The organism is Rhodobacter sp. P2_H5 (assembly GCF_056403335.1).
In genome coordinates, this window is the sequence record NZ_JBFUFS010000028.1 from 1 (window position 1) to 40,683 (window position 40,683).

36 protein-coding genes and 1 pseudogene are annotated in these 40,683 nt (G+C 65.6%); 20 read left to right on the forward strand and 17 right to left on the reverse strand.

What is annotated here, in order from left to right:
* Positions 1 to 197: pseudogene (locus AC1DVR_RS21890) on the forward strand (IS1595 family transposase); the annotation flags it as partial.
* Between the two features lie 30 nt (positions 198 to 227).
* On the opposite strand, the gene AC1DVR_RS21895 reads toward AC1DVR_RS21890, so the two are convergent.
* Positions 228 to 971, reverse strand: a complete 744-nt coding sequence (locus tag AC1DVR_RS21895; protein ID WP_478002744.1) for a DsbA family protein — start codon at positions 969 to 971, stop codon at positions 228 to 230.
* Between the two features lie 87 nt (positions 972 to 1,058).
* Between AC1DVR_RS21895 and AC1DVR_RS21900 the strand changes: the two genes are divergently transcribed.
* From AC1DVR_RS21900 to AC1DVR_RS21920, 5 genes are all read left to right on the forward strand, one after another.
* A complete protein-coding gene (locus AC1DVR_RS21900; RefSeq protein ID WP_478002745.1) occupies positions 1,059 to 2,213 on the forward strand; it encodes a pyridoxal phosphate-dependent aminotransferase in 1,155 nt (384 codons plus the stop codon).
* 58 nt (positions 2,214 to 2,271) lie between these two features.
* Positions 2,272 to 3,501: an N-acetylmuramoyl-L-alanine amidase gene (locus AC1DVR_RS21905; RefSeq protein WP_478002746.1), complete on the forward strand. Its 1,230-nt coding sequence runs from the start codon at positions 2,272 to 2,274 to the stop codon at positions 3,499 to 3,501.
* A gap of 112 nt (positions 3,502 to 3,613) precedes the next feature.
* Positions 3,614 to 6,163 carry a penicillin-binding protein 1A gene (locus AC1DVR_RS21910; RefSeq protein ID WP_478002747.1) on the forward strand — a complete coding sequence of 850 codons (2,550 nt, stop codon included), beginning with the start codon at positions 3,614 to 3,616 and terminating at the stop codon, positions 6,161 to 6,163.
* A 105-nt stretch (positions 6,164 to 6,268) separates the two neighbouring features.
* Positions 6,269 to 7,396, forward strand: coding sequence for a peptide chain release factor 2 (gene prfB / locus AC1DVR_RS21915; RefSeq protein WP_478002748.1), 1,128 nt, complete (start codon positions 6,269 to 6,271; stop codon positions 7,394 to 7,396).
* Positions 7,397 to 7,588: 192 nt separating this feature from the next.
* Positions 7,589 to 8,356, forward strand: coding sequence for a DUF2189 domain-containing protein (locus AC1DVR_RS21920; protein ID WP_478002749.1), 768 nt, complete (start codon positions 7,589 to 7,591; stop codon positions 8,354 to 8,356).
* Here AC1DVR_RS21920 and AC1DVR_RS21925 read toward each other — a convergent pair.
* The 6 genes from AC1DVR_RS21925 to AC1DVR_RS21950 all read right to left on the reverse strand — a co-directional run bounded on the left by AC1DVR_RS21925 (position 8,346) and on the right by AC1DVR_RS21950 (position 13,592).
* Positions 8,346 to 9,758: a DHA2 family efflux MFS transporter permease subunit gene (locus AC1DVR_RS21925; protein WP_478002750.1), complete on the reverse strand. Its 1,413-nt coding sequence runs from the start codon at positions 9,756 to 9,758 to the stop codon at positions 8,346 to 8,348. The genes AC1DVR_RS21920 and AC1DVR_RS21925 overlap by 11 nt on opposite strands.
* A gap of 31 nt (positions 9,759 to 9,789) precedes the next feature.
* Positions 9,790 to 10,119: a TfoX/Sxy family protein gene (locus tag AC1DVR_RS21930; protein ID WP_478002751.1), complete on the reverse strand. Its 330-nt coding sequence runs from the start codon at positions 10,117 to 10,119 to the stop codon at positions 9,790 to 9,792.
* A 61-nt stretch (positions 10,120 to 10,180) separates the two neighbouring features.
* On the reverse strand, positions 10,181 to 10,678 hold the full coding sequence (locus tag AC1DVR_RS21935; RefSeq protein ID WP_478002752.1) for a bactofilin family protein: 498 nt from the start codon (positions 10,676 to 10,678) through the stop codon (positions 10,181 to 10,183).
* Positions 10,668 to 12,011, reverse strand: a complete 1,344-nt coding sequence (locus AC1DVR_RS21940) for a DUF5930 domain-containing protein (protein ID WP_478002753.1) — start codon at positions 12,009 to 12,011, stop codon at positions 10,668 to 10,670. Before AC1DVR_RS21940 ends, AC1DVR_RS21935 begins: the two co-directional genes overlap by 11 nt.
* 155 nt (positions 12,012 to 12,166) lie before the next feature.
* A complete protein-coding gene (locus AC1DVR_RS21945) occupies positions 12,167 to 13,006 on the reverse strand; it encodes a ferritin-like domain-containing protein (RefSeq protein ID WP_478002779.1) in 840 nt (279 codons plus the stop codon).
* A gap of 118 nt (positions 13,007 to 13,124) precedes the next feature.
* A complete protein-coding gene (locus AC1DVR_RS21950) occupies positions 13,125 to 13,592 on the reverse strand; it encodes a peroxiredoxin (protein ID WP_478002754.1) in 468 nt (155 codons plus the stop codon).
* Positions 13,593 to 13,868: 276 nt separating this feature from the next.
* Here AC1DVR_RS21950 and AC1DVR_RS21955 point away from each other — a divergent pair, with 276 nt between their 5' ends.
* The 6 genes from AC1DVR_RS21955 to AC1DVR_RS21980 all read left to right on the forward strand — a co-directional run bounded on the left by AC1DVR_RS21955 (position 13,869) and on the right by AC1DVR_RS21980 (position 23,357).
* Positions 13,869 to 17,558 carry an AsmA-like C-terminal region-containing protein gene (locus AC1DVR_RS21955; RefSeq protein ID WP_478002755.1) on the forward strand — a complete coding sequence of 1,230 codons (3,690 nt, stop codon included), beginning with the start codon at positions 13,869 to 13,871 and terminating at the stop codon, positions 17,556 to 17,558.
* A complete protein-coding gene (queA, locus tag AC1DVR_RS21960; protein WP_478002756.1) occupies positions 17,555 to 18,586 on the forward strand; it encodes a tRNA preQ1(34) S-adenosylmethionine ribosyltransferase-isomerase QueA in 1,032 nt (343 codons plus the stop codon). Before AC1DVR_RS21955 ends, queA begins: the two co-directional genes overlap by 4 nt.
* 109 nt (positions 18,587 to 18,695) lie before the next feature.
* A complete protein-coding gene (locus tag AC1DVR_RS21965; RefSeq protein ID WP_478002757.1) occupies positions 18,696 to 19,934 on the forward strand; it encodes an MFS transporter in 1,239 nt (412 codons plus the stop codon).
* A 93-nt stretch (positions 19,935 to 20,027) separates the two neighbouring features.
* The gene (locus AC1DVR_RS21970) at positions 20,028 to 20,615 is read left to right on the forward strand and encodes a DUF924 family protein (RefSeq protein ID WP_478002758.1); all 588 of its coding nucleotides are present in this window, start codon (positions 20,028 to 20,030) and stop codon (positions 20,613 to 20,615) included.
* A 75-nt stretch (positions 20,616 to 20,690) separates the two neighbouring features.
* Positions 20,691 to 22,085, forward strand: a complete 1,395-nt coding sequence (lpdA, locus tag AC1DVR_RS21975; RefSeq protein ID WP_478002759.1) for a dihydrolipoyl dehydrogenase — start codon at positions 20,691 to 20,693, stop codon at positions 22,083 to 22,085.
* A gap of 105 nt (positions 22,086 to 22,190) precedes the next feature.
* Complete coding sequence (locus AC1DVR_RS21980) at positions 22,191 to 23,357, forward strand: MFS transporter (RefSeq protein WP_478002760.1); 1,167 nt, start codon at positions 22,191 to 22,193, stop codon at positions 23,355 to 23,357.
* Here AC1DVR_RS21980 and AC1DVR_RS21985 read toward each other — a convergent pair.
* Positions 23,344 to 23,697: a rhodanese-like domain-containing protein gene (locus AC1DVR_RS21985; protein ID WP_478002761.1), complete on the reverse strand. Its 354-nt coding sequence runs from the start codon at positions 23,695 to 23,697 to the stop codon at positions 23,344 to 23,346. The genes AC1DVR_RS21980 and AC1DVR_RS21985 overlap by 14 nt on opposite strands.
* A gap of 161 nt (positions 23,698 to 23,858) precedes the next feature.
* Here AC1DVR_RS21985 and uvrA point away from each other — a divergent pair, with 161 nt between their 5' ends.
* Together uvrA and AC1DVR_RS21995 are read left to right on the forward strand one after the other, a co-directional pair.
* Positions 23,859 to 26,720 carry an excinuclease ABC subunit UvrA gene (uvrA, locus tag AC1DVR_RS21990; protein WP_478002762.1) on the forward strand — a complete coding sequence of 954 codons (2,862 nt, stop codon included), beginning with the start codon at positions 23,859 to 23,861 and terminating at the stop codon, positions 26,718 to 26,720.
* The gene (locus AC1DVR_RS21995; RefSeq protein ID WP_478002763.1) at positions 26,717 to 27,094 is read left to right on the forward strand and encodes a DUF4260 domain-containing protein; all 378 of its coding nucleotides are present in this window, start codon (positions 26,717 to 26,719) and stop codon (positions 27,092 to 27,094) included. The genes uvrA and AC1DVR_RS21995 overlap by 4 nt, the downstream gene beginning before the upstream one ends.
* Positions 27,095 to 27,106: 12 nt before the next feature.
* Here AC1DVR_RS21995 and AC1DVR_RS22000 read toward each other — a convergent pair whose 3' ends face one another.
* The 3 genes from AC1DVR_RS22000 to AC1DVR_RS22010 all read right to left on the reverse strand — a co-directional run bounded on the left by AC1DVR_RS22000 (position 27,107) and on the right by AC1DVR_RS22010 (position 29,845).
* Positions 27,107 to 27,307 (reverse strand): YgaP family membrane protein, encoded by a 201-nt coding sequence (locus AC1DVR_RS22000; RefSeq protein ID WP_478002764.1) that lies wholly within the window; start codon positions 27,305 to 27,307, stop codon positions 27,107 to 27,109.
* 120 nt (positions 27,308 to 27,427) lie between these two features.
* Complete coding sequence (locus AC1DVR_RS22005; RefSeq protein WP_478002765.1) at positions 27,428 to 28,219, reverse strand: hypothetical protein; 792 nt, start codon at positions 28,217 to 28,219, stop codon at positions 27,428 to 27,430.
* A gap of 126 nt (positions 28,220 to 28,345) precedes the next feature.
* On the reverse strand, positions 28,346 to 29,845 hold the full coding sequence (locus tag AC1DVR_RS22010; protein ID WP_478002766.1) for a CoA-acylating methylmalonate-semialdehyde dehydrogenase: 1,500 nt from the start codon (positions 29,843 to 29,845) through the stop codon (positions 28,346 to 28,348).
* A 141-nt stretch (positions 29,846 to 29,986) separates the two neighbouring features.
* On the opposite strand from AC1DVR_RS22010, the gene AC1DVR_RS22015 reads away from it, so the two are divergent.
* Positions 29,987 to 30,886, forward strand: coding sequence for a LysR family transcriptional regulator (locus tag AC1DVR_RS22015; RefSeq protein ID WP_478002767.1), 900 nt, complete (start codon positions 29,987 to 29,989; stop codon positions 30,884 to 30,886).
* Here AC1DVR_RS22015 and AC1DVR_RS22020 read toward each other — a convergent pair.
* A complete protein-coding gene (locus tag AC1DVR_RS22020; RefSeq protein ID WP_478002768.1) occupies positions 30,865 to 31,467 on the reverse strand; it encodes a hypothetical protein in 603 nt (200 codons plus the stop codon). The genes AC1DVR_RS22015 and AC1DVR_RS22020 overlap by 22 nt on opposite strands.
* A gap of 144 nt (positions 31,468 to 31,611) precedes the next feature.
* Here AC1DVR_RS22020 and AC1DVR_RS22025 point away from each other — a divergent pair, with 144 nt between their 5' ends.
* The 3 genes from AC1DVR_RS22025 (at position 31,612) to rnd (ending at position 33,961) form a co-directional block, all read left to right on the forward strand.
* The gene (locus AC1DVR_RS22025) at positions 31,612 to 32,046 is read left to right on the forward strand and encodes a CBS domain-containing protein (protein ID WP_478002769.1); all 435 of its coding nucleotides are present in this window, start codon (positions 31,612 to 31,614) and stop codon (positions 32,044 to 32,046) included.
* Positions 32,047 to 32,160: 114 nt separating this feature from the next.
* Positions 32,161 to 32,658: a pantetheine-phosphate adenylyltransferase gene (gene coaD, locus AC1DVR_RS22030; protein WP_478002770.1), complete on the forward strand. Its 498-nt coding sequence runs from the start codon at positions 32,161 to 32,163 to the stop codon at positions 32,656 to 32,658.
* Positions 32,659 to 32,803: 145 nt separating this feature from the next.
* Positions 32,804 to 33,961, forward strand: coding sequence for a ribonuclease D (gene rnd, locus AC1DVR_RS22035; protein WP_478002771.1), 1,158 nt, complete (start codon positions 32,804 to 32,806; stop codon positions 33,959 to 33,961).
* A 52-nt stretch (positions 33,962 to 34,013) separates the two neighbouring features.
* On the opposite strand, the gene AC1DVR_RS22040 is transcribed toward rnd, so the two are convergent.
* Positions 34,014 to 34,460 carry a hypothetical protein gene (locus AC1DVR_RS22040; RefSeq protein WP_478002772.1) on the reverse strand — a complete coding sequence of 149 codons (447 nt, stop codon included), beginning with the start codon at positions 34,458 to 34,460 and terminating at the stop codon, positions 34,014 to 34,016.
* A gap of 119 nt (positions 34,461 to 34,579) precedes the next feature.
* Between AC1DVR_RS22040 and AC1DVR_RS22045 the strand changes: the two genes are divergently transcribed.
* Positions 34,580 to 34,996: a SufE family protein gene (locus tag AC1DVR_RS22045; RefSeq protein WP_478002773.1), complete on the forward strand. Its 417-nt coding sequence runs from the start codon at positions 34,580 to 34,582 to the stop codon at positions 34,994 to 34,996.
* 32 nt (positions 34,997 to 35,028) lie between these two features.
* Here the strand turns inward: AC1DVR_RS22045 and AC1DVR_RS22050 are convergent, their stop codons facing one another.
* The 3 genes from AC1DVR_RS22050 to cobT all read right to left on the reverse strand — a co-directional run bounded on the left by AC1DVR_RS22050 (position 35,029) and on the right by cobT (position 39,086).
* Positions 35,029 to 35,355, reverse strand: coding sequence for a DUF427 domain-containing protein (locus AC1DVR_RS22050; protein WP_478002774.1), 327 nt, complete (start codon positions 35,353 to 35,355; stop codon positions 35,029 to 35,031).
* Complete coding sequence (locus tag AC1DVR_RS22055) at positions 35,355 to 37,136, reverse strand: aminopeptidase P family protein (RefSeq protein WP_478002775.1); 1,782 nt, start codon at positions 37,134 to 37,136, stop codon at positions 35,355 to 35,357. The genes AC1DVR_RS22050 and AC1DVR_RS22055 overlap by 1 nt, the downstream gene beginning before the upstream one ends.
* Before the next feature lie 81 nt (positions 37,137 to 37,217).
* Positions 37,218 to 39,086 (reverse strand): cobaltochelatase subunit CobT, encoded by a 1,869-nt coding sequence (gene cobT / locus AC1DVR_RS22060; RefSeq protein WP_478002776.1) that lies wholly within the window; start codon positions 39,084 to 39,086, stop codon positions 37,218 to 37,220.
* A 195-nt stretch (positions 39,087 to 39,281) separates the two neighbouring features.
* On the opposite strand from cobT, the gene AC1DVR_RS22065 reads away from it, so the two are divergent.
* Complete coding sequence (locus AC1DVR_RS22065) at positions 39,282 to 39,869, forward strand: NADPH-dependent FMN reductase (RefSeq protein ID WP_478002777.1); 588 nt, start codon at positions 39,282 to 39,284, stop codon at positions 39,867 to 39,869.
* 46 nt (positions 39,870 to 39,915) lie between these two features.
* On the opposite strand, the gene AC1DVR_RS22070 is transcribed toward AC1DVR_RS22065, so the two are convergent.
* The gene (locus AC1DVR_RS22070) at positions 39,916 to 40,305 is read right to left on the reverse strand and encodes a hypothetical protein (RefSeq protein ID WP_478002778.1); all 390 of its coding nucleotides are present in this window, start codon (positions 40,303 to 40,305) and stop codon (positions 39,916 to 39,918) included.
* Positions 40,306 to 40,683 lie beyond the last annotated feature (378 nt).

Genomic DNA, 40,683 nt, shown 5'->3' on the forward strand with positions numbered 1-40,683 from the left:
TCGCCCGTGGCGAGGTCCATATCAACGGCATCGAGGCCTTCTGGGGCTACGCCAAAACCCGCCTCGCCCGCTTCCGCGGCCTAAGCCCCAAAACCTTCCCCTTGCACCTCAAGGAATGCGAGTTCAGATACAACAATCGCGGCAAGAACCTGACTAGGATCCTGCTCAAAATCTGCCGCGAAAACCCGCTCTCCTAGTCAAGACCCTTCGCAGAAAATTCGTGCGCCTCAGCCTGCGCGTTCCTGATCGACGATCTCTTTCATCCCCGCTTCCGGCACGTAGCCGCGCAGCATCTTGGTGTCGATCACGAAGGTCGGTGTCCCGGTGATGTTGAGGGTTTGCGCCAGGGCGTGGTTGGCCTTGATCACATCCATCACATCCGCACTGTCCATCTTGGCCAGAATGGGGGCCGAGTCATAGCCGAGCGTCTTGGCCAGCCGCCCCAGCGTCTCGGCATCCGGCGTCCCGCGCAGGCTGATCAGCGCGTCATGCACCGATTTGTAGGCCTGATCGCCATGCAGCAGTTTCACCGCGATGGCGAATTTGGAGGAGGTTAGCGAATCCTCGCCCAGGATCGGGAATTCCTTGACGACAAAGCGGATATTGCCGTCGTTCTTCACCAGATCCTCGACCTCGGAATAGGCCTTGCGGCAATAGGTGCAGCGGTAGTCCATGAACTCGACCACCGTGATGTTGCCATCCGGATTGCCGCCGACCCAGCTGGCCGTGTCCTTGAAGATCGCGTCTGAATTGGCGGCGAGCATCTGGGCATCGGCCTGGGCTGCGGCCTGGTCCTGCTTGGTTTGCAGGACCTGCATCGCCTCCATGATCACTTCGGGATTGTCGATCAGGTACTGGCGCACCTCGGCCCGGAAGGCGTCGCGTTCGGCTGGGGTCATCTCGCCGAGGCCGCCGGCCAGGGCGGGCAGAGCGGCAAGCGACAGGCAAAGGGCAAGGGCAATACGGCGCATGACGGACCTTTGAAGGGCGCGGACCGGAAGGCTGCTTGACGCCAGCCTCCCGCGCGGGAACATGGGGCGTCAGAATGGGGCAGGTGGATGAAGAGATCAAGACGCGGGCAGGTGGATGCCTTCATTGTGATGGATGTGGTCGAGGCGGCCCGCAAGGCCGAGGCGGCGGGCCGCCACATCATCCATATGGAGGTCGGCCAGCCCGGCACCGGCGCCCCCCTGGGCGCCAATGAAGCTGTCGCCCGTGCCCTTGCGCAAGCTGAAACCCAAAGCCTCGGCTATACCGTCGCCCTCGGCCTCCCCGAGCTGCGCGCCGGGATCGCGCAGCTTTACCAGCGCTGGTATGGCGTGGATCTCGACCCGGCGCGGGTTGTGGTGACCTCGGGGTCGTCGGGCGCCTTCCTTCTGGCTTTCACAGCGCTTTTCGATGGCGGCGACCGGGTGGGGCTGGGTGAGCCGGGGTATCCGTCCTACCGTCAGATCCTGCGGGCGCTGGACCTGGTGCCGGTGGGCATCCCCGCGCGGATCGAGAACCGGCTGCAGCCGGTGCCCGCCGATCTGGAGGGGCTGGATATCCAGGGCCTGATCATGGCCTCGCCGGGCAATCCTTCGGGCACCATGCTCGACAAGCCRGCGCTTGCGGCTTTGATGCAGGTTTGTGCCGCACGGGGCATCAGCTTTGTCTCGGACGAGATCTACCATGGGCTGCATTACGGTGGCCGGGCGGTTTCGGCGCTGGAGATCAGCGACGAGGCCTATGTGATCAACTCCTTCTCGAAATACTTCGCGATGACCGGCTGGCGGATCGGCTGGATGGTGGTGCCGGAGGATCATATCCGCACCGTCGAGCGGCTGGCGCAGAACCTCTTCATCTGCGCGCCGCATGTGGCGCAGGTGGCGGCCTTGGCGGCGCTGGACTGTACCGACGAGATGGAAGCCAACCGCGCCACCTATGCCGAGAACCGCCGCCTGATGCTGGAAGGCCTGCCCAAGGCAGGCTTCACCAGCTTTGCGCCGCCGGACGGGGCCTTCTACATCTATGCCGATGTGAGCGCGCATACCCAGGATTCGCTGGCCTTTTCGGCAGAATTGCTGCGCGAGGCCGGGGTGGCGGTGACCCCGGGCCTCGATTTTGACCCGCTGCGCGGCGGGCAGACCTTGCGGTTTTCCTATGCGCGGGCCACGGCGGATATCGTTGAGGGGTTGAAACGCCTGCAGGCCTATATGGCGCAGCGGCGGTGAGCTTGGCGGAGGCCGGGGGTTTCACACCCCCGGACCCCCGTGGGATATTTCGGTCTGGATGAAAGGGTATGGGGTGCGGTTTTGGGTTCGGGTGCTCGCGCTGCTGGTGGGCTTGATCGCGGGCGGTGTCGCCACGGCAGGGCAGGCGCAGCCATTGTCGGCGCTGGCGCGGCTGGATCCCAAGGCGAGCCATCTGGCCGATGCCTCGGGCAGGGTGGATCTGGTCCTGGGCCTGAGCCAGCCGGTGCCCTGGCGGGTGCGGGTGCTGGACGCGCCGCCGCGACTGGTCATGGACTTCCGCGAGGTCGACTGGTCGGGGCTGGAAACGATGCGGCAGAAGTCGGCGCTGGTCGGCGGCTTGCGCGCCGGGGTGTTCCGGCCCGGTTGGTCGCGTCTGGTGCTGGACCTCAAGCGCCCGATGCTGGTGGCCGAGGCGGGGATGGTCACCAAGGATGCGACCTCGGTGCATGTGGTGCTGGCGCCTGCCACGGAAGCCGCCTTTGCGGTCAAGGCGGCGGAGCCGGAACCTGAAGGTTGGGCGCTGCCCAAGCCGGCGCCCCTGGTGCCGGTGCCCAAGCGCGGCACGGGGCCCTTGATCGTGGTTCTGGACCCCGGCCATGGCGGCATCGACCCCGGGGCCGAGCGCGATGGCCAGACCGAGGCCAAGCTGATGATGGTCTTTGCCCGCGAGTTGAAGGAAGTGCTGCTGCGCGACGGCGGCTTCAAGGTGATCCTGACGCGGGAGGACGACTCCTTCGTGCCCCTCGAACAGCGCATCTCGATCGCGCATATGGCCGGGGCGCAGGTCTTTCTGGCGCTCCACGCCGATGCCCTGGCCGAGGGCGAGGCGGTGGGGGCCACGGTTTACACTCTGGCGGACGAGGCCACCGACAAGGCCTCGGCCACCTTGGCCGAGCGGCACAACCGCGATGACCTTCTGGCCGGGATCGACCTGTCCCAGCAGGATGACGTGGTGGCGACGGTGCTGATGGACATGGCAAGGGCCGAGACCCAGCCCCGGACGGAAAAGCTTGCCGATGCGCTGGTGGCCTCGATCACCGCCGACAAGATCCGCATGCACCGCCATCCGCACCAGGAGGCCTCGTTCGCGGTGCTGAAATCGGCCGATATCCCCTCGGTCCTGCTGGAGGTCGGGTTCCTGTCCTCGGAAAGCGATCTGGAGCATCTCTTGGACCCGCAATGGCGCCAGACCATGGCGCGGGCGATCCGCGACGGGTTGAAGGCCTGGGCCGTGGCGGACGCTGCGGCAGCAAAGACGGGCCCCTAACCGGGCCTATCGGCGGCTTTGTTCCGGCATCTTGCGCCGGGCCTTGGCATTCTTTTGACCTTGCCGGCGCTGTGCCTATATAGGGACTGCCAGCTATGAGAGGGCATTTCGCGTGCTTCGGTTTATCGTGTCATTCTTCGGGGCCATCTTTTCGATGGTCACGCTGGGTCTGTTGTTCGCGGCCCTGACGGTCGGCGGGATTTTCTACATGTATTCCCGTGACTTGCCGAGCCACGAGAGCCTCGCGCAATATGCGCCGCCGACGATCAGCCGGATTTATTCCGCCGAAGGCCAGCTGATGGACGAATTTGCGACCGAGCGCCGGTTGTTCGTCCCGATCAGCGATATTCCCGATCTTGTGAAGGAAGCCTTCATCTCGGCCGAGGACAAGCATTTCTACACCCATGCCGGCTATGACGTGCAGGGCATGCTCGCCGCCGGCTGGGAAGCGATCCGCTCGCGCGGGCAGAACGCGCGCGGCGCCTCGACGATCACGCAGCAGGTGACCAAGAACTTCCTTCTGTCGGGCGACAAGACCATCGCGCGCAAGATCAAGGAGATTATCCTCGCGACGCGGTTGGAGCAGACCCTGTCGAAGGATCGGATCCTCGAGCTTTATCTGAACGAGATCTTCCTTGGCCAGAACTCCTATGGGGTGGCGGCGGCGGCGCAGACCTATTTCAACAAGACGCTGAACGAGCTGACCCCGGCAGAGGCGGCGACCCTGGGCGCCATGCCGAAAGAGCCGAGCAAATTCCACCCGGTGCGCGACCATGACAAGCTGGTCGCCCGGCGGAATTATGTGCTGAACGAGATGGAGCAGAACGGCTATCTCGATCAGGCCACCGGCGAGGCGGCCAAGGCCGAACCCCTGCGCACCGTGCAGGGTGGCGAGATCCCGGCCTACCGCGATGTCCTGCCGCCGCGCGACTATTTCACCGACGAGATCCGCCGCCAGCTTTCGGGCACCTTCGGCGAGGACGAGTTCTTTTCGGGCGGTCTCTCGATCCGCGCCACCGAAGACCCCGACATGCAGAAGCTGGCCGCCAAGGCCCTGCGCGACGGGTTGGAGAAATATGACCGCGATCAGGGCGTCTGGCGTGGCACCGGCAAGGTCCTGCCGCCCGAGAGCCTGACCCCCGACACCTGGCGCAGCGCCCTGGCCGCCGTGGGCGGGTTGCCGCGCGATGTTGAAGGCTGGCATGCCGCCGTGGTGCTGGAGGTTGGCGACAAGACCGCCACGCTCGGCATCGAGGGCGAGGATGCCTTGGGCGAGGTCCCGGCCAAGGACGTGACCTGGGCGCGCAAGCGTCTGGCTGGCGGCTCGCTTGCCCCCAAGGCCAAGGTGCCGGGCGATCTCGTCTCGGTCGGCGATGTGGTGATGACGCGCAAGGTCACCGCCAAGGATGGCAGCTTTGACCGCTGGTCCCTGCGTCAGGTGCCCGAGGTGCAGGGCGGTTTCATGGCGATGGACGTGAACACCGGCCGCGTGATGGCGATGCAGGGCGGCTTCTCTTACGAGGATTCGGTCTTCAACCGGGCAACGCAGGCCGCGCGTCAGCCGGGGTCAAGCTTCAAGCCCTTCGTCTATGCCGCAGCGCTCGATTCCGGCTTCACCCCGGCGACGATGGTGGTTGACGCGCCGATCACGGTGGACACGCCGCAGGGCCTCTGGACGCCGAAGAACAGCCACGACAAGTTCTATGGCCCGACGCCCCTGCGCACCGGGATCGAGCAGAGCCGCAACCTGATGACGGTGCGGATCGCGCAGGATATCGGGATGGACACGGTCGCGGGCTATGCCGAACGCTTTGGCGCCTATGACCACCTGCAACCCTTGCTCGCCAATGCCTTGGGCTCTCAGGAGACCACGCTCTTCAAGATGACCGCCGCCTACGCGATGTTCGCCAATGGTGGCGAGCGGGTGGAACCGACGCTGGTCGACCGGGTGCAGGACCGCTACGGCAAGACGATCTACCGCCACGATGCCCGCACCTGCACCGATTGCAGCGATGACAACCTGCCCTCGGGCATGGGGCTGGACATCACCAGCAACCGCGAGCGGGTGATGAATGCGATCACCGCCTATCAGCTGACCTCGATGATGCAGGGCGTGATCCAGCGTGGCACGGCGACCGGGGTCAAGCTGCCGGTGCCGGTGGCGGGCAAGACCGGCACGACGAACGATGCCAAGGATGTCTGGTTCATCGGCTTCACCTCGAACGTGGTGGCGGGCTGCTACATGGGCTTTGACAACCCGCGCACCATGGGGCCGCGCGCCTTTGGCGGCACGCTCTGTGTGCCGATCTTCCAGGCATTCATGCAGGAGGCGGTCAAACGCTTTGGCGGCACCGCGTTCAAAGTGCCGCCGGGCGGCCATTTCCTGAACATCGACCGCTACTCGGGCGCGCAGCTTCCCGATGGCGCCTCGGGGCCGAATGTGCAGGCCGAATACTTCCGCGATGGCGAAGAGCCGGTCTTCGGCATGGGCGCGCTGGTCGATGGCGGTTTCGGCATGGGGCAGGATCTGCCGCTGTTTGCCGAGGGCGAGACGGACCAGACGGATTCGACCGCCACCACCGTCACCAACGGCAAGGGCGAGACGACGACGGTCCAGAAGAAGGCGACCTTCGGCAGTGTCAGCTCCGGTGGGCTTTATTGACCTTGGAAGATGGGCAAATTGCCCATCCTACCTTGTCCCGCCCGCCGTCTGTCGCTAAATCCCGCCCTCAGGCTGAAGAGCCCCATCTGATAAGGGAAATCCTCCATGCGCGCCGAAACCCAGAACCATGTTGAAGCGATCAAGAAGTCGCTGACGCTCTTGGGCCAGCGGATGGATGTGGAAACCGCCCCGCACCGCTTGGAAGAATTCAACGCGATGATCGAGGCGCCGGATCTGTGGAACGACCCCGGCAAGGCGCAAAAGCTGATGCGCGAGCGTCAGGCCCTGATCGACGCGCAATCGACCTTTGACCTCATCACCAACGGCTTGCGCGACAATGTCGAGCTGATCGAACTGGGTGAGATGGAGGGCGATGTCGAGATCGTCACCGAGGCGGAGGCCGCCTTGAAGGATCTGGTCGCCCTGTCCGCCCAGAAGGAGCTGGAGGCTTTGCTGGATGGCGAGGCCGATGGCAATGACACGTTCCTCGAAATCAACGCCGGGGCCGGTGGCACCGAAAGCTGCGACTGGGCCTCGATGCTGGCGCGGATGTATGTGCGCTGGGCGGAGAAGAAGGGCTACACGGTCGAGATGCAGTCCGAAACCCCGGGCGAAGAAGCCGGCATCCGCTCGGTCAGCTACAAGATCAGCGGCAAGAATGCCTATGGCTGGCTGAAGTCCGAAGCCGGGGTTCACCGTCTGGTGCGGATCAGCCCCTACGATTCGGCGGCGCGGCGGCATACCTCGTTCAGCTCGGTCTGGGTCTATCCGGTGGTTGATGAGAACATCGAGATCGAGGTGCAGGACAAGGATATCCGCATCGACACCTACCGCTCCTCCGGGGCCGGCGGCCAGCACGTCAACAAGACCGACTCGGCGGTGCGGATCACCCACTTCCCCTCGGGCATCGTGGTGACCTCCTCGCTCAAATCGCAGCACCAGAACCGGGATATCGCGATGCAGGCGCTGAAGTCGCGGCTGTACCAGCAGGAGCTGGACAAGCGGAACGCGGCGATTCTGGAAGCGCATGAATCGAAGGGCGAGGCGGGGTGGGGTAACCAGATCCGGTCCTATGTCTTGCAGCCCTATCAGATGGTGAAGGACCTGCGGACCGGGGTCGAGACCTCGGACACCCAGGGCGTTCTGGATGGTGACCTCGACCGCTTCATGGCGGCCACTTTGGCGATGGACGTGTCGGGCAAGAGCCGGGCCGATGCCAATGCCGAGGGGTGAGGTGTGAAATGCCGGGGATTGCACGCGTGCAATTCTTGACAAGGCACTGAAATCTAACGGTTTCCCGAAATTTCTTAGGGTTTTGTTAACTCCTACCCGGGGCTGCGAAGCCTATTGCCGACCGCGCTGCCTTTGCCGATGATCGACCTGCCGCGCTGACCGGTGCGGTTCGGGGTTGGGAGGCCCGGGAGGATGGTGGATATGGTGGCGGCGGCCCCGGTGATCGTGCTTGAGGCGGATCTGTCCGATCTGCGCGCGGCCTTGCGGGGCGGGATGAGCGATTTCCGGAAGGCCCCCGGTTATGGGCTGGCTTTCGCGGCGGTCTATGTGCTGGGCGGGTGGCTGATCTGGGGCGCCTTGACGGTGAAGGGGCAGCTGTGGTGGACGATCCCGGCCTCGGCGGGGTTTCCGATCCTCGGGCCCTTTGTCGCCTGCGGGCTTTACGAGGTCTCGCGCCGGATCGAAGCGGGCGAGGCGCTTAGCCCCGGTGCAATCTTTGGCGTGATCCTGCGCCAGAAGGACCGGCAGATCCCCTCGATGGCGGCGGTGATCGTGATCTTCTTCCTGTTCTGGAATTTCCTCAGCCACATGATCTTTGCGCTGTTCCTTGGCACGGCGACGATGACCGACGTGACAAGCTCGCTCGCCATTTTCACCACCCCGGCGGGGATGGCGATGCTGACGGTCGGAACCGCCATCGGGGCGGGGTTCTCGGTCCTGCTGTTCGCAATCTCGGTCGTGAGCCTGCCCTTGCTTCTGGACCGTGAGGTGGATTTCGTCACCGCGATGATCACCTCGGTGCGGACGGTCGCGGCAAGCCCGCTGGTCATGCTGGCCTGGGGCGCCCTGATTGCGGTGGCGCTGTTTGCGGCGATGCTGCCGGGGTTTCTGGGCCTGTTCCTGGTGCTGCCGGTGTTCGGCCACGCCTCCTGGCATCTGTACCGCCGGCTTATCGCCTGAGAAGACCGAAGGCCGAAACCGCTGCTGCCGCCAGCGCCATGCCGGAACAGGCCAGCGCCACATGGGAAAAGCTGGCCCCGGTGGCCGCGTGATGCAGCGCCGTGCCGCCGGGCAGGGCAAAGCCCGGCATCTCGGACGAGATCGGCCCATAGGACAGGGCGGCGATCCGCCCCATCAGCGCCACGGCGATCAGCCCTCCGGCGCGGGCGGTGGCGTTGTTGATGCCGGAGGCGGTGCCCTGTTCGGTCTCGGGCGCGTGGGACATGACGGCGGCGGTCAGGGGTGCGACCAGAAGGGCAATCCCCAGCCCGCTGATCAGGCTGAAGGGTACGATGTCGCGCCAGAAATTGCCCTCGGGCGCGAAATGCGCCATCAGCGCATAGGCCAGCGCCACCATCAGGCAGCCGATCGTCATCGGCCAGCCCGGGCCGATCCGGTCCGCCAGCCGCCCGGCGCGGGCGGAGAACAGGGCGACGCACAAAGACACCGGCAGAAAGGCCGCCGTCACGCCCAGGGGGGTGATCCCCCAGGCCGAAATCGCCGTCATCGGCAGGTAGAAGTTCACCCCGTTCAGGCCAAGGTACAAGAGCAGCGTGGCGAGGTTGGCGGCGGCGAAGCTGCGGTTGCGAAAGAGGCTCAGGCGGATCATCGGGGCGGAGCTGCGACGCTCGACCCAGAGAAAGGCCACCGCTGCCAGCGCGCCGATCAGGGTGGCGGGCAGGGCGAGGGCGGCGCCCTCGGTCAGCGCGGCGGAAAGGGCGCCGAGGCAGAGCGTGGCCAGCGCCGCGCCCCAGATGTCCACCTTGGTGCCCGGGCGCCCCTCATCCGGCCGCGCGTGGCGCGCCAGAAGCCAGAGTGCCGCGACCCCGAGCGGCAGGTTCAGGGCGAAGATCGCCCGCCACGATTCGCCCCCCGCCAGGGTCAGGACCAGCCCGCCGAGGATCGGCCCGCCCGCCGTGGTGGCGGTGGAGGCCGCGGCCCAGAGCCCGAGCGCCCGGCCCCTGTCCTCTCGCGGATAGGCGCGCGAGACCAGCGTCATCGAGCCGGGCACCATGAAGGCCGCCCCGATGCCCTGCAGGGCGCGGGCGGCGATCATCAGCTCCATCGAGGGGGCCATCGCACAGAGGAGCGAGCTTGCCACAAAGGCCAGAATCCCGCCCTGAAACACCCGCACCACGCCGAAGCGGTCGGCCATCGCGCCGCCGACCAGGATGAGCGAGGAGAGCGCCAGCAGATAGCCGCCCTGCACCCATTGCGCCGCGGCAAGCGAGCCGCCGAGGCTGGCCCGGATCGCCGGCAGGGCAATCGCCGTGACCGACGAATCGATATAGCCCATGGCCGAGGCGAGGACGGCGGCGGCCAGTAGAAAGCCGGGTTTGCTGCGTGCGATGGGAAGGGTCATGGCTCACCCTCCGCCAAGGGGGCCACGCGGTCTAGGCGTTCCGCGACCTCTTTTTGGCGGCTTCAGGCGGCAGGCTGCGATTGAAGGCCAGCGCAAGGTCGATCCAGGCGGGCAGGTCGGCCGGGGGGGTGTTCTCGGTCAGGACCCAGCCCTTCATCGGGCGGGCGCCCATGACCATCTGGGTGGCGCCCATCGCCAGGGCCTGCGGCATGGCATCGGGCCCGACGCGGACGATCAGGCCGGTGGCGCGGTGGGTGCCGATCAGAAGATTGCCATTCAGCATGAAGCAGGTGCCGCCGAACATGCGCCGCGGCTCGACCCCGAGGGGCGCCAGCAGGTCGGTCAGGGTGTTCAACAGCATGGCACACTCCCCAAATGCGAACGGGCACCCGAGGGTGCCCGTCGTTTCAGAGTGAAGACGCTCAGACGCCTTCGGAGCCGCTCGACAGGGGCGGCGGCAGGGCGGTGCGGCCGGTGGCCAGGGGGTCTTCCTGGCGCTGGACCGAACCTTCGAAATGGGCACCCGATTCGATGGCGATGGTCTTGTGGATGATGTCGCCCTCGACCCGGGCGGAAGAGGTCAGGCGGACCTTCAGGCCGCGCACCCGGCCGATGACGCGGCCATTGACCACGATGTCGTCAGCCACGATCTCACCGCGGATCGTGGCGCTTTCGCCGACCGTCAGCAGATGGGCGCGGATATCGCCCTCGACCGTGCCCTCGACCTGGATATCGCCCGAGGTCTTGAGGTTGCCCACCACCGTCAGATCGGCGGAAAGAATCGAGGGGCCAGATTTGCCCTTGGGCGCGGAAGGTGCGTATTCCATCGTCGGTTTTGTCACAGGGGCCTCCGGGGCCTTGGGTTTGTCGCTCTCGCCAGCCTTGGGACCGGGTTCGTTGATGCGGCTCTTAGAAAACATCTTTCGCTGCCCTTATGAAGGTCATCGGATTTACGGCGGTGCCGCTAAGACGGACCTCGTAGTGAAGGTGAGTGCCGGTGGACCGGCCTGAGTTGCCCATATCACCGATCTTTTCGCCACGCGATACCTTTTGACCGACATTCACGCCGATCTGCGACAAGTGGCCGTAGCGGGTCTCGATGCCGAAGGCGTGCTGGATCTTGATCAGGCGGCCATAGCCGTTCTCCCAGCCGGCATAGGTGACGGTGCCATCGGCGGTGGCATAGATCGGCGTGCCATAGTCGCCCGCGAGATCCTGGCCCTCGTGCATCCGGGCCGAGCCGTTGATCGGATCGTTGCGCCCGCCAAAGCCCGAGGTGAAGCGGACGGAGTTGTGGACCGGCATCCCCAGGGGCACCCGGAAGGCCGCGATCCGGTACATGTTGAGCGTGTCCAGCCCTTCCAGGATCGCATTGGCCCGCGTCTCATCCGGGCTGCCTGACAGCCCCATCGTCGACAGCGAGATCGGGGACAGCGGGCCGCCCTGGCCGGAATAGCCTGATTTCACCGAGGAAATCAGATCGTCCGGGTTCAGCCCCGCCGCCTTGAACATCTTGTCCAAAGGCTCGACCGAGACGGTCAGCGCCTCTTCCAGCTTGCCGAAGATCACGGCGTTGCGCGCCTCGAGCTGGGATTTCTGCTTGGCCACGGCGGCGGTGCGGGCCTGTTCGGCCAGCACATCGGCGGCCTCGGCATCGCGGTCACGGGCGGTATCGGTCAGGGCGGAGGACATGATGTCGAGCGTCGTCGCGATATCCTGCGCCTGGCCGAGATCGGTATGCGCCGCATCGCCGGCCTGCTGGTCGAGCGCGACCTTGGCCTGCCGCGCCTCGCTGCGCGCCTCGTCCCTTTCGCGGATCGTGCGGCGCAGGGTGTTCTGGATCACGTCGATCCCGGTCTCAAGCTCACGCAAGCGTGTTTCCGAGCCAAGCAGACGTTCCTGCATCGCCGAGACTTCCGATAGCGCCACGTTGAAGCGCTGTTGCGCGCCCGCCGCTTCCGAGACCCGCAGGTCGCGGTCATCGGACAGGCTGTTCAGGCGCTGCTCGAACAGGGCGGTCTGGCGCTGCACCTGATCGCGCGTCGATCCGGCGCTGAGGAAATCCATCAGCAGAATCGTCGTGGCCAGCAGCATCCAGCCCAGGGCCACGACCCCCACCGCCGCACTGATCGCCTGCGTCATCGGGCGCAGCCGGACAAAGCGCGTCGTGGCGTCGGATTTCAGAAAAAGCCGCTGTTCCGGGAACCAGGGTTCCAGCCAGAGGTTGATGCGGTATGAGAGCCGGGTCAGCACATGCGGTCCGTTCTGGATAATGGCAGGAGACCCGTCCTGAACGCAGGCCTGGAGCCAGCGCTCGGAACGGGTGTCGCAGTGGATTAGCCAGCGCCCGGGCTCCTCGCAATCTCTTTGCCGCAAAGCGCCCGGCGCTTTGCGGGTTTCCGCCGTAATCACTGGGCCGGATCAGCGGCGCCCTCCGGGTCCTCTGGCAGATCCTCTGGCAGATCTTCGGTGAGCGGCCAGTAGAAGTCGGGCGGAATCCCGGCTTCGGCGCGTTTCTCCTCGTTGAAGGGCGGCTTCAAGAGGCCGTGGAAATAGCGGCGCACCAGGTCGTGGAAGGCCTCCTTCGGGTCCAACCCGTCGCGGCCGCACATCCAGTTGAACCATTTCGAGCCATAGGCGACATGGGCGACCTCCTCGGCATAGATCACCTCCAGCGCTGCGAGGGCCTGCGCCTCGCTCGCCTTGGCGAAGAGCGCGATCATCCCGGGCGAGACATCCAGACCGCGCGCCTCCAGCACCATGGGGACCACGGCGAGGCGACCCATGAAATCCTCCGCGGTGTCCTCGGCGGCGCGCCACATCCCGGTATGGGCGGGCAGGGCGCCGTAGTGGCTTCCCAAAGCTTCCAGACAATCGCAGATCAGGTTGAAATGCTTGGCCTCGTCATCGGCGGCCTTCACCCAGTCGTCGTAAAAGCCGAGCGGCATCGGCAGATGGCCAAAGCGGGCGATCATGTCCCAGTGCAGGTCCACGGCGTTGAGCTCGATATGGGCCAGCGAATGCAGCATGGCGATCCGCCCCGCGGGGCTCCCCGGCCGGCGCCGCGGCACATCGCGGGGCGACAGAAGCTCGGGTCTCGCAGGCCGCGCCGGCTGCATCGGCGGCGCCGCCCGCCCGATGGCCAAGGGCGCCCCCGCCGCCCGCGCCGCAAACCAGCGCGCCGCATGGGCCCGCCCGAGCGCCGCCTTGGCGCGCCCGTCTGCGGTGGTCAAAACCTCGACCGCCATCGCCGCCAAAGTCCGCTCACCCACCTCTGCCACCCTTTTCTCCTTCATTGGTCCATAAATATCCCACGGGGGGTGCGGGGGGTGTGAAACCCCCCGCCTCCGAACGTGCAGGACTGGCTCAACCCTTCACGAAGGCCAGAACCTCGGCGGCATGGCCCTTGACCTTGTCGACCTTCCAGATCTTCGCGATCCGGCCTTCGGCGTCGATCAGGAAGGTCTTGCGCAGAACTCCCTGCACCAGCTTGCCGAAGAACAGCTTTTCGCCAAAGGAGTCCCAGTCCTCCATCATCGTGCCGTCCTTGTCCGACAAAAGCGGAAAGGTCAGCCCCATCTTGGCGGCGAATTTGGCGTGTTTGGCGACCGAATCCTTGCTCAGGCCCAGAACCACCACACCCTCTGCGGCAAATTCGGGCGCCAAGCCGTTGAAATCCATCACTTCATTGGTGCAGGTCGGGGTTCCGTCCGCGCCATAGGCGAAAAGCACCACGCGCTGGGGGCGCAGGGCGGAGAGGGTGACGGAACTGCCGTCCTCGCGGCTCAGGGTGAATTCGGGGGCCATCTGGCCCTCGGCAACGTCGGGTTTCATGGGCGGCTCCTTGCCTTTTGATCGACCGGTCCTTGGCGATCTAGTTGCCTTCCGGCAAAGATAAAGGCAACGGCTGACAAGACCCGGATCTTGCGCAACCTCCCGGCCATCAGGCAGGGGTGTTGCGCAGTCATCCGGCAAGAGGGCCCCGCGCGGGGCCGCAACAGGCAAGAGGCAGGCATGGCAGGGGCAGGGCAGGGCGGGAGGGGAGACGATCGCTCCAAGTCTGCCTTCGCACGGCCTGCGGGCGCGGGCCACCCGGCGCAGGAAGCGCTAGTGCTGCGCGCCGAAGACCGCCTGCCGGCCGGGGCCGCGACGCAAGAGCCTGCCGCATCCGGGCATCCCGCCGCAGCCGGGCCCGCGACCCGCAAGCCCGTTCGCAGCGCAAGGCGGCGGCGGGCGGGCCTCGGCGGGCGGCTTTTCCTTCTGATCTTCCTCTTCGCGCTGGCGGCGCTGGCGCTGGAATATGTCGGCAAGCCGGTCAAGATGCCGGTCTGGGTCGTGGCCGAGGTCGAATCCCGGCTGAACCGCGCGCTGGCCGGGGCCTTGCCCGATGGCGCGCTGTCGGTCGGCGGGATCGAGATGACGCTGGGCGACGACTGGGTGCCGCGCTTCCTGCTCGATGATCTGCGCCTGTTGCAGCCCGGCGGCCAGACCCTGCTGGCCCTGCCCGAGACCTATCTGAGCCTCGACCCCAGCGGGTTGGTCCAGGGCAAGGTCCGCGCCCAGAGCCTGCGCATCGTCGGCGCCCGCATCGCGGTGCGCCGCGACCGCGACGGGCATTTCGACATCGCGCTCGGCGGCGGTCAGGGGCCAAGGATCGACACGCTTGCCGCCCTGTTCGCCACCTTCGACCGCGCCTTTGCCCTGCCGGCCCTGACCCATCTGCGCACGGTCGAGGTCGAGGCGCTGTCGCTGTCGCTCACCGACCAGCGCGCCGGCAAGACCTGGGAGGTCGGCGACGGCCATCTCTCCATCGAAAACCGCCCGGCGGAACTGGCGGCGCAGCTCAGCATGTCCTTGGTCGCGGGCGGCAGCGCGCCGGCCCATGCGGTCTTCACCGCCGTGGCGGCCAAGGGGTCCGAGGCCGGGGCCGGCTCGGCGCGGATCTCGGCCCAGGTCGACCGGGTCGCCGCGGTGGACCTTGCGGCGCAGACCCCGCTTCTGGGCTGGCTTGGCGTGCTGGACGCGCCGATCTCGGGGCGGATCGCGGCCACGATCGACACCAAGGGGATCGAGGCGCTGGACGGCAGGCTCGACATCGCGGCGGGGGCGCTGAAACCCTCAGCCAAGACCACGCCCATCGCCTTTGACAAGGCGAGCCTCAGCCTCGGCTATGATTCCGCCGCCGGCCGCATCGTGTTGAGCGAGCTTACCGTGCAAAGCCGCACCCTGCGGCTGACCAGCAAGGGCCAGTCCTATCTGGTGGACGCCGACGGCAAGACCATCACCGGCGCCTTGTCGGGCCGGCGTCCGGCGGCCTTTCTGGGCCAGATCCAGGTCTCGGGTCTGTCGATCGACCCGGCGGGTCTTTTCGCGGCGCCGGTGCAGTTCAGTCAGGGTTCCGCCGACCTGCGGCTCAGGCTCGACCCCTTTGCCATCGACATCGGCCAGGTTTCGCTGACCGACGGGGCCGAGCATCTGGCGGCCTCGGGCAAGGTCGCGGCGGACGAGGGCGGCTGGCGCGTCGCCATCGACCTGACGCTGAACCAGATCTCGCGCGACCGGCTTCTGTCGCTCTGGCCGCTGCAACTGGTGCCGGGCACAAGGTCCTGGGTGGCCAACAACATTCGCAACGCCGACCTCTCCGATCTGCATGCCGCCCTGCGCATCGCGCCGGGGACCGAGCCGCGGACCGAGCTTGCCTATGATTTCAAGGATGCCGATCTGAACTTCATGGCCAAGATGCCGCCGGTCAAGGGCGCCGATGGCTATGCCGCCATCCAGGGCAAGACCTACACGCAGGTCGTTTCGCATGGCGCGGTCACCCCGCCCGAGGGCGGGCCGATCGACGTTTCGGGCACGGTGTTCTCGGTCCCCGACATCACGGCGCTTCCGGCGCTGGCGCATATTGATCTGCACATGACTGGGGCGCTGACGGCGGTGCTGTCGCTGCTGGATCAGCCGCCGTTCTTCTACCTGCAAAAGGCGGCGCAGCCGGTGGATCTGGGGCAGGGGCGGACCGATGTCAGCGCCCAGATCTCCTTGCCGCTGATCCCGCGGGTCATGCCGTGGGATGTGGACTTCAAGGTCGCGGCGCAGGTTGCAGAGTTCACCTCGGACAAGGTGGTCAAGGGCCATGTCGTCACCGCCCCCCTCTTGCGGGTCGCGGCCAGCCCCAGGGGTCTGACCATTGCGGGACAGGGTCTTCTGGGCAAGGTGCCCTTTGACGTGACCCTGCAGCAGGATTTCCCGGAGCAGTTGCCGCCCAAAGAGGGTGAGCCGGACCAGCTGCCGGCGCCAGCAGCAACCGCCACCCCACCCACCACCCCGGGCCCGCGCGTCAGGGCTGCGCAGCCCGACCCGGGCGCGATAGCCAGCGCCATCCTGCCCGATGCGCTGCCCCTGCCGGGGCCGCTGCCCGAGGCCCAGGCCGGAACCCCGGCGGTGGCGCAGGCGCTTGGCGTTCCCAAGCTTGCGGCGGTGGCCGAGAGCCTGGCGGTGCCGCCGGCCCGGATGACCGGGCAAGTCACCCTCTCGCAGGACGCGGTGGAGGAGTTCGGCCTTGGTCTGCCGGCGGGCATGGTCAGCGGGAAGGCGCAGGCCGATGTCTCGCTTCAGCTGGCCAAGGGCGTGCCGGGGCAGCTGAAGCTGTCCTCCAATCTGGCGGGCATGACGCTGGCCATTCCCGACCTTGGCTGGCGCAAGGCCCCCGATGCCGCGGGCCGGCTGGAGACCGAGGTCCGCCTTGGCAGCCCGCCGCAGATCACGCGGCTGGACCTGACCGGCCCCGGCCTGTCGGCGCAGGGCAGGGTGACGCTGAACGCCAAGGGCGGGCTGGAGGTCGCGCAGTTCGACAAGGTGACGATGGGCGGCTGGCTGAATGGCGCGGTATCGATCACCGGGCGCGGGCCGTCGAGCCCGGTGGCGCTGGCGGTGACCTCGGGCAGCATCGACCTGCGCAAGTTCCCGCAGAACCGGTCGAGCGGCGGCAGCTCCTCGGGCAGCCCGCTGTCGATCAACCTGCAATCCCTGCGGGTGACCGAGGGCATAAGGCTGACCGGTTTTTCGGGTGATTTCTCGCTGAAAGGCGGCTTCAACGGCAGTTTTGGCGGCATGGTGAACGGGGCCGCCCCGGTCACCGGCTCGGCCGTGCCGATGCGCTATGGCACGGCGGTGCGGGTCGTCTCGGCCGATGCCGGGCTGGCCATGCAGGCGGCGGGGATGTTCTCTTCGGCGCATGGCGGCGATCTCGACATGACGCTGATCCCGCGCCCCAAGACCGGGGAATATGACGGCCAGGCCACGATACGGCGCTTCCGGGTCAAATACGGCTCGGTCATGGCGGATCTTCTCTCGGCGATCTCGGTCATCGGGCTTCTGGACCAGCTGGCGGGCGACGGCATCGTCTTTGAACATGCCGAGGCGCAATTCCTGATCACGCCCAATACGATCGACATCCAGAAAGGTTCGGCCATCGGCGCCTCGATGGGGGTGTCGGTCGAGGGGCTTTACCATTCCGACAGCGGGCTTCTGGACCTGCGCGGCGTGGTTTCGCCGATCTACATGCTCAACGGGATCGGCGCGATCCTGACCCGCAAGGGGGAAGGTCTGTTCGGCTTTGCCTACCGGCTGACCGGCGATGCCAACAAGCCGGATGTCTCGGTCAACCCCTTGTCGATCCTGACGCCGGGCATGTTCCGCGACCTGTTCCGCGCGCCGGCCTCGACACTGACGCCCCCGGTGCCGCCGCCGCCGGGCACGCAAACCGCGGCGCCTGCCGCCCCGAACGGAGGCGACAGATGAAGCTGTCCGATTTCGACTTTGACCTGCCCGAGGAGCTGATCGCGACGCGCCCGGCCCGGCCGCGCAGCGCCGCCCGGCTGTTGCTGGCCGAGGGTGAGACCCTGCGCGATCTGCATGTGCGCGATCTCGTCGACCTGTTCCGCCCCGGCGACCGGCTGATCCTGAACAACACCCGCGTCATTCCCGCCCGCCTTTTCGGCACCCGCCAGCGGGGCGAGGCGGTGGCCAAGGTCGAGGTCACCCTGTTGGAGCCTTTGGCCAAGGGCTGGCGCGCCCTGGCCAAGCCCCTGCGCAAGGTGCAGGTCGGCGAAGTGATCCGCTTTTCCGATGTGCTTTCTGCCGAGGTCATGACCAAGGGCGAGACCGACATGGTCCTTGGCTTCAACCTGACCGGCCCCGATTTCGACGCCGCCCTGGCCGAGGCCGGGCAGATGCCCCTGCCGCCCTATATCGCGGCCAAGCGTCCGGCGGATGCGCAGGACCAGACCGATTACCAGACCGTCTTTGCCCGCCATCTGGGCGCCGTGGCCGCCCCCACCGCCAGCCTGCATTTCGAGCCCTGGCTGCTGGAGGCCCTGGCCGCCAAGGGTGTCGCGTTTACCGAAGTGACGCTCCACGTCGGCGCCGGCACCTTCCTGCCGGTCAAGGTCGAGGATGTGACGACCCACAAGATGCACGCCGAATGGGGCGAGGTGACGCCGGAAGCCGCCGCCGAAATCAACGCCACCAAGGCTGCGGGCGGGCGTGTGATTCCGGTCGGTACCACGGCGTTGCGCCTGATCGAAAGTGCCGCCGCCGCAGGGCGGGTGGAGCCGTGGCGCGGCCCGACCGACATCTTCATCTACCCCGGCTTCAAGTTCCGGGTCACCGATGCCCTGATGACCAACTTCCACCTGCCCAAATCGACGCTTCTGATGCTGGTCTCCGCCCTGATGGGGGCCGAGCGGATGCGGGCGGTCTATGCCCATGCGGTGGCAGAGGGCTACCGCTTCTTCTCCTATGGCGATTCGTCGCTTCTGGTGCCCTGATCCCGCCGATGGCGGGCAGCTGCGGCATCCTGTCGGAAATTCTTATCCTATTAACCAAGCCTCTGCTAAGGTCCGCGGACTTGAATCCGCCGACCAGATGGAGCCTGCGATGCTGAAAGTACTTGCCCAATCCTGGCCCCTTCTGCTGGGCGTCATGTTCCTGATGGTGGGCAATGGGGTGCAGGGCACTCTGCTGGGGGTGCGGGGGGCGATGGAGAATTTCTCCACCTTCGAGCTTTCCATCGTGATGTCGGCCTATTTCGTGGGCTTCCTCGGCGGCTCGCGGATGGCGCCGACGATGATCCGGCGGGTCGGCCATGTGCGGGTGTTCTCGGCGCTCGGCTCGCTGATCTCGGCGGTGCTGATCCTTTACCCGCTGGTGCTGGACTGGACGGCCTGGGCCGTCTTGCGCGTGCTGATCGGCTTCTGCTTTTCGGGGATCTATGTCACCTCGGAAAGCTGGCTGAACAACACCGCCACCAACGAGACGCGGGGCCAGGCGCTGTCGGCCTATATGATCGTGCAGATGCTGGGGATCATCGCGAGCCAGGGCCTGCTGGCGATGGGCAATCCGGCGGGCTTCGGGCTGTTCATCATCCCGTCGGTCCTCGTCTCGCTGGCCTTCACGCCGCTCCTGCTGGCGGCGACCCCGGCGCCGACCTTCAACGACGCCAAAAGGATGAGCTTCCGCAGGCTGTTCGCGATCTCTCCCCTCGGCTGTGTGGGGATGCTGCTGACCGGGGGGATCTATGCCGGCATGTTCGGCATGGCCTCGGTCTGGGGCGCGATGGCGGGGTTGAGCTTTGGCCAGATCGCGGCCTTTGGCGCGGCGCTTTATGTCGGCGGGCTGGTGCTGCAATATCCGATCGGCTGGGCCTCGGATCACGTCGACCGGCGTGCGCTGATCATGTGGCTGTCGGCGATCGGGGCGGTTGTGATGGCGGTGGCCACGGCGATGACCTTGCCTTTCCTTCTGATCCTCGTGGTGGCGGTCCTGCTGGGCGGCATCATCAACCCCTTGTATTCGCTGCTGATTGCCCACACCAACGACTTCCTGTCGAAAGAGGACATGCCCGGCGCCTCTGCCGGAATGATCTTTCTGAACGGCTTCGGTGCGATCTTCGGGCCGCTGGTCACCGGCTGGTTCATGTCCAAGATCGGCGGCGGCGGCTATTTCCTGTTCCTCGCCATCCTGTTCGTGGTGCTGGCGGTCTATTCCGCCTGGCGGATGAGCCGGCGGGCAGGACCGCTGGAAGTGGGCGGCTATGCCGGGCTGTCGCCCTCTGCCGGTACGGTCGCCGTTCATGCCGTGATGGAGAATGACCCGCGCCGCAGCCGGGCCGGGTGATATCCTCACGATGGCCTCACCTTCGGTTTGCGCCGCCTTCTGATTGCACAGCTGCGGTGAACCTGTCAGGCTGGCGCTAACAGGAGGACGCAGATGGATAATCCGGTTGACGTTCTGGACTTCTGGCTGGGCCGGGTCGGGCCCGAGGGCTGGTATGCCGGCGGCGCGGACCTCGACGGGTTGTGCCGCGACGGTTTTGTCGAGCTGTGGCAGGCGGCGCGCGAGGGCGGGCTAGACCATTGGGTCGAGGGCACGGTGGCCACACTGGCCTTTCTGATCCTGACCGACCAGCTGCCGCGCAACATGTTCCGCGGCAAGGCCGAGGCCTTTGCCACCGATCCCCTGGCGCTCGCCGCTGCCCGCCGCGCGGTGGCGGAGGGCTGGGATCTGGGCGCCCCCGAACCCGAGCGGCAGTTCTTCTACATGCCGTTTGAGCATGCCGAAAATCCCGAGGATCAGGCGCTGTCCGTGCAGCTGATGGCGGAGCGGATGCAATCGGACCCCGAGATGGTCCTGCACGCCCGCGCCCATCAGGAAATCATCGCCCGCTTCGGCCGCTTTCCCGGACGCAATGCCGCCCTGGGCCGCGAGACGACAGCGCAGGAGGCCGCCTTTCTGGCCGACGGCGGCTATGGTGCCCTGGTCAATGCCCTGCGTGCCAGTCATGCAGAGGGTGCATAGGGCTACGGCAAGGCAAGTATTGCTGGCTTTGGCCAGATAGTTTAATGCCAAACTACTTTTTCACGGGAGGGAAAGATGGCTGCCCAAACCTTCGACGTCGTTGTAATCGGGTCCGGTCCTGGAGGCTATGTCGCGGCGATCCGCGCCGCACAGCTGGGCCAGAAGGTCGCGATCGTGGAGCGCGAGAACCTCGGGGGCATCTGCCTCAACTGGGGCTGCATCCCGACCAAGGCGCTGCTGCGCTCGGCCGAGGTGTTTCATCTGATGCACCGGGCCAAGGAATTTGGCCTGAGTGTCGAAAAGGCCGGCTTTGATCTGAATGCCGTGGTCGCCCGCTCGCGCGGGGTGGCCAAGCAATTGTCGGGCGGCATCGGCCACCTGATGAAGAAGAACAAGATCACCGTCTTCATGGGCACCGCGACCCTGGCCAAGGCGGGTGTCGTCTCGGTCAAGACCGACAAGGGCACCGAGGAACTGAGCGCCAAGGCGATCATCCTGGCCACCGGGGCGCGGGCGCGTGAGCTGCCGGGACTGGAGGCGGATGGCGATCTGGTCTGGACCTATCGCCACGCGCTGCAGCCCAAGCGGATGCCGAAGAAGCTGCTGGTCATCGGATCGGGCGCCATCGGCATCGAATTCGCCAGCTTCTTCAACACGCTCGGCGCCGATACCACCGTGGTCGAGGTGATGGACCGCGTGCTGCCGGTGGAAGATGCCGAGATCAGCGCCTTTGCCAAGAAGGCCTTCGTCAAGCAGGGGATGAAGATCCTCGAAAAGACCACGGTCAAGAAGCTGGACCGGTCGCCCGGCAAGGTCGTGGCGCATCTGGAAGATGCCAAGGGCACCACGACGATGGAGTTCGACACCGTGATCTCGGCCGTCGGCATCGTCGGCAATGTCGAGAACCTGGGGCTGGAGGCGCTGGGCGTCAAGATCGACCGCACCCATGTGGTGACCGACGAATATTGCCGCACCGGGGTGCCGGGGCTTTATGCCATCGGCGATATCGCCGGTGCGCCCTGGCTCGCCCACAAGGCCAGCCATGAGGGTGTCATGGTGGCCGAACTGATCGCGGGCGGCCATCCGCATCCGATCAAGCCCGGCTCGATCGCCGGCTGCACCTATTGCAGCCCGCAGGTGGCCTCGGTCGGCATGACCGAAGCCAAGGCCAAGGAGGCCGGCTACACGGTGAAGGTCGGGCATTTCCCCTTCATCGGCAATGGCAAGGCGATTGCGCTGGGCGAGCCGGAGGGCATGATCAAGACCGTGTTCGACGCCAAGACTGGCGAACTTCTGGGCGCGCATATGGTGGGGGCGGAAGTGACCGAGCTGATCCAGGGCTATGTGATCGGCCGCACGCTCGAGACCACCGAGGAAGAGCTGATGAACACCGTCTTCCCGCATCCGACCCTGTCGGAGATGATGCACGAGTCGGTGCTGGACGCCTACGGTCGCGCGCTGCACTTCTAGGTCACGAATTTTCTGCGAAAATTCAAGGAGGGGGGCTTTCGGCCCCCCTTGCCCGTTCCGGGCGCACCCCCCGAGGATATTTGGGTCTGAATGAAGGCGGAAGCGATGCGGGCTGTGTTGACGATCCTGGCGCTTTGGGCGGCCGGCCTGGGGGCTGCGGCGCAGTTTGGCAAGATCTCGGTGGCCTATGCGGCGTTGGGGCTGGCCTATCCGGCGGAGGCGGGGGTGGCGATCGGGTTGATGGTGTCGATTGTCGGCATGGTCGGGCTGGTCTTTGGCACCACCGCGGGGCTGCTCGTGGCGCGGATCGGGGCAAGGCGGGCGCTGCTCGGGGCGCTGGTGCTCGGGGCCGTCGTTTCGGGTGTCGAGAGTTTTCTGCCGCCCTATCCGGTGATGATGCTGGCGCGGGTGCTGGAGGGGGTCTCGCATCTGGCGATTGTGGTGGTCGGGCCGACCGCGATTGCGGCGGCGGCGCCGCCTGCGCGGCAGGGCGCGGCCTTGACGCTGTGGTCGAGTTTCTTTGCGGTGACCTATGCGGTGCTGGCCTGGATCGGGCCGGGGATTCTGGCGGATTGGGGGATTGCGGGCCTGTTCCGGCTGCATGCGCTGTGGCTGCTGGCCTGTGCCGTGGTGCTGTCGGGGCTGATGGACCGCGATGTTGCCTTGGCGGTGCCGCCCGGGCGCGCCGGGCTTCTGGCGCAGCATTGGGAGATCTACCGCTCGCCCTTCGTGGCGGCGCCGGCCATGGGGTTTGTGTGTTATACCATTACTTATGTGGCCGTTTTGACTCTGATGCCGGGGCGGATGGGGGCCTGGGGCGGCTTTGTCGGCGTGGCGATGCCGCTGGCCTCGATCGGGGTGAGCCTGACCTTCGGGGTCTGGCTGCTGAGCCGGGTCGCGGCGGTGCGGCTGGTGGCGGCGGGCTTTGGGCTGGCTGTGCTGGCGGCTGTGGCGCTTTGGGCCTTCTGGGGGCAGGGGGTGCTGCCGGTGGCGGCGGCCCTGCTTTTGGCCGCGGCGCTGGGGATCGTGCAGGGGGCGAGTTTTGCCAGCCTGCCGCAGCTCAATCTGGCCGTGGAGGACCGGGCGCGCGGCGCTGGAGCCATTGCGCAGTTGGGCAATCTGGGCACCGTCACCGGCACGCCGATGCTGGCCTTTCTGCTGGAGAGGGCCGGGGTCAGCGGGCTTGCGCTGTTCCTGGTCGGGTTTTCCGGGCTTGGCCTGCTGATCGTGCGGTGGCAGGCGCGGCGCAGGGCCGCCGTCAGGACTTTGTGATCTTGGCCCCCGCCTGCACAAGGCCCGCGAAACCGCCGAGGTTGACCACCTGATAGCCCAGTTTCATCAACTTCTGCTGCGCCAGCGCCGACCGCGCGCCCGAGGCGCAGAACACCGCGAGCGGTTTGCTGGTTAGCCTTCGGTCGAACTCCGGCGCCTTCGGGTTGGCCTTGCGGGCAAGCTCCGTCAGGGGGAGATGCAGGGCGCCCTGCACCGTGCCGGTGCCGCGCAGCTCGTCCAGCTCGCGGACATCGACCAGCAAGACCTCACCCGCCTTGGCCCGGGCCACCATGTCGGGCAGCAGGGCGGATGTGGAACCGGGGCGCAGGAAATTGAACACGGGACACCTCTTAACCTTTCCATCCTTTAGTCCAAGCGGGGAAATTGTAAAGGCGGGATGCGTGAATCCGCACTTCCGCTATGCGTTCATTATTTGTTCACTTTTTCGGGTTGGAATGACCGCGATTCCACCCTATCTTCATCGAGATTAAGAGGTGGGCCATGGCAGAGCAGAAGTTCATCGAGGTGCGCGGCGCGCGCGAACACAACCTCAAGAATGTCGACGTCGATATCCCGCGCGATCAGTTCGTGGTGATCACCGGGCTTTCGGGCTCTGGGAAGTCTTCGCTGGCCTTTGACACGATCTATGCCGAGGGGCAGCGGCGTTATGTCGAAAGCCTGTCGGCCTATGCGCGGCAGTTCCTCGACATGGCGGGGAAACCGGATGTCGACCATATCTCGGGCCTCTCGCCCGCGATTTCGATTGAACAGAAGACCACCTCGAAGAACCCGCGCTCGACCGTCGGCACGGTGACCGAGATTTACGACTATCTGCGCCTCTTGTTCGCCCGCGTCGGGATTCCCTATTCGCCCGCCACCGGCTTGCCGATCACCGCGATGCAGGTGCAGGACATGGTCGATGCCGTGATGGCGATGGAGGAGGGGTCGCGCGCCTATCTGCTGGCGCCGATCATCCGCGACCGCAAGGGCGAGTACAAGAAGGAGTTTCTGGAGCTTCGCAAGCAGGGCTTCCAGCGCGTCAAGGTGGACGGCACCTTCCATGATCTGGAAGAGCCGCCGACGCTGGACAAGAAGCTGCGCCATGACATCGACGTTGTGGTCGACCGGATCGTCGTGCGCGATGGGTTGCAGACCCGGCTCGCCGACAGCTTCCGCACCGCGCTGAACCTCGCCGATGGCATCGCGGTGATCGAGACCGCGCCGGCGGAGGGCGAGGGCAAGCGCATCACCTATTCCGAGAAGTTCGCCTGCCCGGTCAGCGGCTTTACCATTGCCGAGATCGAGCCGCGGCTTTTCTCCTTCAACGCGCCCTTCGGGGCTTGCCCGGTTTGCGACGGGCTGGGGATGGAATTGTTCTTTGACGAGCGCCTTGTGGTGCCCGACCAGAGCCTGACCCTGACCCAAGGGGCGATTGCGCCCTGGGCCAAGTCGAAAAGCCCCTATTTCACCCAGACCATCGATGCGATGGCCAAGCACTATGGCTTTGACAAGAAAAAGAAATGGAAGGACCTGCCCGACAAGGTGAAGGAGGTCTTCCTGCGCGGCTCGGGCGGCGAGGAGATCGAGTTCCGCTATGACGAGGCGGGGCGGATCTACACGGTCAAGCGGGTTTTCGAAGGCGTCATCCCGAACATGGAGCGGCGCTACAAGGAAACCGACAGCTCGTGGTCGCGCGAGGAGATGGAGCGCTATCAGAACAACCGGCCCTGCGGCACCTGCCACGGCTACCGGCTGCGGCCCGAGGCCTTGGCGGTCAAGATCGACGGGCTGCATGCAGGGCAAGTCGTGCAGATGTCGATCCGCGAGGCGCATGCCTGGATCGGTCAGGTTCCGGGGAAGCTTTCCAACCAGCAGAATGAAATCGCCCGGGCGATCCTGAAGGAAATCCGCGAACGTCTTGGATTCCTTGTCAATGTCGGCCTCGACTATCTGACGATGAGCCGGAATGCCGGCACCTTGTCGGGCGGCGAAAGCCAACGGATCCGGTTGGCGAGCCAGATCGGCTCGGGCCTGACTGGGGTCTTGTATGTGCTGGACGAACCGTCGATCGGCTTGCACCAGCGCGACAATGACCGCCTGCTGACCACGCTGAAGAACCTGCGCGATGCGGGGAATACGGTTCTGGTGGTGGAACATGACGAGGACGCGATCCGCGAGGCGGATTATGTTTTCGACATGGGGCCGGGGGCGGGGGTGCATGGCGGGCAGGTGATTTCCCGCGGCACGCCCTCCGAGATTGCCGCCGATCCGGCCAGCATCACCGGGCAGTATCTGTCCGGGCAAAGGTCGATCCCGGTGTCGCGGGTGCGGCGCAAGGGCAATGGCAAGAAGCTGACCGTGGTGGGCGCCACTGGCAACAACCTGAAAGACATGACGGCGGAGTTCCCGCTGGGCATGTTCGTCTGCGTGACCGGGGTGTCGGGCGGCGGCAAGTCGACGTTGACCATCGAGACCCTGTTCAAGACCGCCGCGATGCGGTTGAACGGCGCGCACGAGACGCCGGCGCCCTGCGAGACGATCCGTGGGTTTGAGCATCTCGACAAGGTGATCGACATCGACCAGCGCGCCATCGGCCGCACGCCGCGCTCGAACCCCGCGACCTATACCGGGGCCTTCACCCCGATCCGCGACTGGTTTGCCGGCCTGCCGGAGGCCAAGGCGCGCGGCTATCAGTCCGGGCGTTTCAGCTTCAACGTGAAGGGCGGGCGCTGTGAGGCGTGCCAGGGCGACGGGGTGATCAAGATCGAGATGCACTTCCTGCCCGATGTCTATGTCACCTGCGAGACCTGCAAGGGCCACCGCTACAACCGCGAGACTTTGGAAATCAAGTTCAAGAACAAGAGCATCGCCGACGTTCTTGACATGACATGTGAAGATGCCGCCCAGTTCTTCCAGGCGGTTCCGGCGATCCGCGACAAGATGGATGCGCTCTGCGAAGTGGGGCTTGGCTATATCAAGGTCGGCCAGCAGGCCACCACCCTGTCAGGGGGTGAGGCGCAGCGGGTGAAGCTGTCCAAGGAACTCAGCCGCCGCGCCACCGGCAAGACGCTCTATATCCTCGACGAGCCGACCACCGGTCTGCACTTCGAAGATGTGCGCAAACTGCTGGAGGTGCTGCACTCCTTGGTGGATCAGGGCAATACGGTCGTGGTGATCGAGCATAACCTCGACGTCATCAAGACCGCCGACTGGATCATCGACATCGGGCCGGAGGGCGGCGATGGCGGCGGCAAGATCGTGGCCACCGGCACGCCGGAACAGGTCGCCAAGGTGGAGGCCTCCCACACCGGGCGCTACCTGAAGCCGATGCTCGCCACCGCCAAACGTCTGGCTGCGGAATGAGCGCGGTCCTGTGGCAGAAAATCGAAGGCGGGCTGGTGTTTCTGGCCTGCCTGATCGCCGTCATAGGCTCGGCGATGGTGGAGCGGTCCTTGCCCTGGTGGGCGATGGTGATCCTGTTTTTCGCGCCGGATCTGGGGTTTCTGGGCTATCTGCGCGGCCCGCGCATCGGCGCGCTGACCTATAACGCCGTGCATCTGTACGGCTGGGGTCTGCTGCTGGCGGTCGGCGGTTCGGTGCTGTTCGGATCGGGGCCGGTCACCGATCTGGGCCTGATCTGGATGGCCCATGTCGGCTTTGACCGGATGCTTGGCTATGGGCTGAAGGAGCCCACAGCCTTTGGCGACACCCATCTGGGGCGGATCGGCCGCAAGTAGCGGCCGCCTGGCCTATCGGGTCGAGAAGCCCAGCACCTTGTAGAGCGGGCAGAAGGTCAGCGCGGCGCTGATCGTCAGGACGAGGCCTGCCAGCCCCTTCAGCCAATGCAAAGCGCCGCCGCTTTGCCCATCCATGAAAAACCACAGGATCAGGGCAAGCCCTGCGACCAGGCGGATGACGCGGTCGGTCGTGCCCATGTTTGCGATAGCCATCTTGTTCTCCCAACAGGCGAGATGCCTTGAGGGGAAATCTTAAAGCCTGCGGGCCTCGCCTTACATGACACAGGTCAAGCCCCGCGCTTTCGGAGCTTGACCTGCAGAGAGGGAAGGCTTTTAGCGGATCAGCTTGCCGACTTCGCCGATCTGCTGCTCGACAATGCCGGTGTCGGGGGCAACGCGGTAGAGCATGTCGCCCGAGCGGGCATAGACCGACCGGTCGGGCTCGGTCAGGGACGGCGGGTTCAGGATCACGTCATAGCCGGAGGGCAGGCGGTCGCCGACATGGTAGGGGTCGATGCCAACCCCGTTGCGGACCTGGCCGGGCGGAATGCAGGGCGGGTTCTTCTTGGCCAGACCGGGCGGGCAATTGGCATAATTCGCGTCGTGCCAGTCCCAGTTCCAGTCTTGCACCGGGTCCGGCGGCTGCAGGATCGAGCCGGTGAGGCGGTCGATCAGGTAAAGGAAGGACCCGTAGCGCACATATTGCGAGTTCGGCCAGGACGGGTAGCGGGAGGGGTCGAACATCACGACATAGCCCTCGGGCAGGGCGTGTCCGACGTTGTAGGGGTGGTAATAGACGTCATCATCGGAATGATGCGCCCAGTGGTTCTGGTCGAACAGGAAGGGCTTATGGGCCCAATCTTCGGCTTGGCTGTCCTTGCCTTGCCAATGCGAGGGGTCGGTCGCGCGGGACTGGCCGGACCAGTACTTCTCGTCGGATTTGTGCGACTTGGACGGTTTGCCATGGCTTTCGCAGCCGTGGTTTTTCTTGCCCGAACAATTGCCGCCCTGGGAATGGCCCGATTTCCCGTGGTTGTCGTTGCCCTTGCCATCCGCGACGGCGGCGCCGGTGCCAGCCAGCAGGAGCCCGGCCAAGGCCCCGGCCATGATGGTGAAATGTTTCATGTCTTGCTCCATTCGCTGCGGGAGCGTTCAAGACGACCCCATCACCCCCTATAACGCAGGGGTGATGGGAATGGTTCCCTTCGTGATTGGACAGGTCCGCTGAACGGCGGACTGTCGCCACGCGGATCAGTCCATCTGCTTGAAGTTCAGGCTTGCGCCCTCCTTGATTCCCGAGGGCCAGCGCGAGGTGATGGTCTTGGTCCGCGTGTAGAAACGGAAGGCGTCGGGCCCGTGCTGGTTCAGGTCGCCGAAAGCCGACTTTTTCCAGCCGCCGAAGGTGTGATAGGCCAGCGGCACCGGGATCGGCACGTTGATCCCGATCATGCCGACATTGACGCGGTTGGCGAAGTCGCGCGCCGTGTCGCCGTCGCGGGTGTAGATCGCGGTGCCGTTGCCGTATTCGTGGTCCATCGCCATCTTCAGCGCCTCTTCATAGGTCTTGGCGCGGACGGTCGACAGGACCGGCCCGAAGATCTCTTTGCGGTAGATCTCCATGTCGGTGGTGACGTGGTCGAAGAGGTGGGGGCCGACGAAGAAGCCGTCCTCATAGCCCTGCAGCTTGAAGTCGCGGCCGTCGACGACCAGCTTGGCACCAGCGGCCACGCCGGATTCGATCAGGCGCAGGATGTTGGCCTTGGCGGCGGCGGTGACGACCGGGCCGTAATCGACGTCATTGCCGCCGGTATAGGGGCCGACCTTCAGCTTCTCGATCCGCGGGATCAGCTTGGCAATCAGGCGGTCTGCCGTCTCGTCGCCGACCGGCACCGCGACCGAGATCGCCATGCAGCGTTCGCCGGCCGCGCCGTAGCCGGCACCGACGAGGGCATCGGCGGCCTGATCAAGGTCGGCGTCGGGCATGATGATCATGTGGTTCTTGGCGCCGCCAAAGCACTGGACGCGTTTGCCGTTCGCCGTGCCGCGCGAATAGATATATTCGGCAATGGGCGTCGAGCCGACAAAGCCCACGCCGGCGATCTGCTCGTTATCAAGGATCGCATCGACCGAGACCTTGTCGCCGTTGATCACCTGCAAGACGCCGTCGGGCAGGCCGGCTTCCTGCATCAGCTCGGCCAGCATCAGGGGGACCGAGGGGTCACGCTCGGAAGGTTTCAGGATGAAGGCATTGCCGCAGGCGAGCGCCGGGCCCATTTTCCACATCGGGATCATGGCGGGGAAGTTGAAGGGCGTGATGCCCGCCGCCACGCCGATCGGCTGACGCATCGAATACATGTCGATGCCGGGGCCGGCGCTGTCGGTGAACTCGCCCTTCAGAAGGTGCGGTGCGCCGATGCAGAACTCCATCACTTCCAGCCCGCGCTGGATGTCGCCCTTGGCGTCGGGCACCGTCTTGCCGTGTTCGGAGGAGAGGGCGACGGCCAGCTTTTCCATGTCGCGGTTCAGCAGCCGGACGAATTCCATCATCACGCGCGCCCGGCGCTGCGGGTTGGTGGCGCCCCATTTGACCTGCGCCTTGGCCGCATCGGCGGTCGCGGCGTCAAGCTCTGCCTTGGAGGCGAGCGCCACGCGGGCCTGCACTTCGCCGGTGGCAGGGTTGAAGACATCGGCGAACTTGCCCGAGGTGCCGGGGACATGCTTGCCGTTGATCCAGTGACCGATTTCTTTCATCGCTTCCTCCGCAGGATGGAATTTCTGTTGCCGCGACTTTAGTCTTGCGGAAATGCGGAGGGAAGAGGCAAGATTTCAAACGGGTTTTGCGAAAATGCAAGGATGATGGGCAGATTGCCCATCCTACCGGGAGAGGTGGCGATGGATTGGGACGATCTGCGGATCTTTCTGGCGGTGGCACGGACGGAAAGCCTGTCGGCGGCGGGGCGGGGGCTGAAGATCGACCCGGCCACCGTGGGTCGGCGGATCGCGCGGCTGGAGGATGCGATGGGCCTCAGGCTTTTCGCCAAGGGACCGCAGGGCTATGCGCTGAGCGACGAGGGGGCCCGGCTTCTCAGCCATGCCGAGCGGGCGGAGTCGGCGGTGGAGGGGGCGGCGGAGGCGCTGAAAGGCCCCGAGGGGCTGACCGGGCAGATCCGCATCGGCGCACCCGATGGCTGCGCCAATTACCTTTTGCCGCAGGTTCTGACCCGGATTTGTGATGCCAATCCGGGGCTTGAGGTGCAGATCGTGGCGCTGCCCCGCGTCTTCAACCTGTCGAAGCGCGAGGCGGATATGGCGGTCGGCGTCTCGCGGCCCGAGGCGGGGCGGCTGACGGTGCAGAAGCTGACGGACTACCGGCTGCACCTTGCGGCCTCGCGCGAGTACCTCGCCCGGCATCCGCCGATCATGGGCGTGCAGGACCTGCCGCAGCACCGGTTTGTCGGCTATATCCCCGACCTGATCTTTGACAAGGAGCTGGATTATCTGGCCGAAATCGGGGTGCAGGCGCCGCCGCTCGCCTCCAACTCCGTCTCGGTGCAGCTGAACTTTCTGCGCCATGGCGCGGGGCTGGGGGTCGTGCATGACTTCGCGCTGCCGGTGGCGCCGGAACTGACGCGGGTTCTGGCGGATCAGATCAGCCTGAAGCGGTCGTTCTGGCTGATCCGCCATGCCGATGACGGAAGGGTCGAAAGGCTTAACCGCTTTGCCACCTTGCTGACGGCAGAGGTGCGGGCCGAGATGGCACGGCTGGAGGCCTATTCGGTGCAGGACGGGTAGGGGGCAGCCTCGCCCGCGACCTTGTCGCAGATCCTGACCTTGGCCAGCGCCGCGAGGCGGGGCGACCAGACCTCGGCATCGACCGCGAGGGGCGTGGCGCTTTCGGGGCCATGGGCGGCCCATTGCACGGTGTAAATCTCCTCCGCGCCTTGCAGGACCAGCACGACCATGGATTCGGACTGGCCCTGATAACTGCCGCAGCTGAGGTATCCGGCGAAGGCGGCCTTGGCGCCTTTGACCTCGGGCAGGGGCAGGGCCTTGCTGGCAAAGCTGTCGGGGCAGGCGCCGGCATAGCCCTGCGCCAGCTGCCCCGCGACATCCTGCACCGAGGCCCGCGCCGCCAGCCCCTTGGCGCCGGTCAGGGTGATCAGCTGGCTCCACTGCTCCACGCTTTCGCCCTTGGGGGCGAGTTCCATGATGTAGGACGCGCCCTGCGCATGTTCGTAGCCGGGCACGAAGGGGTCGGGCACCGGCAGGGCCACGAGCTGGCTGTAGATCGGGCTGATCAGGGTCACCGGGGCAGCATGGCCGGGGGTGGCCGCAGCAAGGCACAGGAGGAAAAGCGCGGGGGAAAGGCGCATCGGATGGCTCCGCAAGGGTTGAATGACTTTGGGTTCTATGCGTCTTGGCTGGCATATTTGTACTATTATTTCAATATATTCCTGAGAACTTGACAGAATCTTGCACAGGGGGCAGCTTGGTAAGGACAGGAAAGGGAGGCTCCTATGCTTGTCAGTCATATCCTCAAATCGAAATCGGACGACGGCGTCGTCACCTTGCAACCCGGGACCACAGTGGCCAAGCTGGCCGAGGTGTTGTCGGCGCGGCGGATCGGGGCTGTCGTGATCTCGCAGGATGGGCGGGTGGTGGAGGGCATCGTCTCGGAGCGCGACGTGGTGCGTGAACTCGGCCGGCGCGGTCCGGCCTGCCTGACCGATGTGGTCGAAAGCCTGATGACCGCCAAGGTCATGACCTGCACCCGGGCCGAAAGCGCCGATCAGGTGCTGGCGGTGATGACCGAGGGCCGCTTCCGCCACATGCCGGTGGTCGAGGCGGGCCATATGGTCGGGCTCATCTCGATCGGCGACGTGGTCAAGGCGCGTCTGGCCGAGCTTGCGATGGAAAACAGCGCCCTGGAGGGGATGATCAAGGGCTTCTGAGGGCCTTTGCCGCGGGGTCCGGCGCGCTCTGGCGGGCCGGCGCCGTGACGCTTTGTCCCTTGCGTCCGGCGCCAAGCTATTGTTGCCTGTGCAAACCAGCTTGGCGGAGGACCCATGCGCATCGGACTTTATCCCGGCACTTTCGATCCGGTGACTTTGGGTCATCTCGACATCATCCAGCGCGCGATGGCGCTGGTCGACCGTCTGGTGATCGGCGTGGCGATCAACCGCGACAAGGCGCCCTTGTTCGGGCTGGAAGAGCGGGTCGCCATGGTCGAGGAGGAGTGCCGCGAAATCTCCGCCCGGATCGGCGGCGAGATCGTCGTGCATCCGTTCGAGAACCTGCTGATCGACTGTGCCCGCGATGTCGGCGCCGGGATCATCATCCGCGGGCTGCGGGCTGTCGCCGATTTCGAGTATGAATTCCAGATGGTCGGCATGAACCGCGCGATGGATTCCTCGATCGAGACGGTGTTCATGATGGCCGATGCGCGCCGGCAGGCCATCGCCTCGAAACTGGTGAAGGAGATTTGCCGTCTGGGCGGCGATGTCTCCAAATTCGTGCCGCCGGCGGTGGATGTGGCGCTGACCCGGCGGCTGCGCCGCAAGTAGGCGCGCGGCCCGCCCTGTTGCCGCAACCCCTGTATCCGTTGATAAAACCCGGGTCCTCCCCTTCCCATTCGGCGGGGCTCCGCCTATAGCGGAAGGGCGGGACAACCCCGCATGCCGGCAGGCCGGCCCCAGGGAAAGCGATACCATGCGCACGATTACCACGACCGAAGACCTTGCAGCCTTTTGCGCCACGGCCAAAACGCAGGATTATGTCACCATCGACACCGAGTTCCTGCGGGAGCGCACGTTCTGGTCCAAGCTTTGCCTGATCCAGATGGCCTTGCCCGGCAAGGATGGCGAGGCGGTGCTGGTCGACCCGATCGAGGGCGCGCAGATGTCGCTGGAGCCTTTGTACGACCTGTTCCGCCACACCGGCACGGTGAAGGTCTTTCACGCCGCCCGTCAGGATCTGGAAATTTTCTTCGTCGAGGGCAACTGCTTTCCGGTGCCCCTGTTTGACACCCAGGTCGCGGCGATGGTCTGCGGCTTTGGCGAGCAGGTTGGCTACGAAACGCTGGTCAAGAAGATCGCCAAGGCCGATCTCGACAAGACCTCGCGCTTCACCGACTGGTCGCGCCGCCCGCTGACCCAGGCGCAGGCCGAATATGCGGTGGCCGATGTGACGCACCTGCGCCAGATCTACGAATTCCTCGCGGCGCAAATTGCCAAGAACAACCGGCAATCCTGGGTCGCCGAAGAACTGGGCATCCTTCTGGACCCCGAGACCTATACCACCCGCCCGGAAGAGGCTTGGATGCGGGTGAAGACCCGCACCACCTCGGGCCGGTTTCTGGCCGTGGTCAAGGAATTGGCCCGCTTCCGCGAGACCTATTGCCAGACCCACAACATCCCCCGCGCCCGGGTGATGAAGGATGACGCGCTGCTGGAGCTGGCCTCGACCCGGCCCACGAGCCACGAGGAACTTGGCCGCTCGCGCCTGTTGATGCGCGAAGGGCGCAAGCCCGAGATCGCCGATGGCATCATCGCTGCGGTCAAGGCGGGGATGGAGATGAAGCCGGAAGACATGCCGCGCCCCGACATCACGCGCGAGCAGTTGCAGGTCAACCCGGCGTTGGCCGACCTGTTGCGCGTGCTGCTGAAGGCGAAATCCGAGGGGCTGGGTGTGGCGGCGCGGCTCATCGCCTCCTCCGCCGACCTCGATGCGATTGCGGCGGGGCAGCGCGATGTGCCGACCCTGACCGGCTGGCGCGCCGAGGCCTTTGGCGACGACGCCCTGCGCCTCTGCCGGGGCGAGATCGCCCTGTCGGCCAAGGGCAGCGAAGTGCGGGTGGTCCGCCTTTAAGGATGCGGCCCCGGCGCGGTATGCCGGGGCGCGTTCTGACCGCGCTTGCGGCTCAGCGGTGGGCGGTCAGGGCGTTGCGGGCGCCCACCACCTCGATCGAGGTGACCGATTGCAGGGTGAAGTCGGTGACGTTGCCGGCCACCGTCACCTCACGCGAGGGCTGGGTGCCGGCGGGATAGGGCTTCAGCGGCGGCGCGATGCGGAATTCGAAAACCAGCTTGCCCTTCTCATCGACCGGCTGGGCGACGAGCGAGGCGTTCCAGAAGGCCTGAGTCGGCGGCAGGCCGGTGGCGCGGACAATGACGCCGCCGGGATAGGGCTCGACCTTGACGGTCAGGACCTGATCGACCAACCCGCGCGTATCGACTAGGGCGCCGTTTTCGGCAACCTTCTGCACCACGGGTCGTTTGCCGAACCAGTTGAGGGGGTTCAGTTTGGATGGACCGCAGCCGCCGAGAGCCAGACCCAGTACCGTCATCAAGACCAAAGCGCGTTTCATGCCTGCCCCCTGTTACACTTCCGTTGGGTATCGCAAGCGGGGGGATTTGAAAAGCTGCAGCTTTGCCCTGCCTTTACCTTTCGGTCCGGCGGGGCTAGGTCTGAGCCAAGGAGACCCCCATGGCCAGCCAAGCTTTTGAAGACCTCGCCGATACCTTCGAATTCCTTGGGGATTGGGAAGAGCGCTACCGCCATGTGATCGAGCTTGGCAAGGCCATGCCCGCACTGGACGACACGTTCAAGGTACCCGCCCTGAAGGTGCAGGGCTGTGCCAGCCAGGTCTGGCTGCGGCCGCAGATCTCGGAGGGGCGCTTTGACTTCCAAGGTGATTCTGACGCGATGATCGTGCGCGGGCTGATCGCCGTGCTGCACAACCTCTATTCCGGCCTGACGCTGGCCGAGGTGCTGAAGGTCGATGCCCCGGCGGAACTCGCGCGGCTCGGGTTGAATGACCATTTGTCGGCGCAACGCTCGAACGGGTTGCGCGCAATGGTGGAGCGCATCCGCAAGGTCGCGGGCGAGGCGCTGGCCGGTTAGATGGGCAAATTGCCCATCCTACGGCGCCAAACTTACAAACGTTCGACGCTGACCGAGGGGTAGAAGGCCAGATAGCCTGCGATGGACTGCATCGCCTCGATCGGGCGCTCATAAGTCCAGACCGCGTTTTTCAGCCCGGCGACCGAGAAATAACTCGCCTGACCCTTCCACGGGCAGGTGGTGGCGTGATCGGTCGGGGTGAACAGCGTCATGTCCATATCAGCGCGCGGCAGGTAGAGGACCGGGTCGTGCCCGGCCTCATCCAGAAAAAGCGCCGCGGCGGTTTCGCCGAGGACGGTATCGCCGACGCGCACCCGGTAGCGGCCCGGGGCGGGCGTGACATGTATTGGCAGTCCCATCAGAGCACCTCACAAGCGTTTTGCGCCCAGGCCAGGGCATCGGGCGACAGGCGGGGGCCGAGTTTGGCCAGAACCTCGGCGTGATAGGCGTTGAGCCAGGCGCGCTCACCGGGGGCGAGGGCCTGAGTCAGGATCAGGCGGCGGTCGAAGGGGACGAAGGTCAGCGTCTCGAAGGCCAGCTGATCGCGGTGATCGCCGATCCTGGCGGCCTCTTCCACCACGATCAGGTTCTCCAGCCGGATGCCAAAGGCGCCCTCGCGGTAATAGCCCGGCTCGTTGGACAGGATCATGCCGGGCTCGAAGGGCACCTCGTTGATCCGGCTCAAGCGTTGCGGGCCTTCATGGACCGAGAGGAAGGCACCGACGCCATGCCCGGTGCCATGGTCGAAATCCTGCCCCGCCATCCAGAGCGGCGCCCGCGCCAGGGGGTCAAGGTCGCGCCCCGAAAGCCCGCGCGGCCAGCGCGCCCGGCTGATCGCGATCATGCCTTGGAGGACGCGGGTGTAACACTCCCGCGCTTCATCGCCCGGATCACCGACCGCGATGGTCCGGGTGATATCGGTGGTGCCGTCGAGATATTGCGCGCCCGAATCGACCAGCAGCAGTTCGTTGGCGCCGATGCTGCGGTTGCTTTCCTCGGTCACGCGGTAATGCATGATGGCGCCGTTCGGGCCCGCGCCGCTGATCGTGTCGAAGGAGATGTCATGCAGCGCATTGGTCGCGCGGCGGAAACCTTCCAGGGCTTTCACCACGTCGATCTCGGTCAAGCCACCTTTCGGCGCCTCAGCATCGAGCCAGGTGAGGAATTCCACCATCGCCGCGCCATCGCGCAGATGGGCGACCCGCATGCCCTCGATCTCGGCGGCATTCTTGCGCGCCTTGGGCAGGCGGCAGGGATCATCGCCCCAGACCACATCGCTGACCAGCTGCGAGATGGCGAGGGGGGCGGTGGTCTTGTCGACCCGGACCTTGCCCGGGAGCGCCTTGAGGGCGGGGATGAAGGCTTCGGGCGGTTGCACCGTGACATCCGGGCCAAGCGCGGCCAGAACCTCCGGCCCGATCTTGGCGGGAGCGGTGAAAAGCGTGACCCGTCCATCGGCCTGCAGGATGGCAAAGCCTTGCAGGATCGGGTTTTTCGGCACATCGGCGCCGCGGATGTTCAAGAGCCAGCAGAGCGAATCCGGCAGGGTCAGCACGGCGGCATCCTGGCCCGCAGCGCGCAGTTCCGCGCCCAGCCGGCCCCGCTTGGAAGCAGAGCTTTCGCCGGCAAATTCAAGCGGATGGATGAAGGCCTTGCCACAGGGCGCCGCGGGCTGGTCGGGCCAGATCGCATCGACCAGATTGGCCACGGGGCGCAGGGTGACGCCACCGGCAAGTGCCGCCTCGATCTTGGCGATCTCGTCGGCGGTGTGGAGCCAGGGGTCAAAGCCCACCACGCCTGCGGCCAGATGTTCGGCGATCCAGGGGCCGGGCTTGACCTCGGGCCAGGGGACCGGGGTGAAATGCGCCAGATCGACCTGACCCTTGACCTGGGTCCGGTAGCGGCCGTCGATGAAAACCCCGGCAATCTCGGGCAGCACGATGCAGAAGCCGGCGGAGCCGGTGAAGCCGGTCAGCCACTGCAACCGCTCGTCGCGGGAGGCCACATATTCACCCTGATGCGCATCGGCGCGCGGGATGATGAAACCCGCAAGCCCCTCGGCCTGCAAAAGGCCGCGCAGATCGGCCAGACGTCCCGGCCCCTGGGCGGGCGAGGCATGGCTGTCAAAGGTCTGAAACATGTCCGCTCTCCCCGCGCACGATTTTTCTGCGAAAAATCGGTTCTGTCCTGCACTCTGATTTTTCGCAGAAAAATCGTGGCCTTATCCCGCCCTGCGGCCCTTGAAAGCCCGCTCGCGCTTTTTCGCATCCACCTCGAAGAGGCTCGCCAGCTGTTCGGTCATCGCCCCCGCCAGCTGTTCGGCATCGGTGATGGTGACGGCGCGCTGGTAGTAGCGCGTCACGTCATGGCCGATGCCGATGGCGATCAGTTCCACCGCCTTGCGGCGTTCGACCATCGCGATCACATCGCGCAGGTGTTTTTCCAGGAAATTCGCCGGGTTGACCGAAAGGGTGGAATCATCGACCGGCGCACCGTCCGAGATCACCATCAGGATCTTGCGCGCTTCTGGCCGCGAGAGCATCCGGCGGTGCGCCCATTCCAGCGCCTCGCCGTCGATGTTTTCCTTGAGCAAGCCCTCTTTCATCATCAGGCCCAGATTGGGCCTGACCCGCCGCCACGGCGCATCGGCGCCCTTGTAGATGATGTGGCGCAGATCGTTCAGACGGCCCGGGCCGGGCGGGCGCCCGTTGGCCAGCCATTTCTCGCGGCTTTGACCGCCCTTCCAGGCGCGGGTGGTGAAGCCGAGGATCTCGACCTTCACGGCGCTGCGCTCCAGGGTGCGGGCCAGAACATCGGCACAGATTGCGGCAATCGAGATCGGGCGGCCGCGCATCGAGCCGGAATTGTCCAGAAGCATCGTCACGCAGGTGTCGCGGAACTCGGTGTCCTTTTCCTGCTTGAACGACAGGGGGGTCGTGGGATTGGCCACGACCCGCGCCAGGCGGCCGGCATCCAGCGTGCCCTCTTCCAGATCGAACAGCCAGGACCGGTTCTGCTGGGCTTGCAACCGGCGCTGCAGCTTGTTGGCCAGGCGAGAGACGGCGCCTTTCAGCGGTTCCAGCTGCTGGTCGAGATAGGCGCGCAAGCGTTCCAGTTCGGCAGGCTCTGCCAGATCCTCGGCCTTGACCTCTTCGTCGAACTCGGTGGTATAGGCCGCGTAGAGCGGGTCTGCCGCCGAATGCGGGGCAGGGGGCGGCGGCTCCAGCGGGGCCTCGCCATCGGGCAGTTCGGCCTCTTCGCCCTGATCGAGGTCGGAGGTCTCCTCCATCGTCACTTCGGCCTGGGACTGGTCGGGCTCGTCCTCCTGGCTTTGTTCGGGCGAGGCTTCGGATTCCTCGCTTTCGTCCTGTTCGGAGCCGGTTTCCTCGGGGTTCTCGTCGCGCTCTTCCTCGCCGGAATCGTCCTGCGGGTCTTCCTGATCCGGGTCATCGCCCAACTGGTCGCCATAGCCGAGGTCGGAAATCACCTTGCGGGCCAGGCGCGCAAAGGCGGACTGATCCTCCAGCACCTCGGAGATATTGGTCAGGGTGCCTGCGGCCTGCTCCTCGATGAAGCCGCGCCACAGGTCCATGATGTTCTGCGCGCCCTTGGGCAGATCGCGCCCGGTGGCCAGATGCCGGACGAGGTAGCCTGCGGCCACGGGAAGCGGCGCTTCCGAGGCGGCGGTGATCTGGGAATAGCCCTTGCGATCGGCCTCATGTGCGATCTTGGCGTCGATGTTGGTCGCAGTTCCCGGCATGGCGCGGGCGCCCACGGCCTCGCAGCGCGCGGTTTCCATCGCGTCGAAAATCTCTTTGGCCAAGGGCCCGGTCGGCGCGTATTTCGCGGCCACCTTGTCGTTGTGGTAGCGGCGCTTGAGCGCAAAAGCATCGGCCGTGCCGCGCGCCAGCAGCACCTCGTCGCGCGTCATCCGGCGCGAGACCTGCGGCAGGCGCACGCCTTCCTTGTTCATCCCCGCCGGATCGACCGAATAGGTCACCGTCATCTCGGGATCATCGGCCATCGTGCGCGTCGCATCGGCGAGCGCCTTCTTGAAGGGATCTGCGGGGTTGTCGAGCGGTTTCATCATGGCCGCAATCTGGCACCCAATCACCGCAGGGGCAAGGTGGGGAAGTGCCTGCCAAGGCGGCATCGCGCCGAAATTTCTACAGGTACATACGTGCAATACCGCACAGCGTTGGCGCGCTATCAGCGAATTGTGATAGACAGGCACCAAGGCCTAATTTGACCCATCGCATAGCAACGCTCTTCAAGGAAGATCACCATGACCAAACCGAAAATCGCTCTCATCATCGGCTCCACCCGCCCGACCCGGTTCGCCGACATTCCGGCGCAATGGATGCTGGCCCAGGCGCAGGCCCGCGAAGACATGACCGTTGAACTGGTCGATCTGCGCGACTTCGACCTGCCGCTCTTCAACGAAATGGCCTCGAACCTCTGGATGCCCTCGTCGGATGCCCGTGCCGTGGCATGGCAGAAGAAGATCGGCGAATATGACGGCTATATCTTCGTCGTGGCCGAGTACAACCGTTCGATCACCGGCGCGCTGAAGAATGCGATGGACCAGGCTTACGTCGAATGGGGCCACAAGCCGATGACCGCGATTGCTTACGGCTCGGTCGGCGGCACCCGCGCGCTGGAGCATCTGCGCAACATCGCGGTGGAACTGCAGATGGTCCCGACCCGCAATGCCGTGCACCTCGGCATGGGCGACTTCTTCAAGGTTCACCCCGGCATGGGCGGTTCGGGCAAGATGTCGGACGTCGAAGCCAACCTGTTGCCGGCGGTCAAATCCTCGCTCGACGATCTGGTCTGGTGGGCCAAGGCCACGATGGCCGCACGCGCTGCGTGATCTGAACTTGAGTGCGGGAAAGGGGGGCGGTTTTCCGCCCCCTTTTTCATTGGCTGAGCAGGAGCGCCGTGCAATCGGCGATCTGGTGCCGGGCGCGGGCTTCGGCCCAGAGGTTCTTTCTCCCGAAATGGGCGACGGCCAGCAGGTCCGCCTCGGCCACCTTGGCTTGCAGGCGCAGGTCCATGGCGTGAACGGCGGTGTCCGGGGTCAGGGTGGCGGTCAGCAGATCGGCCATCTGGTCGCGCAGGCGTTCGGTGGCATCCGAGGCGGGGTCCTGGATCAGCCATTGATATTCCATCAAGGCCGAGAGCCGCCCGGTGCAGGTGGCAAAAAGCCGGGTCGGGTCGGTGTTGGGCAGGGTCTGGGCCGAGGACGAGCCTTCTGGCGCAAGATACGTCAGCGACAGGCCGAGAAAGCTGATCAGCATTTTGCCCATGGGCTGATCATACACCCGTCTTGGTATATAAAGGGTGAGTCCTGCGCCCGCACTTTTTCGCCTGGTTAGATGGGCAGATTGCCCATCCTTGTCTCTTGGCGATCTGCGACAATGGAGGTTGCAGACGAGACCCCGTTCCATCCTTGGGTGCATGAGCCCGTCCGGTAGCTTGGGGCTCGTCTGCGTCTTCGCGTTCAAACCTGAACAGTTGCCTGGGGTGCTGCGCCAACAGACGACCCCGCAGATCAAGGACAGGCCGCCATGACTTTGCCACGGGATTTCATCGGTGTCGACGTTTCGAAGGATTGGCTCGACACCTTCTCGCTCAGCTCCGGTCGGCATGACCGGATTGCCAATACAGAACAGGACCTTGCCCGC

Bases quoted from the DNA above. Each gene is read 5' to 3' on its own strand.
- queA (WP_478002756.1), top strand. From the start codon at position 17,555: ATGAAGCTGTCCGATTTCGACTTTGACCTGCCCGAGGAGCTGATCGCG.
- AC1DVR_RS22065 (WP_478002777.1), top strand. From the start codon at position 39,282: ATGACCAAACCGAAAATCGCTCTCATCATCGGCTCCACCCGCCCGACC.
- AC1DVR_RS22040 (WP_478002772.1), bottom strand. From the start codon at position 34,460: ATGAAACGCGCTTTGGTCTTGATGACGGTACTGGGTCTGGCTCTCGGC.
- lpdA (WP_478002759.1), top strand. From the start codon at position 20,691: ATGGCTGCCCAAACCTTCGACGTCGTTGTAATCGGGTCCGGTCCTGGA.
- AC1DVR_RS22055 (WP_478002775.1), bottom strand. From the start codon at position 37,136: ATGTTTCAGACCTTTGACAGCCATGCCTCGCCCGCCCAGGGGCCGGGA.
- AC1DVR_RS21925 (WP_478002750.1), bottom strand. From the start codon at position 9,758: ATGACCCTTCCCATCGCACGCAGCAAACCCGGCTTTCTACTGGCCGCC.
- AC1DVR_RS21930 (WP_478002751.1), bottom strand. From the start codon at position 10,119: ATGCTGTTGAACACCCTGACCGACCTGCTGGCGCCCCTCGGGGTCGAG.
- AC1DVR_RS21945 (WP_478002779.1), bottom strand. From the start codon at position 13,006: ATGGCGGTCGAGGTTTTGACCACCGCAGACGGGCGCGCCAAGGCGGCG.
- prfB (WP_478002748.1), top strand. From the start codon at position 6,269: ATGCGCGCCGAAACCCAGAACCATGTTGAAGCGATCAAGAAGTCGCTG.
- AC1DVR_RS22005 (WP_478002765.1), bottom strand. From the start codon at position 28,219: ATGAAACATTTCACCATCATGGCCGGGGCCTTGGCCGGGCTCCTGCTG.
- AC1DVR_RS21935 (WP_478002752.1), bottom strand. From the start codon at position 10,678: ATGTTTTCTAAGAGCCGCATCAACGAACCCGGTCCCAAGGCTGGCGAG.
- AC1DVR_RS21965 (WP_478002757.1), top strand. From the start codon at position 18,696: ATGCTGAAAGTACTTGCCCAATCCTGGCCCCTTCTGCTGGGCGTCATG.
- rnd (WP_478002771.1), top strand. From the start codon at position 32,804: ATGCGCACGATTACCACGACCGAAGACCTTGCAGCCTTTTGCGCCACG.
- coaD (WP_478002770.1), top strand. From the start codon at position 32,161: ATGCGCATCGGACTTTATCCCGGCACTTTCGATCCGGTGACTTTGGGT.
- AC1DVR_RS22015 (WP_478002767.1), top strand. From the start codon at position 29,987: ATGGATTGGGACGATCTGCGGATCTTTCTGGCGGTGGCACGGACGGAA.
- AC1DVR_RS22020 (WP_478002768.1), bottom strand. From the start codon at position 31,467: ATGCGCCTTTCCCCCGCGCTTTTCCTCCTGTGCCTTGCTGCGGCCACC.
- AC1DVR_RS22010 (WP_478002766.1), bottom strand. From the start codon at position 29,845: ATGAAAGAAATCGGTCACTGGATCAACGGCAAGCATGTCCCCGGCACC.
- AC1DVR_RS22070 (WP_478002778.1), bottom strand. From the start codon at position 40,305: ATGGGCAAAATGCTGATCAGCTTTCTCGGCCTGTCGCTGACGTATCTT.
- AC1DVR_RS22045 (WP_478002773.1), top strand. From the start codon at position 34,580: ATGGCCAGCCAAGCTTTTGAAGACCTCGCCGATACCTTCGAATTCCTT.
- AC1DVR_RS21980 (WP_478002760.1), top strand. From the start codon at position 22,191: ATGCGGGCTGTGTTGACGATCCTGGCGCTTTGGGCGGCCGGCCTGGGG.
- AC1DVR_RS22025 (WP_478002769.1), top strand. From the start codon at position 31,612: ATGCTTGTCAGTCATATCCTCAAATCGAAATCGGACGACGGCGTCGTC.
- AC1DVR_RS22000 (WP_478002764.1), bottom strand. From the start codon at position 27,307: ATGGCTATCGCAAACATGGGCACGACCGACCGCGTCATCCGCCTGGTC.
- AC1DVR_RS21895 (WP_478002744.1), bottom strand. From the start codon at position 971: ATGCGCCGTATTGCCCTTGCCCTTTGCCTGTCGCTTGCCGCTCTGCCC.
- AC1DVR_RS21995 (WP_478002763.1), top strand. From the start codon at position 26,717: ATGAGCGCGGTCCTGTGGCAGAAAATCGAAGGCGGGCTGGTGTTTCTG.
- AC1DVR_RS21950 (WP_478002754.1), bottom strand. From the start codon at position 13,592: ATGAAACCCGACGTTGCCGAGGGCCAGATGGCCCCCGAATTCACCCTG.
- cobT (WP_478002776.1), bottom strand. From the start codon at position 39,086: ATGATGAAACCGCTCGACAACCCCGCAGATCCCTTCAAGAAGGCGCTC.
- AC1DVR_RS21905 (WP_478002746.1), top strand. From the start codon at position 2,272: ATGAAAGGGTATGGGGTGCGGTTTTGGGTTCGGGTGCTCGCGCTGCTG.
- uvrA (WP_478002762.1), top strand. From the start codon at position 23,859: ATGGCAGAGCAGAAGTTCATCGAGGTGCGCGGCGCGCGCGAACACAAC.
- AC1DVR_RS22050 (WP_478002774.1), bottom strand. From the start codon at position 35,355: ATGGGACTGCCAATACATGTCACGCCCGCCCCGGGCCGCTACCGGGTG.
- AC1DVR_RS21970 (WP_478002758.1), top strand. From the start codon at position 20,028: ATGGATAATCCGGTTGACGTTCTGGACTTCTGGCTGGGCCGGGTCGGG.
- AC1DVR_RS21920 (WP_478002749.1), top strand. From the start codon at position 7,589: ATGGTGGATATGGTGGCGGCGGCCCCGGTGATCGTGCTTGAGGCGGAT.